Genomic DNA, 49,965 nt, shown 5'->3' with positions numbered 1-49,965 from the left:
GGCCGTTCCGTCCCGTCCAGCGTCCCCGCCGTTCGGTGAAGCGGTATTTACGAAGCGCAGACGAAGGGCGCAAGAGGCTTTCCGCGTTTTTTTTCACCGAGCCATCATATTTCTTGCAACCTACTGTTACGAGAAGACTATTACCTGGTTGCCGTTGGCATGGCCCAGCGGATCGGCCGCGGGACGGCGACCCGGGAGGCCAGCAGCAGCAGAATTGCCGTCAGCCACAGCACGGGCTCCAGCGGAAAGGTCTTCAGCGCCCAGATCCAGTGCAGCGTCACCAGGGGCGCTGCGACATAAGCAAGCTGATGCAGCCTGCGCCAAGCCGGCGCGCCCATGCGCCGGATCAAGGCGTTGTTCGAGGTGACCGCGAGGAGCAGCAGCATCACGAAGGCCGCCATCCCGAAGACCAGGTAGGGCCGCTTGACCACGTCCCGCGCCATCGCCGCCCAGAGCAGCGCCATGTCCATGGCCACCCACGCCAGGACGTGAAGGCCGGCATAGGTGAAGCACAGCAGGCCAAGCGCGCGGCGGAATCGCATGAAGCTGATGCCCGCGATGCGCAGCATGGGCGTCACCGCCAGGCTGGCCACCAGGAAATACAGGGCCGTCCGCCCTAGCCGGTGTTCGATGTCGCGGATCGGATCGATCCCCAGACCGCCGGTCAGCGTGTCCCAGACCAGCAGCGCCAAGGGGATCAGCCCGCCCAGCCACAGCGCCCAGACGGGGATCCGGCGCAACGCGTCATTCGCCGCCCTCCGCATCAGTAGTCCTTCGCCAGATCCATTCCGGCATAGAGCGAGGCCACCTGGTCGGCGTAGCCGTTGAACATCTGCGTTTCTTCTCGTCCGCCAAAGAGGCCCGCGCCAATGCGGCGTTCGGTGGCCTGGCTCCAGCGGGGATGATCGACCTGCGGGTTCACATTGGCATAGAAACCGTATTCCGAAGGCTGCATGGCCTGCCATGTGGCAACGGGCTGGCGGTCGGTCAGGGTGATCTTCACGATCGACTTGATGGACTTGAAGCCATACTTCCACGGCACCACCAGCCGGATCGGGGCGCCGTTCTGGTTGGGCAGCACGTCGCCATAAAGGCCGGTGGCGAGAATCGTCAGCGGATGCATCGCCTCGTCCAGGCGCAGGCCTTCCCGATAGGGCCAGTCAAGGATGGGGCGCGCCTGCCCCCGCATCTGTTCGGGACGATAAAGCGTCTCGAAGGCCACGAATTTCGCGCCGGGCTGAACGCCGGCCTTTGCCAGGACGCCCGCCAGCGGCACGCCGATCCAGGGAATGACCATCGACCAGCCCTCCACGCAGCGCAGGCGGTAGATGCGTTCTTCCAGCGCGTTTTGCGGTGCGATGTCATCGACCCCGTAGCTGCCGGGACGGTCGACCATGCCGCCGACCTCGACCGACCAGGGGTCGGTGACCATGGCGCCCGCGTGGCGCGCGGGATCGGTCTTGTCCATGCCGAATTCGTAGAAGTTGTTGTAGTTGGTGATCTCTTCCAGCGTGTTCGGCTTCTGGTCCGTCGAATAGGCTGACGGCTTGCCGGTCAGCGCCCAGGCAGGCGCGGCCATTGCCGCGGCACCGGCCGCGATAAAGGCACGGCGGTTGAGGTAGTCGGCTTTCGGGGTAACGTCGGACCAGCGAAGTTTCATGACTCTCTCCCAAGGGATGCCGCGGCAGAATAGTCGCGCAAAACCGCCCCGGGCAGGGCATCACGTTCACTTTACACTGACATGGTAATCAAGCCGACGCGATTTCGCGCAGGAAGGCCGCGCCAAATCGGTCGATCCGCGCCTGATCCAGGTGCCGGGCCAGCCCCGCCTCGTCGCCCGGCCGGGCCTCCGCGATGCGGCGAATCTGGGCCGTCGAACAGGACAGCGGCTTTTCCGTCCCGTCGGGGCCGCGCATCAGGTCGGCCTGGACGGCAACCAGCCGATCGAACAGGGCGCCTTCGGGGCGGCCTGCCAGCTTGCGGCGCTGCGGATGCATCTCGGGCACCTCTCCGGCGATCACCGCCAGGAAATCGCGGCCATAGCTTTCCAGCTTCTTCGCACCGACACCGCCGACCTGCGCCATCTGGTCCAGGGTCTGGGGGCGCCTCTCAGCCATCTCGATCAGGGTGCGGTCGGGGAAGATGACATAGGCGGGCACGCGCGCGGCCTCGGCCAGGGCGCGCCGCTTGGCCTTCAACGCGGACAGCAGCGGCTCGTCCTCCTCGCTGACCTGGGTGCGCAGGACCGTGGCGGGCCGGGACGCCGTGGTGTCGTGGCGGAGCGTCACGCTTTCCTCGCCGCGCAGGACCGGGTGGGCGGCCTCGGTCAGGTGCAGTGCGCCGTGGCGTTCGGGATCGGGGCGGCAAAGGTCGCGGCCCATCATCTGCCGGAAGATCGCCTGCCACTGGGCGCGGCTGTGTTCGCGCCCGACGCCGAAGGTCGGCAGGTTGTCGTGACCGCGCTCGCGGACCTTTTCCGTGGTGTTGCCGGTCAGGATGTCGATCAGATGCGTGGCGCCGAACCATTCGCCGGTGCGCACCATGGCGGACAAGGCCTTGCGCACCGCCTGTGTGGCGTCGAACAGCCTGGGCGGCGCGGCGCAAAGGTCGCAGTTCCCGCAATCCTCGGCCAGCTCCTCGCCGAAATAGGCCAGGAGCTTGCGGCGGCGGCAGCCGGTCGCCTCGGCGAGGCCAAGAAGCGCGTTCAGCCGGGCATGATCTGCGGATTTGCGGGCGGGATCGGCCAGTCCCTCGTCGATCTGGGTGCGGCGCAACCGGATGTCGTCGGGACCATAGAGCGTCAGCGTATCGGCAGGATCGCCGTCGCGGCCCGCGCGTCCGATTTCCTGGTAATAGCCCTCGATGGTCTTGGGCAGGTCGGCATGCAGCACCCAGCGGATGTCGGGCTTGTCGATGCCCATGCCGAAGGCGATCGTGGCCACCACGATCAGCCCGTCCTCCTGCTGGAAGCGCGCCTCGACCGCGCGGCGGCGGTCGGCCTCCAGGCCCGCGTGATAGGCGACGGCGGCATGGCCTGCCTGCGACAGGGCATCCGCCAGGGTTTCCGTGCGGGCGCGGCTGGCGCAATAGATGATGCCGGACTGCCCGCGCCGGGCGGCCACGAAATCCAGCACCTGCTTGCGGGGGCTGTCCTTGGGCTGGAAGGCCAGCCGCAGGTTCGGACGGTCGAAGCCGCGCAGGAAGGTCACGGGTTCCTGCCCGTCGAACAGACGCGCGACGATCTCGGCCCGGGTTTCCACGTCGGCGGTCGCGGTGAAGGCCGCCAGCGGCACGTCCAGCGCCCGCTTCAGGTCGCCGATGCGCAGATAGTCGGGGCGGAAGTCATGCCCCCACTGGCTGACGCAATGCGCCTCGTCCACGGCAATGGCCGTCACCCCCGCACGCCGCAACAAGGGCAGCGTCCCGCCCGAGGCCAGCCGTTCCGGCGCCATGTAGAGAAGCTTCAGCTCGCCCCGGGACAGCGCCTGGAAGACGGCATCCGTTTCCTCGTCCGTGTTGCCGCTGGTCAGCGCGCCCGCCGCCACCCCCGCCTCGCGCAGCGCCCGGACCTGGTCGCGCATGAGCGCAATCAGCGGCGAGATGACCACCGTCACCCCGTCGCGCATCAGCGCGGGCAACTGGAAGCACAGCGACTTGCCGCCGCCCGTGGGCATGATCGCCAGCACGTCGCGGCCCTCGGCCACGGCCTCGACGATCTCTTGCTGGCCGGGGCGGAAACCGTCGAAGCCCCAGACCTGTCGCAGCAGGTCGGTGGGCATCAGAGTCCGTAGAAGAAGCCCGCGTTGTTCGCCAGCGCGCGCTGCAGGATGATGATGGCGATGAAGACCACCAGGGGCGCGAGATCCAGACCGCCGGTGTCGGGAAGCAGGTTGCGGATCGGGCGATAGATCGGCTCCAGCAACCGGTTGAGGCCGTCCCACAGTTGCGCCACGAGCGGCTGGCGCAGGTTCAGGACCTGGAAGTTGATCAGCCAGGACATGATGATGTGGACGATCATGACGAACCACACCACTTGCAGGATCAGTTGCAAGGCCTCGTAAAGCGTTCCCATCATGCCCTCATCATCGCGTTCGGGCTTGTTATGGTGATGCGGGCCGGTCTTCGCAAGCAAGTTGCCGCAGCGTTCCCCGTTGACGATCGCGTGGGGGGCAGGCCAACCCGGTCAGGCGCAATCGAAGGACCACCGATGTATCCCCTGTTCCGCTTCGCCAAGGAGATGGTCAAGTTCCGCAATGCCCCGCGCCTTGACATAACGGGGGTGCATGTCTCGACCCATGTCTGCTGGCCCTGGGACCTGGACCCCTGGGTCGAGCTGAACAACGGACGCACGCTGACGCTGTTCGACCTGGGCCGCATCCCCATGGCGCAGCGCAGCGGGCTGATCCCGGTCTTGGGCGAGAACAACTGGGGCATCACGGTGGCGGGCAGCTCCGTCCGCTATCGCCGCCGCATCCGCGCCTTTGACCGCTTCACCATGATCTCGCGGGTGGCAGGCTGGGACCAGCGCTTCCTGTACATGGACCAGTCCATGTGGAAGGGCGCGGATTGCTGCAACCAGGTGCTGATCCGCGCGGCCATCACCTCGGGCCAGGGCATCGTCGCGCCGGCCCGGGTCATGGCGGCGCTTGGCGCATCGGCTGACAGCCCGCCCCTGCCCGGCTGGATCGCCGCCTGGGCAGACGCCGACGCCCTGCGCCCCTGGCCCCCGGAACTTCCGGATGGGGCAAAAGCCCACTTGCCAGCCTGACCCCTCTTCGGCCTTATGGCCGCGAACGCGTGCAAGAGGGGCGGATGGACCGCAAACGGATCTGGGGCTGGTGGTTCTTCGACTGGGCCAGCCAGCCTTTTCATACGCTTCTGCTGACCTTCATCTTCTCGGTCTATTTCGCCGAGGTCGCGCAGCGCCACTTCCTGACCATCGGCGGCGACCTGCGGCTGGCGGGCTCGCAGGCCCAGGCCTTGTGGGGATACGGGCTGTCGGTCGCCGGCATCATCATCGCCCTTTGCGCGCCGATCCTGGGGGCCATCGCCGATACCTCGGGGCGGCGGATGCCGTGGATCCGGTTCTTCTCGGTCCTTTACGTGGCAGGCGCGGCGGGGCTGTGGTGGCTCATGCCGCAGCAGCCCGCCCTTGTGCAGGCGGTCGTGCTGTTCGGCATCGGCCTGATCGGGGTCGAATTCGCGACGATCTTCACGAATGCCCTGCTGCCCGGCCTTGCCCCGCGGGACGAGATCGGGCGCCTGTCGGGTTCGGGCTATGCCTTCGGCTATCTGGGGGGCGTGCTGTCGCTGGCCGTGATGCTGGCGCTGTTCCAGGAAACGCCATCGGGCAAGACGCTGATCGGGATCGACCCGCTGTTCGGCCTGGACCCGGCGGCGCGGGAAGGCACGCGCTTTGTCGGCCCCTTCGTGGCGATCTGGTATGTCGTCTTCATGATCCCCTTCTTCCTGTGGGTGCGCGAACCGCGCGGTCCCCGGCAGCCGATCCGCATCGGCGCCTCCATGCGCGGCCTGTGGGCGCTGATCCGCAGCCTGCGCCACCGCCGCAGCCTGGCGGCCTGGCTGGCGTCCTCCATGCTGTCGCGCGACGCGCTGAACGCGCTTTACGGTTTCGGCGGGGTCTATGCGGGGACCGTTCTGGGCTGGCCGGTTTTCCTGGCCGGCGTCTTCGGCGTCGTCAGCGCCATCGCGGCGGCCCTTGTCAGCTGGGCGGGCGGACGCGCCGACCGCGCGTGGGGACCCAAGCCCGTCATCATCGCCACGACCCTGATCCTGACCGGCGTCTGCGTCGTCGTCGTGGGCATGGACCGCCAGACGCTGTTCGGCATGGCCCTGCCCCCGGACCCGGTCCTTGGCCGCCTTCACGTGCCCGACCTGATCTTCTTCCTGTGCGGTGCGCTGATCGGCGGGGCGGGTGGTGCGCTGCAGGCCGCCAGCCGCACCCTGATGGTCCGCCACACGACCGAGGAGCGCGCGACCGAGGGCTTCGGCCTTTATGCCCTGTCCGGCAAGGCCACCGCCTTCCTGGCCCCCCTGCTGGTCGCACTCGCCACCGATGCCAGCGGAAACCAACGAATCGGCATCTCTCCGCTGATCGTGCTGTTTATCCTTTCGATTGTTCTGCTAGTCTGGGTCAAACCCGACGGAGAGGTAGAGCAGTGATCCGCAAGCTTCTGTCCGCCGCCGCCATCATGGCGAGCCTTGTCCTGCCCGCATCGGCCGATCCCCTGGCCAAGGATGTCTTCGGCGGCTTCCGCAGCGCGGCGCAGGGCCGCCCGGCCTCCATCGGCTTTTATTCCAAGGGTTGCGGGCAGGGTTTCGTGCAACTGCCCGAAAGCGGGCCAAGCTGGCAGGCCATGCGCCTGTCGCGCAACCGCAACTGGGGCCATCCCGAACTGGTCAGCTTCCTGGTCGGCTTGTCGCAGGCGGCGCAGCAGGCAGGCTGGCGCGGCCTTTACATCGGCGACATGAGCCAGCCGCGCGGCGGGCCCATGACCTCGGGCCATGCCAGCCACCAACTGGGGCTTGACGCGGATGTCTGGATGCTGCCGCCGCCCTCGCTGAAGCTGTCGCCCGCGCAGCGCGAAGGCATCTCCTCGGTCTCGATCACCGACCGGCGCGGGGTCGGGCTGACGAATGTCTGGAACGGCGGGCACATGGCGATCATGCGCGCCGCCGCCCGCGATCCCAGGGTCGAACGGATCCTGGTCGATCCCGTCGCCAAGGTCGCCATGTGCCAGATGGAGCGCGGCGACCGCAGGTGGCTGCGCAAGGTCAGGCCGATCAACGCCCACAACTATCACTTCCATGTCCGGCTGGCCTGCCCGCGCGGATCGCTTTGCGACCGGCAGCCCGCGCCGCCGCCCGGCGATGGCTGCGCCGAGGCGGCCGAGTGGATCAAGAACCGCCTCGACCCCAGCCGGGTCGCACCCACCCCGCCCGATCCGGATTACCGCCACCCCCGCACCTTCCGTCTCAGCGAATTGCCCACGCAATGCCGATCCGTCGCAGCCGCGCCCTAGGCGGCTTTCTGTTCTCGCTGCTCCTGACTGCGGCCGGCGTTCCTGCGCCGGCCGCGTCGCTGGAGCATGTCGGCTCCTTTGTGTGGTCCGGCGACGACGAAAGCTTCGGTGGCTTTTCGGCGATCGAGCTGAACGCGGACGGCTCGCGCTTTCATGTGCTGACGGATCGGGCGCATCTCTACTGGGGCAGCATCGAGCGCGATTCCCAAGGCGTGATCCGCGCGATGAACGTGGCCGGGCGGGCGCATCTGAAGGACAGCAAGGGCATCCCCCTGCCCCCCGGCTATACCGGCGACAGCGAGGGGCTGGCCATCGGCGAGGACGGCCGCATCTGGATCAGCTTCGAGGGGCTGGACCGCGTCGCCCGCTATGACGACCCCGACGCCAGCGCCACCGCGCTGCGCCCGCCGCCCAAGGCGCAGGGCATGTGGATCAATTCCGGGCTGGAAGCCCTGGCGATCCGGGGCGACACCATCCATGCGGTGCCCGAACGCTCGGGACGCGAGGACCAGCCCTTCCCGATCCTGACCTTTCGCGACAACACCTGGGGCCGCGCCGGAGAGATCCGCCGCGATCCCCGCTGGCTGGCGGTGGCCGCCGATTTCGGCCCCGATGGCTGGTTCTATCTGCTGGAACGCGATTTCCGCGGCATCCTGGGCTTTGCCTCCCGCGTCCGGCGGATGCGGCTGACCGAGGACGGCCCGCAGGACGAGGAAATCCTGCTGACCACCCGCCCTCTGCAATACGACAACCTGGAAGGGCTGTCGGTCTGGCATGACGGGCAGGGGATCCGGCTGACCATGATCTCGGACGACAATTTCCTGGCGTTGCAGCGGACCGAGCTGGTCGAATACCGGCTGCGCGATTGACAAGGCTGCGGCCTTGGGCCTAAGGCGCGCTGTCCTGCAAGCCGCGGGGCCGAGTTGTTCCGCGACCTTGTAAAACGGAAAAAGACCAATGACCCGCTATCTGCCCGGCATCCTTGCCATGGCCACCATCGTCGTGGCCTCGAACATCCTTGTGCAATTCACCGTCGGCTCGTGGCTGACCTGGGGGGCCTTCACCTATCCCTTCTCGTTCCTGGTGACCGAGATCATGAACCGCGTCTATGGCCCCGCCGCGGCCCGCCGTGTCGTGCTGGTGGGATTCGTCGTGGGCGTCGTCTGCTCGGTCATCGCCGCAGGGCTGGACAAGACCACCCTGCGAATCGCCATCGGCTCCGGCACGGCCTTCCTGGTCGCGCAACTGGTGGACATCGTCGTCTTCAACGCGTTGCGCAACCGCCACTGGTGGGTCGCGCCGCTGACCTCGTCCTCGGTGGGGTCGGTGCTGGATACGGCGATCTTCTTTACCCTGGCCTTCTCGGCCAGCCTGCCCCATGACGCCAATACAGCCTGGGCGAACGAGGGCGTTCCGCTGCTTGGTCAAGGACCGGTCACTGCGCTGTGGGTTTCCCTGGCAACTGCCGACTGGATGGTCAAGACGAGTCTGGCCATACTGGCACTTGTGCCTTTCCGCCTGATTGTCCGCAATTTGTTGCGGGCCGAGCGAACAATCTGATTGACACGACCCCGATCTGTGGCACCATTTTCCTTATAACGGCAACCAATTGAAAGGAGGTGGTCCAGTGTCGAGAGTGATATTGGAGAGAGGTGTCGGAACAGTCAGGGGGGCCGTGGCCTGAGGGCAGCCCCAAGGGTCGTAAACCCTGGTTGGGACCGGACTACCCGCCATCCCTAACCGGACCATCTCCGTGGATCTCGCGGGCCGCCTCATCTGGGCGGCCCGTTCCTTTTTGGGCGCACAGGCCCGCTTGCCTTGGCCGCGCCGATGGGGGACTGCTTGGCCGGTTCGCCGCAGACAAGGTCCGGTCATGTCCCATCGCAACACACGTCTCGGGCCCGCCTACAACCTGCGGGGGGCCGTCTTCATGGTGCTGTCCATGGCAGGCTTCGCTGTCGAGGATTCGCTGCTGAAGATCGCCGCCGTCAGCCTGCCACCGGGACAGGTGCTGATCACCTTTGGCATCCTTGGCACCGCCACCTTCGCGCTCCTGTCGCTGCTGGCGGGCGAGCCGCCGCTGACCCGCGCCATGCTGGGCCGCGCGATGGTCCTGCGGTCGCTGTCCGAAGTGACGGGCCGCCTGTTCTACATGCTGGCCATTGCGCTGACGCCGCTGTCCACCGCCTCGGCCATCCTGCAGGCGACCCCGCTTGTGGTGATGGTGGGCGCGGCCCTGCTGTTCGGCGAACGGATCGGGCCGCGCCGCTGGCTGGCCGTGGCTTTCGGCTTTGGGGGCGTGCTGCTGATCCTGCGGCCAGGAACCGAAGGCTTCGGGGTTCTGTCCCTGCTGGCGATCATGGCGATGCTGGGCTTTGCCGGGCGCGACCTGGCGACCCGCGCTGCGCCCGTGTCGCTGTCCTTCCGGCAGTTGGGCGTGGCAGGCTTTTCCATGCTGATCGTGGCCGGGCTGATCGTCCTGCCCTTTGGCGGGCCGATGACCACGCCCGACGCCCCGACCTGGCTGGCGCTGCTGGCGGCCTCGGCAATGGGGGTCTGCGCCTATACCTTCCTGACGGTCGCGATGCGCACGGGCCAGGTCGGCGCGGTGACGCCCTTCCGTTATACGCGGCTGATCTTTGCCATGGTGGCGGGGATCGCGCTTTTCGGCGAAAGCCCCGACCGCTGGACGATCATCGCCAGCATCGTGATCATCCTGGCCGGGATCGCCGCCCTGCGGCTATCCCGTCAGCGCCAGGCCGTGCAACCGGCCTGAGCCGTCACACCCGCTCGATCGCCAGGGCGATCCCCTGCCCGCCGCCGATGCACATGGTGATCAGCGCGCGCCTGCCGCCGGTGCGCTCCAGTTGGTGAAGCGCCTTGACGGTGATGATCGCGCCGGTCGCGCCGACGGGATGGCCAAGCGCGATGGCGCCGCCGTTCGGGTTCACCCGTGCCGGGTCCAGGCCCAGCCCCTTGTTCACCGCCAGGGCCTGCGCGGCAAAGGCCTCGTTCGATTCGATCACGTCGAAATCGCCGACCGACAAGCCGGTCCTTTCCAGCAGCGCCTGCACCGCCGGGATGGGGCCGATGCCCATCACCTCGGGCCGCACCCCCACCACCGCATGCCCCAGGATTCGCGCCCGCGGTGTCAGACCCGCCGCCTGCGCCGCGTCAGCCCGCGCCAGCACCAGGGCCGCCGCCCCGTCGTTGATGCCGCTGGCATTGCCCGCCGTCACGGTGCCGTCCTTCCGGAACACCGCCTTCAGCCCGGCGAGCTTGTCGAGGCTGGATTCCTTCGGATGCTCGTCCGTGTCGAAGATCACCGGCCCCTTGCGGCCCTTGACCTCGACCGGGACGATCTGGTCGCGGAAATGTCCCGCCGCGATGGCCGCCGCCGCGCGGCGCTGCGATTCCATCGCGAACTCGTCCTGGGCCTGGCGGCTGACGTCGTGCTCGGCCGCGACGTTTTCCGCGGTCACGCCCATGTGGCCGGTGCCCATCGGACAGGTCAGCGCGCCGGTCATCATGTCCAGCATCCGCTGGTCGCCCATCTTGGCGCCGAATCGCGCGGAGCTGACCGCATAGGGCGCGCGGCTCATGCTCTCGGCGCCGCCCGCGACGGCGAAATCCGCCTCGCCCAGCATCAGCACCTGGGCGGCCGAGACGATGGCCTGCGCCCCCGACCCGCAAAGCCGGTTCACGTTCATGGCGGGGGTGGCGTCGGGAATGCCCGCCTCCAGCATCGCTACCCGGGACAGATACATGTCGCGGGGCTCGGTATTGATCACATGGCCGAAGACCACCTGCCCGATCCGGTCGGGGGCGACATTGGCGCGTTCCATCGCGGCCCTGGTCACCGTGGCCGCCAGCTGGATCGGCGGGATGGCCGCCAGGCTGCCGCCAAAGGTGCCGATGGCGGTGCGCGCGCCGGACAGGATGACGATTTCGGTGGACATGATGAACCCCTCCCTTGGTCACGGGGCCAGCATAGGCGCCGCCCGTCGGGCGACAAGCGAATCGTGGCGTCGTTTGCACGCGCCCGCAGCCTGCGGCTAACTTGCGGGAAAGGCAGGAAACCGAATCGCGATGGACAAGGACGGCCCCCGGATCAAGCTGCGGCTGGAATATGACGCGCCGCTGGTGCTGGGACCGGGCAAGGCGCAGCTCTTGCGGCTGATCGGGCAGCTTGGCTCGATCTCGGCCGCCGGGCGCCAGATGGGGATGAGCTACAAGCGCGCCTGGACCCTGGTCGAGGAAATGAACGCGGCTTTCGCCCATCCGCTGGTCGACAGCAGCCGCGGCGGGGCGGGAGGCGGCGGGGCGTCGGTCACGCCGGCAGGCCAGGCCGTGCTGCGGCATTACGAATCGCTGGAAGAACTGCTGCGCGACCAGGGGGCTTCGGACCTGGCCGCCATTGGCGCATTGATGAAACAGGACAAGGAGAACGGCGCATGACGATTCTGGCGATGGACCAGGGGACGACCTCGTCCCGCGCGCTGGTCTTCAGCGACGAGTTGCAGGTGCAGGCCACGGCGCAGCATGAATTCCCGCAGCACTTTCCCCGGTCCGGCTGGGTCGAACACGACCCCGGCGACATCTGGACCGCCAGTGCCGGAACCGCCCGCGCCGCCATTGAACGCGCGGGCGCGCCCCGCATCGATGCCATCGGCATCACCAACCAGCGCGAAACCGTCGTGATCTGGGACCGCAGGACCGGCCAGCCCATCCACCGCGCCATCGTCTGGCAGGACCGCCGCACCGCCGACGTCTGCGACCGGCTGCGCGACGAAGGAGTCGAGGATCAGGTGACCGACACCACCGGCCTGCTGCTGGATCCCTATTTCAGTGCGACCAAGATCGCCTGGCTGCTGGATCGGGTCGAGGGCGCGCGGGACCGGGCCCGCGCGGGCGAACTGGCCTTCGGCACCATCGACAGCTTCCTGATCTGGAAGCTGACCGGCGGGCGGGCGCATGTGACGGATGCCACCAATGCCAGCCGCACGCTGCTTTACGACATCCGCAAGGGCGAGTGGTCGGACGACATGTGCCGCCTGTTCGGCATCCCGCGCGAATTGCTGCCCGAGGTCAGGGACAGCGCCGACGACTTCGGCACCACCCGCGGCGACCTGTTCGGACGGGAAATCCCGATCACCGGCGTCGCGGGCGACCAGCAGGCAGCGACCGTCGGGCAGGCCTGCTTCACGCCGGGGATGATGAAATCGACCTATGGAACCGGCTGCTTCGCGCTGCTGAACACCGGCGGCCAGGCGGTCCGGTCGCGGAACCGGCTGCTGACCACCATCGCCTATCGCCTGGACGGCAAGACGACCTTCGCGCTGGAGGGCAGCATCTTCATCGCAGGCGCCGTGGTCCAATGGCTGCGCGACGGCCTGAAGCTGATCCGCGAGGCCAAGGAGACCCAGACCCTGTCGGGACAGGCCGACGACAGCCAGCAGGTCATCATGGTCCCGGCCTTTACGGGCCTCGGCGCGCCCCATTGGGCGCCCGCTGCGCGCGGCGCGATCTTCGGGCTGACGCGCAACACCGGCCCCGCCGAATTCGCGCGCGCGGCGCTGGAAAGCGTGGGCTTCCAGACCCGCGATCTGCTGCAGGCGATGCGCGCTGACTGGCCGGACGCCGGGGATGCCGTGCTGCGCGTCGATGGCGGCATGACCGCCAGCGAACCGGCCATGCAGTTCCTGGCCGACATCCTCGGCGCACCGGTGGATCGCCCAAGGAACACCGAGACAACGGCCCAAGGGGCGGCCTGGCTGGCGGGCTATCGCGCGGGGCTTTGCCCGTCGCCCGCGGAATATGCCCGGGCCTGGCAGCTTGATCGCCGCTTCGAGCCCCGGATGGCCGGGGATGAGCGGGACCGGCGCTATTCCGCTTGGACCCGTGCGGTGCAGGCGGTGCTGTCGGTCCCATCTTGAGGCTTTGTGATTTCACCTGCCCGTGAATTTCCGTAAGATCGCCGGAAAACGACAAGAGGGCAGGATGAGCAGGCTTCTGAAACTCGCGATTGTCGGGCTGGTCGCGTCATGCGGCGGCGGCAACTATTCGGCACCCCGGCAGCTGGACAACGCCTGCGCCATCGTGGCCGAACGGCCGGCCTATTACCGCGCGATGAAGGCGACCGAGCGGAAATGGGGCGTGCCCATCCATGTGCAGATGGCCGCCATCCACCAGGAATCGAAGTTCATCGGAGATGCCCGCACGCCGCATCAATATGCCCTTGGCGTGATCCCCATCGGCCGCCAGTCCAGCGCCTTCGGCTATTCCCAGGCCCTGGACGGCACATGGGAGGAATACCAGAAGGAAACCGGCAACCGCCGCGCCAAGCGCGACAACATCCGCCATGCGACGGATTTCATGGGCTGGTACATGCACAACTCCAACCGCCGCCTGGGCATCTCGAAATGGGACGCGGCCTCGCAATACCTGGCCTATCACGAGGGGCGGTCGGGCTTTGCGCGGCAATCCTATCTGGGCAAGCCCTGGCTGGTGCGGGTGGCGAACCAGGTCGGCCAGCGCGCGCAGATGTATCGCGCGCAACTGGTGTCCTGCCGCAGGGCCTGAAGGCTTGCCCTTGGCGCCCCGCCCGGATGATATGGCCGGGCAACGGAAGGGACGCGGATGAACGACGATCACCACATCAGGCGGGACGCCGAGGATCAGCCCGAATTCGCCGTCCATATCGGCGCCCGGCTGGTCAGCGCCACGCCTAGCCGGGTCGAATTCGAGATGCCGGTGACCCAGGCCCTGGCCAACCGCAACGGCGTGCTGCATGGCGGCGCGATCATGGGGCTTGCGGATAATGCCGGGGGCACCGGCACCTTCATGAACCTGCCTGCGGGGAAATCCACCACCACGCTGGAAAGCAAGACCAACTTCCTGCGCCCGATCCGGCTGGGCGATGTGGCCCGGGCGGTCAGCCTGCCCCTGCATCTCGGCCGGACGACGCAGATCTGGCAGACCACCATCACACGCGGTGACGGCAAGACCGCGGCAATCGTCACGCAAACGCAGATGGTGATCGACTGGACGGACTAGGCCCGGTCAAGGCCAATAGGTATCGCGAAACACATGCGCGGGGATCCGGTCGCGGGTCAGGCCCATCCGGGCCAGTTCCCCATCGGACTTCGCCTCCAGCGCCTCGATCTCGGCGCAGCGTGCCCGCGATTCCAGATAGGCGTTCATTCCCTGGCCGAACTGGTTGAAGAAGGCGTCGATGCGGCTGCGCGTCTCGGGCGCGAAATGCGTGATCGTGTAGGCCATCGGAAACCCTTTCCTTGCGGCGAGTGGGTTCCTCCCATCCCGGCTGCATAGGTCATGGCCTGTGCCCCATCAAGCGGGCCAAAAGCCGCAAGAGGCTCAGCCCTGCGCCGAAGCGGCAAGTCGCGCGGCGGCTGCCCGCCCGGCGTGCAATCCGCTGCCCATGCAGGCGGTCAGAAGATAGCCGCCGGTCGGCGCTTCCCAGTCCAGCATCTCTCCCGCGACAAAGACATCGGGCATGGCGCGCAGTTCCTGACCTTCAGTGACCGAATCCCAGGTCACCCCACCGGCCGAGGATATCGCCGTCTCGATCCCCATCGGGCCGTTGTGGCGCAGGGGCAGCGCCTTGGCCAGCGCCGCCCAGCCGGCGGGATCGTCTGGCAGGGGCCTGCCCCATTCCAGCAGCAGCGCGACCTTGACCGGATCGTCCAGCACGCGGCGCAGCCAGTTGCCCAGGGACAGCTTGCCCCTGGGTTTCGCGAAACGCGTGGCCAGGGCCGCGTGGTCCAGATCCGGCGCCAGATCGACAAGGCCTGCCGCCCCGTCGCGCAGCGCGGCCGAGATCTCGTAGATACCGCCGCCCTCGATCCCGTGGCGCCCGATGATCCATTCGCCCCGGCTGGCCAGACCGGCGGCCTGCAACGCCGTGCCCTTGACCGCAGCGCCGAAATGCCGCGCCATCTGCGCCGACCAGGCCACGCGAAAACCCATGTTCGCGGGGCGAAAGGGTGCGACCCGGACCCCGGCTTCCTGCAACCACGGCACCCAGGCCGCGTCTGATCCCAGCCGGGGCCAGCTTGCCCCGCCAAGCGCCAGAACCGTCACGCGAGGCTGGACGATGCGCAGCCCCTCGGGCGTCTCGAACCGGAACCCGTCCCCGATCCAGCGCCACCGGGTGCGCAGCTCGACCCCCCATTCGCGCAGCCGCGCCAGCCAGGCCCGCAGCAGGGGCGAGGCCTTCATGCCCACCGGAAACACCCGCCCGGTCGATCCGGTGAACAGTTCGATCCCCAGGCCGCGTGCCCAGGACATCACCTCTGCGGGGCCGAAGGCCGGTTCCTCTTCACGCAAATATCCCCCGGCTGGCCGTTGCGTCCGCCACCGGTCCGAGAACCCTTGGGCAGCGGACAGCGCCCCGCTGCCGCTGCCGAACCTTCGGGCGAAGGCCTCGGGCGGCTCGTCCTTGGTCAGGTTCAGCCCCGACTTCCCCGCCATCAGGAACTTGCGCGCAGGCGTCGGCATGGCCTCGGCCACCACCACCCGGCGTCCCGGCGCGGCCAGAGCCTCGGCGGCCATCAGGCCGGCGGGTCCCGCGCCGATGACCAGCGCGTCCACGGCCTCGGTCACCGCCGGCCCCGCGGGGACATCGCCAGCCGGATCAGCGCGCGTTCGACGAGGGCCTTCTGGGGCGCGCGGGTCGAACTGCGCAGCATCAGGTCGGTGTCCAGCAGCAGCCGCACCGCTTCCTCCAGCGGCCCCATGCCCCAGGCCTGCGCCTGCCGGGCCATCCGGTCGCGGCGGGGCCCGAAGACCGGCGGGCGCATCTTCGACAGCGCGACGCCTGGCCCGCCGGGGTCCGCGGCGGCGCCATGCAGGGCGCGGAAATGACGCAGGGCGGCGATGCAGAGCGTGACAGGGCTGACGCCCTGCCCCTCGATCCGGCGCATCATCGAACCGAACTCGGCCTCGCGCCGTTCGGCGACGATGTGGATCAGCTCGTCCAGGTCCGCCTCGATGGTGGCGGGCGCCATCAGGGCGATCTCGTCCCCGGTCAGGGGCGCGTCGTCGCCATGCTTGTAAAGGCCGATCTTCTCGATCGTCTGGCGCAGGTCGCCGGGATCCAGCGCCCGGGCCAGGACCATCATGTCCTTCATTGTCGCCGGGGGAACGTGGCGCAGCCCGGCATCGGCCAGCCAGCGCGCGACCTCCTCCTCTCCGGGGGGATCGTCATAGATAGGCGCGGTCACGGCAAGGGGATGGGGCTCGAACAGCTTGCGCAGGGCCGAGGATTTGCCCAGGGCGCCCGCCGCCACGACCATCACCGCATCGCCCGCGCGCCAGTCCGACAGCGCCGCGCGGATCGCGTCGGCGGCGGTATCGGGCGCATCCTCGACCAGCACGACGCGCGGGCCGGGAAAGAAGCCCACTTCCTTGATCGCGTCCAGAAGCTGCGCGGGATCCTTGCGCAACCCGGCCCCCGGCAGGCGGGTCAGGCGCATCTCCTCGTCGGCCTTGTCGCCGACCAGCGCCTTGACCGCCTCGGCCCGCTTCATCGCGACGCGCATGGCGTCCTGCCCATGGATCAGCAGCGCCGGGCGCGAAGGATCGGGCCGCGCCAGATAGCGCGCGATTTCCCCTCCCTTGAGGATCATGCGCGGATCATTCCGGCAGTTGCGCTGATGCCGCCAGCAGCCGCGTGACGACCTGATCGGCCAGCATCTCGGCCAGGCGGGTGCGCGCATCGCCTTCGGCGGCCAGCGTGGCAATGGTGGTGCCGGTTGTCGAATAGGAGGTGAAGTTGCTGACCCGTCCCTGCACCACCACCCTGCCCGCCCGGTCGGTCAGCGCGAAATCGGCGGTGCCGTTCAGTGAATAGCGGGTCGTGACCTCGTCGGGGGTGATCGCCTGCGGGACCACGCCCACATTGATGCGGTAATCCAGGTCGAGATCCGTCCCCTCGCCCCCCAGCCGTTCGGCCAGGCGGCGGTTGAAGGCGAAATCCTGATAGGTCTGGGGATCGCGCGGGCGGACCTTGCCGAACAGCCGCTGGCCCGCCCCGTTCGGACCATAGACCGGCGTCAGCCCGCAACCCGCCACCGCCAGCAGCCCCAGCAGGGCCGCCCGGCGGCTGGTCCGGTCAGGCGACCACATTGACGATCCGTCCCGGCACGACGATCAGCTTCTTGGGAGCCGCGCCTTCCAGGAAGCGGCGCACGGTGTCATCGGCCAGAACCATCGCCTCGATCTGGTCCTTGGACATGTCCTTGGCAACGCTGATCTCGGCCCGGCGCTTGCCGTTGATCTGGATCGGCAGGATGACGGTGTCATCCTCCAGCATCGCGGGATCCGCCTTGGGCCAGGGCGCGTCGACCAGCAGCCCCTGCCCGCCCGCCATGGCCCAGACCTCCTCGGCAAGGTGCGGCACCATCGGCCCCATCAGCTGCGCCATGATCCGCAGCACCGCCTTGCGCGATTCGCCGCCCGCCCTGGACTTGCCGACGGCATTCGCCAGCTCATAGATCTTGGCCACGGCCTTGTTGAAGGCAAAGCCCTCGATGGCGCGGGTCACGTCGGCGGTCGCGCGATGCGCGGCGCGGGTCAGGTCGGGATCCTCGGCGTCCTCGCCCGCCTCATCGGCCAGGCGCCAGACGCGGGCCAGGAACTTGTTGGCAGCCTCGGCCCCGGCGGCGGTCCATTCCACGTCACGCTCGGGCGGGCTGTCGGACAGCATGAACCAGCGCGCGGTATCGGCGCCGAAAGACTGCACGATGTTGACCGGATCGACGACGTTCTTCTTCGACTTCGACATCTTGGCCGAAGGGATGACCTCGACCACTGTCCCGTCCGCCAGCCTGCCGTCGGTCACATCCTCGGGCAGGTGATAGACCGGGCGGCCCCGGTCGTCGGTCGTCCTATAGATCTCATGCGTCACCATCCCCTGCGTGAACAGCGCGTCGAACGGCTCCTTGGCGCTCTCCGGCAGATGCCCGGTCTTGACCATCGCCCGCGCGAAGAACCGCGAATACAGCAAATGCAGGATCGCGTGCTCGATCCCGCCGATATACTGGTCCACGTTCATCCAGTAGTCGGCATCCGCCCGGTCGGTGGGCGTCGCCGCGTGCGGCGAGGTGAAGCGCGCGTAATACCAGGACGAATCGACGAAGGTGTCCATCGTGTCCGTTTCGCGCAGGGCGGCAGCACCGCATTGCGGGCAGGTGGCCTGCCGCCAGGTGGGGTGGCGGTCCAGCGGATTGCCCGGCACGTCGAAGGTCACGTCCTGGGGCAGCAGGACCGGCAGGTTTGCCTTGGCCTCGGGGACGGTGCCGCATGTGTCGCAATGCAGGACCGGGATCGGGCAGCCCCAGTATCGCTGGCGCGAGATGCCCCAGTCGCGCAGGCGGAACTTGGTCACGCCCTCGCCATAACCGTTTGCCTCGGCATGGGCGATGGCGGCATCCACGGCGGCCTCTCCGGTCTGGTCGGCTTCGCCCGAAAAACCCCGCACATAGGTGACGGTTTCGGACTTGAGCGGAACGTAGGGCGCCTTGGCGACCAGCGCATCGGCGGCGGCCAGATCCATCCCGCGTTCCCCGAAGGTCGCGCGGATCGGCAGGCCGTATTTCGTGGCGAACTCGTGGTCGCGTTCGTCATGCGCGGGCGATCCGAAGATCGCGCCGGTGCCGTAATCCATCAGCACGAAATTCGCGATCCAGATCGGCAGGCGCCAGTCCGCGTCGATGGGATGCCGGACGGTCAGGCCGGTGTCAAAGCCCATCTTCGGCGCGGTCTCGATGGCTTCCTCGGTCGTGCCGATCCTGCGGCATTCCTCGACAAAGGCCGCGACGCGGGGATCGGCGGCGGCCAGATCCTTGACCAGCGGGTGATCCGGCGACAGCGCGACGAAGCTGGCGCCCATCAGCGTGTCGGGGCGTGTGGTATAGACCTCGATCGCCTCGAATTCTTCCGGCGCATCGACCGTCTCGAACCGGAACTGCAGCCCGCGCGACTTTCCGATCCAGTTGGCCTGCATCAGCCGCACCTTTTCGGGCCAGCCGGTCAGCCCGTCCAGCGCCGACAGCAGCTCGTCCGAATAATCCGAGATGCGGAAGAACCACTGCGTCAGTTCGCGCCGCTCGACCGTGGCGCCGGACCGCCAGCCCTTGCCGTCGATGACCTGCTCGTTGGCGAGCACCGTCATGTCCACCGGGTCCCAGTTCACCTGCGCTGACTTGCGGGTGATCAGCCCGGCTTCCAGCATGTCCAGGAACATGGCCTGCTGCTGGTGGACGTAATCGTCGTCGCAGGTGGCAAACTCGCGCGACCAGTCGATCGACAGGCCGAGCGGCTTCAACTGCTCGCGCATGGTCGCGATATTGGCATAGGTCCAATCACGCGGATGGCCGCCCTGCTCCATCGCGGCGTTCTCGGCAGGCATCCCGAAGGCATCCCAGCCCATCGGGTGCAGCACGCTGAACCCTTGGGCGCGCTTGAAGCGGGCCACCACGTCGCCCATCGTGTAGTTGCGCACATGGCCCATGTGGATGCGCCCCGAAGGATAGGGGAACATCTCCAGCACGTAATACTTGGGCCGGCTGTCGCGCGTGGCGGCAAAGCTGCCGGCATCGGCCCAGGCTTGCTGCCACCGGGACTCAAGACTGGAGGGATCATAGGGCATCGGGCGGACCTTCGTCATTCGTCGCGCCCCGGTTTATACGGCGCGGCAGGACGGGTCCATAGCGCAGGGCGGGGTTTCACCCCACCCTGGTCAAAGCCGTCCGTCCTGGATGCGCAGCTGCCGGGCGCGGGTCAGGATCGCATCCTCGACCGCGCGGACCGTGCCAGGTTCCACCGCCGCGCCGCCGGGACCCTGCAGCGACAGCTTCAGGCTGCGGGCATCCAGGGCCGGATCGGCGATCTTGATCGTCGCGCGATAGGACCGCCCGCCGCCAGGAGGGGTGCCATAGCCGGTCTGGATGACCCCGGTGAAGGGATCGACCGTCTGGATCGGCAGGAAATTCAGCACTTCCAGGCTGGCGTTCCAGAGGTACTTGTTCACTCCGACCGTGTTGTTGGGGTTTTCCGAGCCCTCGAAGACATCCCAGATGGTGGTCTTGCGAACCTCGGGGCTCATGTCCGAGCCGTCATTGGGCCCGCTATTCCGCCCCGCCCCACCACCGCCGCAGGCAGCCAGCCCGGCGCAAAGCGTCGCTGCGATCATCAGGCGCGCGGCTTGTGCGGTTTTCATGCGGTCCCCCGTTTTTCGCGTCAGGTCTCGCTTTAGCGCGGATCGCCACCGCCCCACAAGCGCCTTGGTCCACGCCCCGGCCCCGGCCGAAATTCCGTTCACAAGAAGGTGTGGCCCTTGTGCATCACAGGCTTGGCCATGGCAGGGGGTCCCGCGCGATTCCGTTGCATCACGAATGAGGACGGGGGAAACAAGCTGCATACCCAAGACGGTAATGCCGGTTTGGGCATCAGAGAGACAAGAGGGAACTTCACATGAAAAAGGCTCTTATCGCCTCCACCGCGCTGGTCCTGACCGCCGGTGTGGCTGCTGCCGACGTCACCATCTCGGGTTACGGCCGGACCGGCGTGATCTATTACGAAAGCGACGACGACAGCATCAACATTAACGAAAGCCGCGTCCAGTCGCGCGTGCGCATGAATATCGATGCCAGCACCTCGACCGACCAAGGTGTTGACTTCGGGGCCCGCGTTCGCCTGCAGTGGGACCAGGGCGGCCTTGATGATGATCTGCTCAACCGCCTGCGCGGCGTCGAGGGCATCACCCTTGATGAGTTCCTGAACAGCCAGAACGGTACCGGAGCCGAGCCGAACGCCGGCAAGCTGTATGTCACCGCAAGCGGCCTTACAGTGGAAGTCGGTAACGTCGACACCGCGATGGACAGCAGCGGCCTGATCTATGCGACCGAACTGGGTGCCTATGACCGTTCGGTTGGCTTCAGCGGCGTTGTTGGCGCCTTCTTCGCCTACAGCGCGCGTCCCTACGTGCTCGAGCAGATCGATCGTCTTGGCATTCGCGCCGTCTACGCGATCGACAACCTGACAGTGCAGGCGTCCTATATCGATCCCGACCAGTCCGGCCGGATCAGCGACCTCGTTGACGAAGACGGCGAAGTGCTCTTCCCCAACACCGAGGAAGAGTTCGGCGTTGCTGTCGACTATACTTGGAACGAGCGTCTGGAACTGTCGGCCGCCTATACCAAGGATGGGCTGGGCATCGCCGACAACGACATCTTCTTCATCGGCGCGCGCTACGCGGTGATGGAGAATGCCCGCATCGGCCTGAACTATGTTGACACTCCTGACGAAGACGAAAACGGTGGCGTCGGCAACACTTTCGCCCTCTATGGCGACTATACGCTGGCCGATGGCTTGACCAACATCGAAGCCTACATTGCCAACAACGATCGTGACAGCAACGAGACCGATACCTCGTTCGGCGTCGGCGTGAACTACGATCTGGGCGGTGCTCGTCTGGGCGCCTCGCTGCAGAGCGACTACCAAGAGCGCATCACCGCCGACATGGGCGTGCGCTTCGACTTCTGATCCCCGGATCGGATGTCAAACTGAGGAGCGGGCCTTGCGCCCGCTCTTTTCTTTTTGTCTTGTCGCGTCATGGGACTGGATGACATCAGACGCCGCATCGCGGCCGCAGAAACCCGCGCCGGACGCGCCTCCGGCAGCGTCACGCTGATCGCCGTCAGCAAGGTGCAGCCCGAAGACCGGGTCACCGCCGTGCTGGATGCGGGCCAGCGCGTCTTCGGCGAAAACTACGTGCAGGAAGCGCAGGGCAAATGGCCCGGCTGGCGCGCCCGCTGGCCCGGCGTGGACCTGCACCTGATCGGCCCCTTGCAGTCCAACAAGGCCAAGGCGGCCGTCGAGCTGTTCGATGCGATCCACACGCTGGACCGCATGACGCTGGCCCGCAAGCTTGCGCAGCAGATCGACCAGCAGGGCCGCAGCCCGCAGTTGTTCATCCAAGTCAACACCGGCGACGAGCCGCAGAAGGCTGGGATCCTGGCGGACGAGCTGCCGGTTTTCCTGTCCTCTTGCCGCGACCTTGGCCTGTCCCCCCAGGGGCTGATGTGCATCCCGCCCGAGGACGAGGATCCCCTGCCCCATTTCCGCCTTTTGCGCCGCCTGGCGCAGGAGCACGGGCTGCCGAATCTCTCCATGGGCATGAGCGCGGATTTCGAGACCGCCATCGCCGAGGGCGCCACCCATGTGCGCGTCGGCTCGGCCATCTTCGGCGCCCGCAGCTACGCCTGAATTTCCTTCTTGCGAAACGCGGCGACCCCGCGTATGTCCGGCGGCGGGACACCCTTCCCCAACGAAGGGCTTCATAGCTGGAAGGCTAGCATGAAAGATCTGACGATCCCGGCTGCGCGCCCGGTCAATCCGCGCTTCTCCTCGGGCCCCTGTGCCAAGATCCCCCATTACAATCTGGACCTGCTGGCGGATGCTCCGCTTGGCCGCTCGCATCGTGCCGCTGTCGGCAAGGCGAAGCTGGCCGAGGCGATCGATCTGACGCGCGAGGTCCTGGGCGTCCCCGCCGATTACCGCATCGGCATCGTCCCCGGTTCCGACACCGGCGCGGTCGAGATGGCGATGTGGTCCCTGCTGGGCGCCCGCCCGGTCGAGATGCTGGCCTGGGAAAGCTTCGGCGAAGGCTGGGTCACCGACGCGGTGAAGCAGCTGAAGCTGGATGCGACCGTCCGCAAGGCCGACTACGGCAAGATCGTCGATTTCGCACAGGTCGATTTCGACAAGGACGTCGTCTTCACCTGGAACGGCACCACCAGCGGCGTGCGCGTCCCGAACGGCGACGCGATCCCGGCGAATCGCGCCGGCCTGACCATCTGCGACGCGACCAGCGCAGCCTTTGCCATGGACCTGCCCTTCGACAAGCTGGATGTGGTGACTTTCAGCTGGCAGAAGGTGCTGGGCGGCGAAGGCGCGCATGGGATGCTGATCCTGTCGCCGCGCGCGGTCGAGCGTCTGGAAACCCATACCCCCGCCTGGCCGCTGCCCAAGATCTTCCGCATGACCAAGGGCGGCAAGCTGATCGAGGGCATCTTCAAGGGCGAGACGATCAATACGCCGTCGATGCTGGCGGTCGAGGATTACCTAGTCGCGCTGAAGTGGGCGCAGTCGCTGGGCGGCGTGAAGGCACTGATCGCCCGGGCCGATGCCAACGCGGCTGCCGTGCGCAACTTCATCGCGGACAAGGACTGGATCGCCGATCTGGCCGAAGACCCGGCAACGGGGTCGAACACCAGCGTCTGCCTGCGCTTCACCGATCCGGTCATCAAGGATGGCGCGGCCTTTGCCAAGGCCGTCGCCAAGCGGCTTGAGAAAGAGGGCGTGGCGCTTGACGCGGGCGCTTATCGCGATGCTCCGGCAGGCCTGCGGATCTGGTGCGGCTCGACGGTCGAGACCAGCGATGTCGCGGCGCTGATGCCGTGGATCGAATGGGCTTATCGCGCCGAATTGGCCGCGCAGGAATAAGAAGCCGGGGGCCTGCCCCCCGGATCTCCGCAATATCACTACGGAAATGAACAGCGCCCCTGGGTGAAGGGTGGCGCATGAGAGGATGAACTGACATGCCGAAGGTTCTCGTGTCCGACAAGCTGTCGGAAACCGCCGTCCAGATCTTCCGCGACCGGGGGGTCGAGGTCGACTACCTGCCCGACCTGGGCAAGGACAAGGAGAAGCTGGCCGAGGTGATCGGGCAGTATGACGGCCTTGCGATCCGGTCCGCGACCAAGGTCACCGAAAAGCTGCTGCAGAACGCCACCAACCTCAAGGTGATCGGCCGCGCCGGGATCGGGGTGGACAACGTGGACATCCCGGCAGCCAGCAAGAAGGGGGTGATCGTGATGAACACGCCCTTCGGCAACAGCGTCACCACCGCCGAACACGCCATCGCTATGATGTTCGCCGTGGCCCGCCAACTGCCCGAGGCGTCCGCCAGCACCCATGCCGGAAAGTGGGAAAAGAACCGCTTCATGGGGGTGGAGCTTTTCAACAAGACCCTGGGCGTGATCGGCGCGGGCAATATCGGCTCGATCGTGATCGACCGTGCGCTTGGCCTGCATATGAAGGTGCTGGCCTATGACCCCTTCCTGTCGCCCGAGCGCGCCAAGGAGATCGGCGTCACCAAGGTGGAACTGGACGAATTGCTGGCAAAGTCCGACTTCATCACCTTCCACGTGCCCCTGACCGAGAAGACCAAGAACATCCTGTCGCGCGAGGCCATCGCCAAGCTGAAGCCGGGCGCGCGCATCATCAACTGCGCCCGTGGCGGCCTGGTCGATGAGGAGGCCCTGGCCCAGGCGCTGAAGGACGGTCGCGTCGCCGGTGCCGCCTTTGACGTCTTCGCGGTCGAGCCCGCCACCGAAAGCCCGCTCTTCAACCTGCCGAACGTGGTCGTGACCCCCCACCTGGGCGCATCCACCACCGAGGCGCAGGAGAACGTCGCCCTGCAGGTGGCCGAGCAGATGTCGGACTATCTGCTGACGGGCGCGGTGCAGAACGCGCTGAACATGCCCTCGGTCACGGCCGAGGAAGCCGCTGTCATGGGTCCCTGGATCAAGCTGGCCGGTCACCTGGGCGCCTTCGTGGGCCAGATGACCGAGGAGCCGATCAAGGCGATCAACGTGCTTTACGACGGCGTCGCATCGACGATGAACCTGAACGCGCTGAACGCGGCGGTCATCGCGGGCGTGATGAAGGCCACCAACCCGGACGTGAACATGGTCTCGGCCCCGGTCATGGCCAAGGAACGCGGCGTGCAGGTGGCCACCACCACCCAGGACAAGGCTGGCGTCTTCGAGGGCTATATCAAGCTGACGGTGGTCACCGACACCCGCGAACGGTCCATCGCCGGCACCGTCTTCAGCGACGGCAAGCCGCGCTTCATCCAGATCCGGGGCATCACCATCGACGCCGAGGTGGGGGCGCACATGCTGTATACCCGCAACAAGGACGTGCCGGGCGTGATCGGTGCGCTTGGCACGACACTGGGCGATCTGGGCGTGAACATCGCGAACTTCACCCTGGGGCGGTCGGCGCAGGGCAACGACGCCATCGCCATCCTGTACCTGGACGAGGCGATCAGCGATGCCGCCCTGGCCGCGCTGCAGAAGACCGGCAAGTTCCTGCAGGCCCGCCGGCTGCAGTTCGAGGTTTGACGATCCCGCCGCGTCCCCTTACGCAGGGGGCGCGGCACCGTTTGCCGCTGGCAAGGGGGCGGGATGCGGCTTTATGTCATTGGCGATGTCCACGGGCATCTGGACAAGCTGAAGGCCGCGCATGAACGCGTCTTCCGCGACGGCGGCTGGGATGCGGTCATCGCCCATGTGGGCGACCTGATCGACCGGGGCCCCGATTCGCGCGGCGCGGTCGATTACCTGATGACCGGCGAGGCCCAGGGGCGGCGCTGGATCGTCACGCGCGGCAACCATGACCGCTTCTTGCCGCAATACCTGCTGCAGCCCGACTGGGTCGATCCCGGCCTGAGTTCCCGGGAACACTGGACGCTGCATTCCGGTCTCGGCGCGCCCGAGACCTTGCGGTCCTATGGCGTCGACACCGCCCTGCCCCCGCAGCGTCTGCTGGCCGAGGCCAAGCGCGCGGTGCCCGCCGACCATGCCACCTATCTGGCCTCGCTGCCGCTTTACTTCCTGCACCCACTGGCGCTGGTGGTTCATGCCGGCGTCCGCCCCGGGGTCGATCTGCAGGACCAGGCCGAGGAGGATCTGGTCTGGATCCGGCAGGGTTTCCTGAACAACCTGCACGACCACGGCCCGCTGGTCGTGCATGGCCATACCGCGATCCAGACCGCGACCCATTACGGCAACCGCCTGAACGTCGATGGCGGCGCGGCTTATGGCCGGCCGCTCTGCGCGGTAGTGATCGAGAATGGCGCGGCGCATCTCTTGACCGAAGATGGCCGCGTCCCCCTGGAACCGGAGAACCTGCCATGCGAATGATTGCCGCCGCGCTGCTGATGCTGCCCGCCCTGGTCCCCGTCCAGAGCCAGGCCGAGGAGATCGCCCAGGTCGGCGTCGATTGGGTCGGCAACGACATCGTCATCGAGGCCATCCGCGACCCCGACGTGGGCGGCGTGACCTGCCATCTGGCCTATTTCGAACGCTCGGTCCTGGACCGGCTGAGCCAGGGGAACTGGTTCGAGGATCCCTCGAACAGCGCCATCCAGTGCAGCCGCACCGGCCCCGTCGATGTCAGCACCCTGCGGCCGGGCGCGCCCGAGGATGTGTTCAGCGAAGGCCGGTCGCTTCTGTTCAAGTCGCTGCGGGTCAAGCGCATCTATGACGCCGAGAACCGCGTGCTGGTCTATCTGGCCCATGCCAGCGAGTTGAGCGAGGGATCGGCCAAGATGTCGATGTCCACCGTGCCCCTGCCGGTGGAGGAAGCAGGCGCGCGGCCGACGGACTAGGAACCACCCGCCCTGTGTCCCCCACAACCCGGACGCTGCGGAAATCGTGCAAATGCTGGTGATCCGGTGGACAGAATCGGCTTGTGGGATTAGAACACCCGTCAGTCCTGTCCCGAAGCGCAGTGGAACATTCATGCAGGCACATCATCGTATTGCCAAATACAGCCTGGGTCAGATCGTCCGGCATCGGAACCGGCCGTTTCGCGGCGTGATTTTCGATGTGGATCCCGAATTCGCCAATACCCAGGAATGGTACGATTCGATCCCCGAGGATGTGCGCCCGACCAAGGACCAGCCCTTCTACCACCTTTATGCCGAGACCGAGGCGACCTATTACGTCGCCTATGTCTCGGAACAGAACCTTGTCCCCGACCAGTCGGGCGAACCCTTGGACCACCCCGAGGTGGTCGAGATGTTCGGCGATTTCGAGGACGGGCGCTATCCGCTGATGGGTCCGCTCAACTGATAGGGGACGGTGAAGGCCAGGCAGTTGCGGTGGTCTTCGCGGTAATAGCACAGCGACTGCGTCAGGCCCTGGATCAGGAACCAGCCGAAACCGCCTTCGGGCAGATCCAGCGGATCAAGCGCGGGCAGGTTGCGGGGCTTCAGGCAATCCGCGGGCAGCTTGCCCCCGTCATCGGTGATCGCGCAGGACAGCCCGCCTTCCTGCATGATCACGCACAGGTGCATCGACCCCGACCCGGCGCCCGGTGCCGCGGCATGTTCGGCCACGTTGTTCATCACCTCGGCCAGGACCAGTTCCAGGCGGCCCATCGCATCGGCATCGACCGCCGGGGTGAAACGGGCGCGCAGGTCGGTCAGGGCCTGGCGGACATCCTGGGGATCGGCCTGCAGCACGCGATGGAACATCGGCTGCGTCCTGGTTGCGGGGCGGGATTTCGGACCGGCATTCTGCCGTTCGATGGAACTCATTAAACTCACTCCTGGTAAGGCGGGTCAGGCTTGCGGGGTTGTGGCCGGTCTTATCTCGAAGACGCTGTCCATCCGTGTCAGGCGGAAGACCCGTTCCACGTTGGGCGTCAGCCCCTCCAGCACCAGCGGCAGGGATTCGGGCAGGGCCTTGCGCACCGCGATCATTGCGCCCAGACCCGAGCTGTCCATGAAATCGACCCGGCTCATGTCCAGTCGGACCGGCTTGCGGCCGCGAAGGACGATTTCGCGCAGCCGGTCCTTGAACCGGGTGGCGATGGCCGCGTCGATGCGCGTCTCGTCCACGGTGACGACCAGTTGGGCTTCGGTTTCGTTGATGATCAGTGTCGGCATTCTGTTCCCCTGCGCTTTCAGGGACCAGCCCTAGGGGAAAAAGATTACCATCCGGTAAGCGCCCCTGCTGGTCGCCGCCTTGCGGCGCCTTGGCAGGGACGTGACCACGACCTGCCCAAAGTTTCGGCATGATTCCCGGTTGCTGCTTCTGGCTGCCCATGTTGCGGCCCGTGGCTGCGGAACTTTCGCGCAGCAATCGCTATTCCTCTGTGGACTTGGCAAAAACCGTCTCCGATCATCCGGGAAGAAGGCCTGCGAAGGGTCCGGTGTCAGCGGGTGGATGAATGACGTATTACAACGAGATGTATGAGGGATCGCGGGTCCGCGAACCCTATGCGCGCCTGAGCCAGTGGGTCGAGACGATGCCCGCCGATTTCCGGCAGATGAAGCAGGCCGAGGCAGAGGCCCTGTTCCGCCGCATCGGCATCACCTTCGCGGTCTATGGCGAAGGCGGCGACCCGGACCGGCTGATTCCCTTCGACATGATGCCCCGCGTCTTCGAGCAGGCCGAATGGCGCAAGCTGGAACGCGGCATCAAGCAGCGCGCCCGCGCCCTGAACGCATTCCTGCGCGACGTCTATGGCCGGGCCGAGATCGTGCGCGCGGGCCGCATTCCCGCCCGGCTGGTCTATCAGAACGAGGCCTATGAGAAGGCTGTGGTCGGCGTCGTGCCCCCGCGCGGCGTTTATTCCCACATCATCGGCATCGACCTGGTGCGCACCGCCAAGGACCAGTTCTTCGTGCTGGAGGACAACTGCCGCACGCCGTCCGGCGTCAGCTACATGCTGGAAAACCGCGAGATCATGATGCGCATGTTCCCCGGCCTGTTCCGCGGCAACCGGATCGAGCCCGTGGACCAGTATCCCGACCTGCTGCGCCGCACGCTGGAATCCGTCGCGCCCGCCAAGTGCCACGACCGGCCCACCTGCGTGATCCTGACCCCCGGCCATTTCAACAGCGCCTATTACGAGCACAGCTTCCTGGCGAACCTGATGGGCGTCGAACTGGTCGAGGGCGCCGATCTGTTCGTGGATGGCGAATTCGTCTACATGCGCACGACCCAGGGGCCGAAGCGCGTCGATGTCATCTATCGCCGGATCGACGACCCCTTCCTGGACCCCCTGTGCTTCCGCCCCGATTCGATGCTGGGCGTGCCGGGGCTGATGGATGTCTATCGCTCGGGCGGTGTGTCGATCTGTTCCGCGCCGGGTGCGGGCGTGGCCGACGACAAGGCCATCTACACCTTTGTCCCCGAGATGGTCCGCTTCTATCTGGGCGAGGAACCCTTGCTGCAGAACGTCCAGACCTGGGCGCTGTGGAAGGACGACGACTACAGATACGTCATGGAAAACCTGCCCGACCTGGTGGTGAAGGAGGTCCACGGATCGGGCGGCTACGGGATGCTGGTCGGGCCGAAATCCACCAGGGAGGAGATCGAGACCTTCCGCGCCAAGATCGAGGCCAATCCCGGCAACTACATCGCCCAGCCGACCTTGGCGCTGTCCACCTGCCCCACCTTTGTCGAGGAAGGCTTGGCGCCCCGCCATGTGGATCTGCGGCCCTATTGCCTTTGCGGCGACCGGATCGAGCTTGTGCCGGGCGGCCTGACCCGCGTGGCGCTGCGCGAGGGCAGCCTTGTCGTGAACTCGTCGCAGGGCGGGGGCGTCAAGGACACCTGGGTCCTGTCGGAATAGGAAGGGGGACAGCAATGCTCAGCCGCACAGCCGCCAACCTTTTCTGGATGGGCCGCCACCTGGAACGCGCCGACACCGCCGCGCGCCTTCTGGACGTGGGTCAGCGGATCACGCTGCTGCCCAACACCGCCTCGGGCTATCAGAACGAATGGAACTCGCTTCTGCAGGCCTCGGGCACGGCCAATCTTTTCGCCGAGAAATACGGCGAGATCAGCCAGGAGAATATCGAGGAATTCATCTTCTTCGACCGCCAGAACCCGTCCTCGGTCATGTCCTGCATCGAAAAGGCGCGCGAGGCGGGCCGGATCGTGCGCACCGCCCTGACCAGCCAGGTCTGGGACGCGCTGAACGTGGCCTATCAGGATCTGCGCAGAATCGGACGGATGCCGCGCGACAAGCTGGACACGGGCTCGCTGACGGATTTCACGACCAGCCATACCTCGACCGTAAGGGGCGCGATCAATGCCACGCAGCTTCGCAACGACGGCTGGCATTTCATGAACCTGGGCTATGGGCTGGAACGCGCGGATGCGACGGCGCGGCTGCTGGACGTCAAGTATTACGTCCTGCTGCCCCGGATCGAGTTCGTGGGCTCGGGGCTGGACACCTATCAATGGCAGGTGATCCTGCGCGCCCTGTCGGCGCACCGGGCCTATCACTGGGCCTATGGCGGCGACATCACGGCGGGACGGGTCGCGGATTTCCTGATCCTCAACGGCGAAAGCCCGCGGTCGCTGATCACCTCGCTCTATGAAGCCGTCTGGAACCTGGAGGGTCTCGCCAAGCGTTACGGCGAGACGGTGCCCACCAATGCCCGCGACAAGGCGCAAGAGGTTCTGGGCCGCCTGCAGGCCCATGACATCGACATGATCTTCGACGAAGGGCTGCATGAATTCCTGACCTGGTTCATCGGAGAGATCGGCACGATCTCGACCCTGGTGCACGAGGATTACCTGCTGGGGGGATCGTAAGGATGAAGCTGCGCATCTTTCACCAGACCGTCTATCGCTATGACCGGCCGGTCAGGAACCTTGTGCAAAGCCTGCGCCTGACGCCCTCGGTTTGCGAAGGCCAGCGCACCCATGACTGGCAAATCGAGGTGACCGGCGGCATTCGCGGCCCCGGCTTTCGCGACGGCGCCGGCGACTGGATCGAGGGCTGGACCGTGCGCGGCCCGACCGAGGAAGTGGTGGTCACCATCAGCGGCCGGGTCGAAACCCGCGACACCGCGGGCGTGCTACGCGGCCATCGCGAGTTGATCCACCCGCTGGCCTATGGGCGCGACACGGCGGCGACCAGAGCCGACGCAGCCCTGAAGGATCTGGCCGGTTCCGTCACGGATTCCGCCGATTCGCTGGACCTGGCGCACAAGCTGTCGGCGGCCGTGGCGGATGCCATCGCCTATGCGCCCGGCCGGACGGAATTCCACACCACGGCCGCCGAGGCATTGGCGCAGGGCGAAGGCGTGTGCCAGGACCACGCCCATGCCTTGATCAGCGTCGCCCGCCGGCGCGATCTGCCCGCGCGCTATGTCTCGGGCTACCTTCAGGCCAGTGCCGCGGGCGAGGCGCACGAGGCCTCCCATGCCTGGGCCGAAATCCATGTGGAGCGTCTGGGTTGGGTCGGCTTCGATCCGGCGAACCGCTGCTGCCCCGACGAACGCTATGTCCGGCTGGGATCGGGGCTTGACGCCTTGGACGCGGCACCGATCCGGGGCATTGCGGCAGGCCAGGGTGCCGAGACACTGGATGTTGCCGTCAATGTCGAAGAGGTCGATCGTTTCCAGAACCAGAGCCAGAGCCAGAGGCAAAGCTGAAGCGAAAGGGTGGACCGCCCGCTCTTGGCCTGTGGCCATTCACCCTGCTGATCTTCGGGCCGGGATGACACATCGGGCCCGAGGCAGAATTGCCGCAGCATGTCCGCCCCGCCGCCGGGACCGTTGCGGCCAGTCCTGCCTGCCGCTAGATTGCGGGCCGATCATGACGGGGAAGACGCAGCCATGACCTATTGCGTCGGGTTGAAGCTGAACGCCGGGCTGGTGCTGCTGTCGGACACGCGCACCAATGCCGGGCTGGACAATATCGCCTGCTATCGCAAGATGTTCTTCTTCGAACAGCCCGGCGAACGCGCGATCGTGGTGATGACCGCCGGATCGCTGTCGGTCACGCAGACGACGCTGGCCCGCCTGACCGAGGCCATCCACGACGAGATGGCGGACGAAACGACCTCGATCATGAAGGCCCAGACGATGCTGCAGGTCGCCACGATCATCGGCGACACGCTGTCGCGCACCCGGCGCGAGATCGCCGAACAATGCCGCGACCTGCGCCAGCAGGCCTCGGCCAGCATGATCGTCGCGGGCCAGCGCTGCGGCGGGGACATGCGCATGTTCCTGATCTATCCCGAAGGCAATTTCATCGAGGCGACCGAGGACACGCCCTTCCTGCAGATCGGCGAACACAAGTACGGCAAGCCGATCCTGGACCGCGTGGTCACGCCCGGCACCAACCTGGCAGACGCGCAAAAGGCGGTTCTGCTGTCGATGGATTCCACGCTGCGGTCGAACCTGTCGGTCGGGATGCCGCTGGACATGGCGATCATCGAAAAGGACGCCTGCGCCGTCACCTCGCGCCGCCGCATCCTGGACGGCGATGCGGATTTCGCACGGATGAGCGCGGCCTGGTCTGCCGCCCTGCGCGACAGCTTCGTGAAGGTCAGCCTCTGACGCGTGCATTTCGCGTCCTGCCGCAATACAGATTTGCCCCGGATCCAGGTTGAGCCGGTCGTGACGTAACGTTAAACGGGACCACCACCGTCGGAGGATCCCATGAGCGAAAAGACCAGCAACCGCACCCGCATCACCCCCGAAGAAGCGCTGGCCTACCACATGGAGCCGCGTCCGGGAAAATTCGACGTGGTCGCCTCGACCCCCATGACGACGCAGCGCGACCTGTCGCTGGCCTATTCGCCGGGTGTCGCCGTTCCCGTCCAGGCCATCGCCGACCGCCCGGAAACCGCCTATGACTATACCACCAAGGGCAACATGGTCGCCGTGATTTCCAACGGCACCGCCATCCTGGGGATGGGCAACCTGGGGGCGCTCGCCTCGAAGCCGGTGATGGAAGGCAAGGCGGTGCTGTTCAAGCGCTTTGCCGACGTGAACGCCATCGACATCGAACTGGATACCGAGGACCCGGACGAGTTCATCAACGCCGTCCGCTTGATGGGTCCGACTTTCGGCGGCATCAATCTGGAAGACATCAAGGCGCCCGAATGCTTCATCATCGAGCAGCGCCTGAAGGAAATGATGGACATCCCAGTCTTCCACGACGACCAGCACGGCACCGCCGTGATCTGCGCGGCGGGGCTGCTCAATGCCCTGGAACTGTCGGGCAAGAAGATCGAGGACGTGAAGATCGTCCTGAACGGCGCGGGCGCCGCGGGAATCGCCTGCCTGGAGCTGCTGAAATCCATGGGCGCGCGGCATGAAAACTGCATCATGGCCGACACCAAGGGCGTCATCTACCAGGGCCGGACCGAGGGGATGAACCAGTGGAAATCGGCCCATGCGGTCGTGACCGAGGCCCGCACCCTGGAAGACGCGATGAAGGGCGCCGACGTCTTCCTGGGCGTTTCGGCCAAGGGCGCGGTGACGCAGGCGATGGTCGAAAGCATGGCCGACAACCCGGTGATCTTCGCCATGGCGAACCCCGACCCGGAAATCACCCCCGAGGACGCCCATGCCGTCCGCCCCGACGCCATCGTCGCCACGGGCCGCAGCGACTATCCCAACCAGGTCAACAACGTCCTGGGCTTTCCCTACCTGTTCCGCGGCGCGCTCGACATCCACGCTCGCGCCATCAACGACGAGATGAAGATCGCCTGCGCCGAGGCGCTTGCGAAGCTGGCGCGCGAGGATGTGCCGGACGAGGTCGCCGTGGCCTATGGCCGCAAGCTGCAGTTCGGGCGCGACTATATCATCCCGACGCCCTTCGATCCGCGCCTGATCCATGTCGTTCCCCCTGCGGTTGCCCGCGCGGGCATGGATACAGGCGTCGCGCGCCGCCCGATCATCGACATGGATGGATACATCCAGGCGCTGAAGAACCGCATGGATCCGACCGCCGCGATCCTTCAGGGCATCCATGCGCGCGCGCGGCAAAGCCAGGCGCGGATGATCTTTGCCGAAGGCGACGATCCCCGCGTCCTGCGCGCCGCCGTCGCCTGGCAGCGCGGCGGGATGGGCCAGGCCCTTGTGGTGGGTCGCGAAGCCGACGTGAAGGAAAAGCTGGAAGCCGCCGGCCTGGCTGATGCGGTGCGGGAACTGACCGTGGTGAACGCGGCCAATTCCCGGCACCTGGATGCCTATCACGAGTTCCTTTACGCGCGCCTGCAACGCAAGGGCGTGGACCGCGAGGATGCGCACAAGCTGGCCAACCGTGATCGCCACGTCTTTGCCGCGCTGATGCTGGCCCATGGCCATGGCGACGGGCTGGTGACGGGCGCGACCCGCAAGAACGCCCCGGTGCTGGCGCAACTGGGCAAGGTCTTCGACCTGCGCCCGCAGGACGGCGCGGTCGGCATCACGGCGGTCCTGCACAAGGGCCGGATCGTGCTGATCGGCGACACGCTGGTCCATGAATGGCCCGAGGCCGAGGATCTGGCCGACATCGCCACCCGCGGCGCCGCCGTCGCGCGCGGCCTTGGCCTTGAACCGCGTGTGGCCTTCCTGTCGTTTTCGAACTTCGGCTATCCGGTCAGCGAGCGCGCCATCAAGATGGCCGAGGCGCCCAAGGTCCTGGACCGCCGCGGCGTCGACTTCGAATACGAGGGCGAGATGACGGTGGACGTGGCGCTGAACATGGAATCGGCCGCGCGCTATCCCTTCAGCCGGCTGACCGGGCCGGCCAACGTGCTGGTCGTGCCGGCGCGGCATTCGGCCTCGATCAGCGTGAAGCTGATGCAGGAAATGGCGGGCGCCACGGTGATCGGCCCCATCCTGACCGGCGTGCCGCAGCCGATCCAGATCTGCTCGACCACCTCGACGGTGAACGACATCCTGAACATGGCGGCGATCTCGGCGGGTGGGTTGGGAACGGGGCGGTAAGGACGCCCCGCCCCAGGGGCATCAAGTGAAGATGAAATCCTCGGCGCCCAGCCCGGCGTGATCGACATTCGACAGGATCACGGTCACGTCGCCGAAGGAAATCCGTGCGTCGGCGCCCAGGTCAGCGATCCTGACCTGGCCAAAGGTCTCGGCCCCGCTGTCGATGACGATCCGGTCGGCACCATCGGCAAAGTCGGTGATCCGGTCGATGCCGCCGCCCTTGGAGAACAGGAAATGATCCGTCCCTGCCCCGCCGGCCAGGGTGTCGTTCCCCGCTCCGCCTTGCAGGCGGTCGTTGCCTGCCTGACCGAACAGGCGGTCGTTGCCTGCCATGCCCCACAGGACGTCATTGCCCGCCCCTGCGGTCAGGGAGTTGGCGACCGCACTGCCGGTGATGCGGTCATTGCCCGCCCCGGTCACGACGTTTTCGACATTGCGGATCGTGTCCAGCCCCCAGCCGGTGTTCTGAGCGGCAGCCTTTGAAAGATTGACCAAGACGGCCGTACTGGCGGTGAAGCGGATCGTGTCCACGCCCAATCCGCCGTCGATGGTGTCATTGCCCAACCCGCCCTCCAGCGTATCGGTGCCACGATCGCCCGACAGGCTGTTGTTGCCGGCATTGCCGACGATCAGGTTGGAAAGCCCGTTGCCTGTGCCGTTGATCGCGGCTTTCCCCTGCAGGACAAGGTTTTCCAGATTGGCCCCCAGGGTCCAGCTGACCCAGGCATTCACCTGGTCGGCAGGGTTCGGATCGTTGTCGTAATAGGGCTGGTAGGATTCGTACACGACGTCACGCAGATGATTGACGACATAGGTGTCGCCGCCGTCGCCGCCTGTCATCACGTCGATGCCCGCGCCGCCATCCAGAAGTCCTCCGCCGTCGCCTCCGGTCAGAACGTCATTCCCGGCGCCGCCACGAAGGACAGCATAGTCGCCGATCCAAGCATTCAGGATGTCGTTGCCGTCACCCCCATCCAGCAAGTTGCTATCAGCGCCACCCCCCAATGTGTCATTTCCGGCCCCCCCGAAAATTTCATTGCGGTGCAGGAACGCGCCTGTCAGTTCGTCATCGCCGGCATAGCCGTGCATCTGGACGACATCATCATAGGGAAAAGAATTGTCTGCCCTGAGACGGTTGTTTCCCGCAGTACCCTGGTAAACGATTGCCATTGCGAACCCGCATTTGAAAAAACAAAGCGGGTGTACTTTGCCGTCAGTCTTCTGGCGAGAGGGTATTTCCGTCGAACTTCAACTCGCCCCGCGCGACCTGCCGCTGCCTTTCGCGGAACCGCGCGCGGTCGGCCTCGTCGTATTCGCCCGCGCAGCGATGGCAGCAGACGCCTTCCTCGTATTCCGGGCGGGCGCGATCCCCGGGGGCCAGGGGGCGGCGGCAGGCGTGGCACAGCCCGTGTCGACCCTGCTGCAACCCGTGGGTCAGGCTGACCCGTCCGTCGAAGACGAAGCATTCGCCCTGCCACAGGCTGTCCTGTTCAGGAACGTCTTCCAGATACTTCAGGATGCCGCCCTTGAGGTGAAAGACCTGATCCACCCCTTGCGACAGCAGCCAGTTCGTCGATTTCTCGCAGCGAATGCCGCCGGTGCAGAACATCGCCACGCGCTTGCCCGCGAATCGATCGGCGTTGGCCTGCCACCAGGCGGGGAAATCGCGGAAAGACCGCGTGCCGGGATCAACGGCGCCGGCAAAGGTGCCGATGGCGACCTCGTAATCGTTGCGGGTGTCGATGACGGCGACATCGGGGGCGCTGATCAGCGCATTCCATTCGGCAGGCTCCACATAATGGCCCACAGAGGCGCTTGGATCGACATCGGGCTGGCCCATGGTCACGATCTCTCGCTTCAGGCGCACCTTCATCTTGCCGAAGGGCATCGCCTCGGCCGTGCTTTCCTTCCACTCCAACCCGTCGCAACCCGGCAGGGCGCGGATATGGGCCAGCACGGCGTCGATGCCCTCGCGCGGGCCGGCGATGGTGCCGTTGATCCCTTCGGGCGCCAGCAGCAGCGTTCCCCTGACGCCATTGGCACAGGCGACCCTGGCCAGCGCGCCTTTCAGGGCGGCAGGGTCGGAAAACCTGGTAAAGTGATACAGGGCGGCCACGGTCAGCATGGGCGCGGCCTTAGCCAGCGACGCCCGATCTTGCAAGGCCCGACCCCGCAAGGCATTGACCCAGGGACGCGTAGTTTCTAGGCATGATCATCCTGGGAATGGAGGAAACTGGGTGCCGAAAGCCTTGATCGTGATCGACATGCAGACCGACTTCTGCCCCGGCGGCGCCCTGGCCGTGCCTGGCGGGGACGAGATCATAGGCTCCATCAACGCCCTGATGAAGGGGTATGACGCGGTGGTGCTGACCCAGGACTGGCACCCGGCGCACCATGCCAGCTTTGCCGTCAACCACCCGGGCGCGGATCCGTTCAGCCTGGCGGACATGCCCTATGGCCCGCAGGTGCTGTGGCCCCCGCATTGCGTGATCGGAACGCCCGGCGCGGATTTCCACCCGGGCCTTGACCTGTCCCGCACGGATCTGGTGATCCGCAAGGGGTTCCGGGCGCATGTCGACAGCTATTCGGCCTTTTTCGAAAATGACCGGCAGACGCCCACGGGCCTTGCCGGATACCTGCGCGACCGCGGCCTGTCGGATTTGTCCTTTGTGGGCCTTGCCCATGATTTCTGCGTCGCCTGGAGCGCGATCGACGCCGCGAAGCTGGGCTTTGCCGCCACCGTGATCGAGGATGCGACCCGCGCCATCGACCTGAACGGCAGCCGCGACCGCGCCCGCGCCGACATGCGCGGGGCGGGCGTCATTCTGGAGTAAGCCGATGGTCGATATCGCCACCCGCGTCTATAATCACAAATGGAAGATCGACCCGATCGTGCGGTCGCTGATCGACACCGACTTCTACAAGTTGCTGATGTGCCAGTCGATCTTTCGCAACCGGCCCGATACGGTGGTCCGGTTTCAGCTGATCAACCGCACCAAATCCATCCGCCTGGCCGAACTGATCGACGAGGGCGAACTGCGCCAGCAACTGGATCACGTCCGGGGCCTGTCGTTGACGCGCGGGGAATCCACCTGGCTGCGCGGCAACACCTTCTATGGCAAGCGCCAGATGTTCCGCCCGGACTTCATGGAGTTCCTGGAAAACCTGCGGCTGCCCCCCTATCACCTGGAAAAGCGCGACGGCCAGTACGAACTGACCTTCGAAGGCCGCTGGCCCGAGGTGATGCTGTGGGAAATCCCCGCGCTTGCCATCCTGATGGAGCTTCGGTCCCGCGCCGTGCTGGAACGGCTGGGCCGGTTCGAGCTGCAAGTCCTTTATGCCCGCGCCATGACCCGGCTTTGGGAAAAGATCGAGGTGCTGCGCGGACTGCCCGACCTGCGCATCGCCGATTTCGGCACGCGCCGCCGCCACAGCTTCCTGTGGCAGGACTGGGCGGTGCAGGCCATGATCGAGGGATTGGGCGAACGCTTCACCGGCACCTCGAACTGCCTGATCGCCATGCGCCGCGACATCGAGGCCATCGGCACCAATGCCCATGAACTTCCGATGGTCTATGCCGCCCTGGCCAATACCGATGAGGAGCTGCGCCGCGCCCCTTACGAGGTCCTGGCCGACTGGCACGAGGAACATGACGGCAACCTGCGCATGATCCTGCCCGACACCTACGGGACCAAGGGTTTCCTGAAGGGCGCGCCCGACTGGCTGGCGGGCTGGACCGGCATCCGCATCGACAGCGGCGACCCCGCCGAAGGGGCCGAAACCGCGATCCGCTGGTGGCGGGAACGCGGCGAGGATCCGCGGGGAAAGCTGGTGATCTTCTCGGACGGGCTGGACGTGGACAAGATCGTCGAGCTGCACCACCAGTTCCACGGCCGCGTCAAGGTCAGCTTCGGCTGGGGCACGCTTCTGACCAACGACTTCCGCGGGCTGGTCCCGGAAGACGGGCTGGCGCCCTTCAGCCTGGTCTGCAAGGCAGTGTCTGCCAACGGCCGCCCGACGGTCAAGCTGTCGGACAACCCCGCCAAGGCCACCGGCCCGGCCGAGGAGATCGCGCGCTATCGCCGGGTCTTCGGGACCGGCCAGCAGGCGCGGCTGGAGGTGGTGGTCTGAGGGGCCTCAAAGCCCCGTCAGCCACAGCATCGCCAGGCAGCACAGCCCGCCCAGCAGCGCGGTGACCGGAACGGTCACCAGCCAGGCCGCGGTGATGGTCGCCACATGGCTGCGGCGGATCAGCTGGCGGCGGCGGCGTTCCTCGACCGGCAGATCGGTGCGCCGGGCATCCGTGCGGCGGTCCAGCATTTCCCGCACGAAGCCCACGCCAAAGACGCCGCCCACGGCCACATGGGTCGATGACACCGGTAGGCCCCAGCCGGATGCGACCAGCACGATCATGGCGGTCGCAAGGGTGATGCAAAAGGCGCGGGCCGGGTTCAGGCGGGTGATCCCCTCGCCCACCATGCCGACCAGGCGGCGCCCGAACAGCACGGCGCCAAGCGCGATGGTCGTCCCCGCGATCGCCAGCAGCAGAAGCGGCACGGGCAGCGTGCCCGGCTGGGCGGGTGTCAGGATCACCAGCAGCGGAGCCGCGACATTGCCGGCATCGCCCGCGCCATGGGCAAAGGCCATCATCACCGCGGCAAACAGCAGCGGCTGGCGCAGCAGGCGCTTCATGCCCAGCTTGCCCCCCGCAAGCTGCGCCAGAAGCTGATCGACACGGCGGCGCATCAGGCAGGCCGTGGTCAGTCCGGCCACTGCGCCGGGCAGCAGGGCAAGGGGCAGGCGCAGCGACAGCGCGGGCAGCAGGGTCGCGACATAGGCGACAAACAGCCCCACCATGGCGCCGATCAACGGCGGCAGCCAGATGCGGGCCGCACGGCCGCGATCCGGCGCCTCGGCCACCTTGAGGCGCAGCAGCACCAGCAGCGCCCCGGCCAGGACCGCCGCCGCAAAGGGCGTCAGGATCCAGGCCAGCGCCATGGCCGCGATCCCGCCCCAGGACATGGCCTGGGGTCCCGCCGCAGCCAGCCCCGCCCCGGCAATCGCGCCCACAATGGAATGCGAGGTCGAGACCGGCAGGTTCGCCCCCGTCGCGACCGTGATCCAGCCCGCCGCCGCGATCAGCGCGGCCAGCATGACGATCTGCCCGCCCGCCCCCGACAGCACGGCGGTATCCACGATCCCCTCGGCCAGCCGATGGGTGACGGCATGGCCCGCCAGCATCGCGCCCGCGATCTCGGCCAGCGCCACCAGGGCCAATCCCGGACCGATGGCGATGGCCCCCGCGCCCACTGCCGGACCAAGCGAGTTGGCGATGTCGTTCGCCCCGATCGACAGGCCCAGCCAGCCCGCGACGATGAAGCCCACGCCGATCGCGACCAGGCCGGGCTGCTGGCCGGTGACGCCCAGGGCCAGGAAGATCAGCGAAACGGCCAGCAGGATCGCCGCCCCCAGCCTCAGGACCGGACGTATGGCATGGAACTGGGCGGATTCCACAACCGTGATCCGGCCCAGATCCTTGTCGAGCGTGCGAAATTGACGGTCGGGCCGGTTCATTCCCGCATGTCAGCCGGGTGTTTGCGGCAATGCAAGCAGGATTTCCCGCAAGCCCGGCTCGGCCACATGCCGCGCGGCTTCCTGGGGCGAAAACCAGCGGCGCTTGCGCTGCGTGGCTTCGGGAAAATCGGGGCGCAGGCGGCCGGCATCCATCAGAAAGACGCGAACCTCGACCGGGACCGAATAGCCGCTGTCCTGTTCCTTGTCATACAGGTAGCGGCCGATCTCGACCTCGTGGACATGCCCCTCGACGCCCGCTTCCTCCCAGGCCTCGGTGGCGGCGGCACCAGGCAGGGTCTTGCCCTCCATCGGCCAGCCCTTGGGAATGACCCAGCGGCCGGTGCCGCGGCTGGTGACCAGCACGACCGCGCCAGTTTGCGGGCAGCGGCAAATGGCGCCGACCTGCATGGCCGGGGGACGGCGGCCCAGCAGCAGGCGCAACGACTGACGCAGGCCCTTCATTCGCCATCCCCCACCCGACTGCGCAGGGCCTTGACCTCTGCCCGGTTGGACTTGGCCTTCAGGCGCCGCATTTGGCTGCCCCAGGTCGGCTTGGTGGACACCCTGCGCTTGACGGGTTCGGCCGCGCGCTGGATCAGCTCGGCCAGCCTTTCGCGCGCGATCTCGCGGTTGCGGGCCTGGCTGCGGCTTTCCTGGCTGAGGATCACCACCGCGCCATCCCGCGTCCACCGACGCCCCGCCAGCCGCTCCAGGCGGCGCTTCACGGTGTCGGACAGGTTCGGGGAACGCGCGGCCTCGAACCGCAGCTCGACCGCGGTCTCGACCTTGTTGACGTTCTGCCCGCCCGGTCCCTGGGATCTGGTGAACTGTTCGCTCAGCTCCCACTCCTGGATGGCGATGGTGTCTGTGATATGCAGCATAGCCGCGAAATATGGCCTGATAGGCGGCATGAAAAGTGCCGCGCATTGTAGAACTGAATTCTTTGGAAAAGGTTGCCGTGGCCCGTCAGCCGGTCAGCCGGTCAGCGCGATTCCCTCGCTTTCTGGCCAGTGAACATAGGGCAGGACCGCGCCCCTCCTGCGGCTGTCGGACACGCGGGACAGGTCGACATCCGCCATGACCCAGCCGGGTTGGTCCATCGCGCCTTCCGCGATGATGCCGGTTTCCGGCCAGAAGCCGTCGGGCGGGCCATAGATCGCCGCGCGCCCGCGGTTTTCGTCCAGCGCGGGCATCCAGCCGCAGGGCCCGACCGTCGGCGCCTGGACCACCACGCACTGGCTTTCCAGGGCGCGCGCCATGGCCCCGATGCGCACGCGCGAAAAACCCGCCACCGTGTCGGTGCAGCTTGGCACCAGCAGCAGTTCCACCCCCGCCTGCGCCAGCACCCGGGCCAGCAGCGGGAATTCGCTGTCATAGCAGATCAGGATGCCGGTCCGGCCCAGAGGCGTGTCGAAGACCCGCAGGCCGGGGGCGCCGGTGACATCCCACTCCTCCCGCTCGAACCGGGTCATGATCTGCTTGTCCTGATGGCCGAGCCGGCCGTCGGGGCCGTAAAGCACCGCACGATTGACCGGGCGGGGACCCTCGAACACCGGGCCGGATGCGCCCAGGATGTGGCAACCGTGCTGCTTGGCCAGCCGCAGGTGCAGCGCCTCGACCCGGGGCCAATGCCTTGCCACCTCGTGCAGCGAGGCCTCGAGATCGCCCGCGACATCGCGCCCGCCCAGCGAGGCAAGCTCCATCGCGCCATATTCGGGAAAGACCAGCAGGTCGGCACCCTGGGCATCGGCAACCCACCGGGTCAGCTTGGCCTCGTAATCGGCGAAGCTGTCGAACCAGTCGATCGGATAGGCGGCGGCGGCGATCTTCACAGGTGACGCATCCAGAATTGAAGGTCCTTTTCGGTCTCGGCCTCGTCGCCCAGATCCCTCCAGGAAAAATGCGCGATGACGCCGGGCAGCGGCTGATAGCCCCGCTTGCGCCAGAAATCGTCCAAGGGCCGGTAATTCACCGGGCGCCCCGGGTGATCGGCGGGACGGATCACGCTGCAGAACGCGCTGTAGGTCAGCCCCAGGGCGCGGGCATGGGCCTCCCGCGCGTCGAAGAAGGCGTGGCCGATGCCTTGGCCGCGATATTCGGGCAGCAGCACGGATTCGGCGCAGTAGAAGATCTGGTCCAGCGGTTCCGGCCTGCCCTCGAAGGCGGCGGCGAAATCGGCGGCGTGGTCGGCCATCGGTGCGCCGGTCGCGGCGCCGACGACCGAGGCGCCGTCAAGCGCCGCGACGACCACCGCGCCGGGCGACTGGTAGGCGCGCAGGTAATCGCGTTCGTAATCCTGATTCCCGTCGTAAAGATAGGGGAAGTCGCGGAAGACGCGGATGCGCAGACGCGCGACGTCTTCCAGCGCGGCGGCCAGCGCCTCTCCGGTCAGGACGCGCGTCGTGACGGTCATTGGCTGACCTGCCGCATCCAGTCGGCCAGGTTGTAATAGGTCGTCACGCGCGCGATCTTGCCGTCGCGGATGGTGAAGAAGGACCCGGCGGGCAGGCGATAGGTCTGGCCTTTCGCCTCGGGCAGGCCGGAATCGGTCTTCAGATAGGTGCCGTTCACCACGAATTCCGCCGCCGCGCGATCACCCGCGTCATTGGCGAAGATCACGATATCGGTCAGGTTTTCCTTGTAGCTGTCGGTCATGTGCGCGTTGAACTCGGCGAACAGCGCCTTGCCGCGCCGGATCTGGCCTTCGTTCACGTGATGCTCCACCTCGTCATGCAGCAAGTCCAGCATATCGTCGGTGCGGCCCGCGTTGAAGGCGTCGTAATAGGCCGCGATCAAAGATTTTGTGTCCATTTTCCCCTCTCGTGCGTTTGCCCCCATCTAGCGCGGCGCATGTCCGGCGTCACGTGGTCCGAAGGGACCAATGCCTTGAATTTCCGGGCCAAGCTGCTAGCGCTTGAACCAACCCCTTGCGCAAGAAGGACTCGCGCCCATGACCGACAAATCCAACCTTGGCCCTCGTGAAATCACTTGCTTCAAAGCCTATGACGTTCGTGGGGAATTGGGCAAGAACCTGGACACCGACGTGGCCTATCGCATCGGCCGCGCCTTTGCCGAGGCCCGCAAGGCCAAGCGCGTGGTCGTGGGGCGTGACAGCCGCGAAACCTCGCCCGAACTGGCCGCCGCGCTGATCGAGGGGTTGACCGACGGCGGCGCCGATGTGCTGGACCTGGGCCTGGCCGGGACCGAGGAGGTGTATTTCCACACCGGCTTCCACGACACCGATGGCGGGATCGAGGTCACGGCTTCGCACAACCCGATCAACTACAACGGCATGAAGATCGTGGGGCGGGGATCGGCCCCGCTGGATCCGGCGACCGAACTGCCGCCGATCGTGGACCTGGCTACCAGCGGCAGCTTTGCCCCGGCGACCAAGGGCAGCGTCACCGATTTCAGCCACGCCCGCGCGGATTACGCCAAGGCGATGGCCGATTTCGTCGATGTCTCGGTCCTGAAGCCGATGAAGATCGTGGTGAACGCCGGAAATGGCACGGCGGGCCCGACCTTTGACGCCATCGCGGACGAGCTGCTGGCCCGCGGCGCGCCGCTGACCTTCGTGCGTATGCACCACAACGTCGATTCCAGCTTCCCGAACGGCATCCCGAACCCCCTTCTGGACGAAAACCAGCCCCCCACCGTCGAAAAGGTCAAGGCCGAGAATGCCGATCTGGGCGTGGCCTGGGACGGCGATTTCGACCGCTGCTTCTTCTTCGATGAAAACGGCCGCTTCATTCCCGGCGAATACATCGTGGGCCTTCTGGGCGCGGCGTTCCTGGAAAAATCCCCGGGCGAGAAGATCGTCCACGACCCCCGCGTCATCATGAACACCCGCGCCATGATCCAGGAGGCCGGTGGAGAGCCCGTGGTCAGCAAGACCGGCCACGCCTTCATCAAGCGCAAGATGCGCGACGTGGGCGCGATCTATGGCGGGGAAATGTCGGCGCACCATTATTTCCGCGACTTCTATTACTGCGACAGCGGCATGCTTCCCTGGCTGCTGATGATCGAACTGCTGTCGCGCAAGGGCAAGACCCTGGCCGAACTGCTGGAGGAGCGGATGAGGCTTTACCCCTCGTCGGGCGAGACGAACTATCACATCGAGGACCCCGACGCGGCCATTGCCCGGCTGATCGAGAAATACGAGCCCCAGGCCGACTCGCGCGACGACCTGGACGGCGTGTCGCTGGACTTCGGCAAGTGGCGCTTCAACCTGCGCAAGTCGAACACCGAGCCGGTGGTGCGGCTGAACCTGGAATCGGACGGCGACGCGGCCCTGGTCAAGGAAAAGCAGGCGGAGCTGGCGGCGCTGCTGCAGGGATAAGTCCTGCAAACGCGTCCCGATGCGCCTTGGTCGGGCGGGACAAGGAAACGCATGCGTTTCCCCTGCCCGCTGTGTGACGATCCCATCAGAAACGTCGCCCCCCGCAACCCCGCTAGGCCGGCGCCCGCCGGGGGCGGGGCGGGCCTTTGAGGCCCGGCGGTGCGGGTGGATATCGCAGCGCGTGGCGAAGCCGGTGGCCTTCGCCAATGCGGGCTACGGCATCAGCTCGAACCCGAAGGTGATGTAGTCGCGCAGGTAGGCCGCCTGCGCGGCCTCGGCCAGCTTGGGATCGCGCAATGCGTCCGGCACCGGGGCGGGGCTCACCGCGTCCGCCCGGGCATCGCTAAGCCCCGCCGCGCGGGCCAGATGCCCCAGATCCTCGGCCAGACGATCCTCCCTGACCAGCATGTCCGGCACGGCAAAGCGGGCGAAGCCTGACAGCACCTCGGTCTGGCTGGCCCACATCGGATGAGTCGGCAGGGATGTCTGGCCGTTCAGGTTGCGGCGCAGGAAGGCCAGGAAATCGGCAAAGACGGCGATGCACCGATCGCCCGACAGGTCGGCCAAAGCCTCTTCGGGCGGCAGGGCCACGCGGTGCAACCGGCGCAGCAGGTCGCGCTGTTCGGGATTGCCGCGCGCCAGCAGGTGATCGAAGGCATCCCAGGCCCGCAGCAGGGGATGGCGCAGCACGGCAAAGCTGCGATGGCCGGGACGGGCGCGCTTCCACTGGCGGAGGGTGGATTGGGTGAGGCTGCTTTCCACCGGCCCAAGCCCGGCAAGCCATTTCCGGATCGCCTGTTCCGGGCCGCCCCTGACCGGCATGAACAGCAGCCCCCGGCCCGCATCGGCGGCCATGAAACTGGGCACCGCAGGGCCGCGCCGGGGCTCGAAAACGGGCAGGCGGTGCAGCAGGAACGGGTCCATGTCGCGCAGATCGTCCTGCATGGCGGCGAAATTCGCGACCTTCTGCGCCAGCTCCTGCGGGTTCTGGGGCACCTGGTCGCGGCCGGGTTCCACCCGTTCCAGATCCGTGCGGCCCAGCCAGTGCAAGAGCCCGGTCATCACCTCGGCATCGCGCAGATCGTCGTAATCCAGCCAGAAGGCGGTCTGCCCGGCGGCCTGCAGCCGGTTGACGACTCGCCGCCGGAATTCGTCGGCCGCGGCCAGCATCTGCCGGAACTCGGCCCCGTCATAGGTGATGCGCGCGGGGATCGGGGTTTCCGACTCGTTCAGCTTCCACTGGTTCGTTTCCCAGGCGAGCCGGGTCGAGACATAGCTGTCCAGCGGATTGCGGGACAGAAAGATCTTGGCGCAGCGCCGGTCCTGGAGGATCGGCTCCAGCACGCGCGGGTCGTGGTCGTGGAAATAGCGGAAGCCCGCCAGATGATCCGGCCTGTCGGTCAGGCGCGCCAGAAGCGGCAAAGGGTCGGCCTCGCGTTCGGCGCGCGTGATGCCCAGCATCTCGTCCTTGTCGGGCCAGCCCATCATGTAGGGGTTGAAGGCCTCGCCAAAGCAGGTGACGCCCTTCAGGGCGTTCAGCGTCGCCTCGAGCAGGTTGGACCCCGTCCGCATCTCGGCAAAGATCACAAAGCTGCGGAATCCTTGCGTCATTCGGCGGCCGCCCTTTCATTGGTCAGAAGTTCGATGGGCGGCAGATCCTCGCCCGTCAGGCGCGGGCGCAGGCCCGAATTGCGCAACTTCCGCAACATCTGGTCCAGACCCGTCAGGTCGCGCATCGCGGGCAGCGTGGTCACGGGCACGGAATGCGGATCGATCTGCAGCATGAAGTCCTGAAGGATCGGCCTGGGGTTCATCAGGAACTCCCCCAGGTCGTATTGGTGCAGCCGGGCGCGGACCCAGACCGAATTCAGCACGTCCAGATGCCCGAGCTCGATCCGTTGCAGCTGCGCGAAGACCCGGCGCACGTCGTCGAAGGGCATCCTGGAATGCAGAAGCGGCAGTTTCCAGGCGCCGGTCACGACCAGCATATGCGCGTTGGGATCGGTCGCCATGAACCAGTTCAGCGCCTGGTTGTCGCGCGGGCCGAACTGGAACACCTGCATCCGGTTCGTGATGCGGATCAAGGAGGTCAGGAAGCCCTGCGGGTCGCGGTCGCGGATCTGCGGGTCCGACGAGATCGCCCCCGGCCCGGTCCGTGACCGCCCGGCGAATTCAGCGCCTTCCGGCCCCAGCAGATGGCCGTGGACATCGCAGGACAGGTGGCGGCGCAACCAGTCCTCGAACCCGTGGAAGATGTCGCCCGGTCCCTGGAGGACCGCATAGGGGGCCGAGGTCTTGCCGTTTTCTGCATCCTTGCGGGGAAAGCGGCTTTGCATGTAAAGGCCCGGCCGGCCCAGCACGCGGCGGCGCACCGTCTGGTTGATGATGCGCGAAATCCGCGCAGGCTGCGGCGGATCGACCTGAGGATGGCCGTCGTCCGGCAGCGGGAAATGCGCCAGCAGCCGCGAGGCACCGGGCCAGACCTTGCGCGCCACGAAGCAGCGCGATTCAGCCAGCATCGGGATGTGATCGTCGTAAAGCAGGTAGGGCCGCCCCGTATGGTCGAACTTGGCCATGGTCAGCGACCAGCTTTCGACATGCGTGGAATGGCGCCGCACCAGGGTCTGGAAATAGCTTTCGTCGGGGATCCAGGCAAAGCGGAAGAAGCGGTCGAATTCGGGCCTTTGCGGATCCTCCAGGATCGCGCGCAGGGTCCTTGCCGTCAGGCACCACCATTGCGATCCCAGATGCGGCGACAGCCCGCCGGGCATCCGCCGCCGGATGCCGCGCCGGCGCTGCCACTCCACGAAGCGGTCGAACAGCCAGCGGTGCTTCTTCCAGTCGAAGGGAAAGAACAGCGAGAAGCGTTCCTCGTTCAACCCGCCGACGGTCCAGCCGACATCATGGGTGCTGACGCTTTCGATGTGGTCGCGATCGGGATCCGCCCCCAGATAGGCCACCAAGTCGGATACGGGCCGCAGCGGCAGGCAGGCGCCCGAGGCCAGATAGACATGGGTGGTGTCGGGAAACTGCCGCAGCAGTTCCGCCGCCGCATCCTGGGTCGCGCGGACTAGGCTGAAGCGGCCCCAGGAACAGCGGTGGCGCCTGCTGAAGATGATGCGGTCGCAATCCTTCAGCGCATCCCTCATTCCAGCCAGCCGCGCGGCCGCCACTTTGGCATCGACATGGATGGCCACCCGAGCGCCGCCGTCGGCCCAGATTCGCGCCAGTCGGGCCGCCATCCCAAGATCCGCATGGCACAGCAGCACCACGCCAAGGCGCACCGTTCCCGTCATGCCCAGTTCCCGCGAGAGATCAGGCCCAGATCCTCGAGTTGCTGCCAACCGTCATATTCGCGCGATTCGCTGCACCACAGCTGCACGCCGCGATGCAGGCCCGCGTGATAGGCGCGGTATTCCTGGCTGTTGCCGTAATGCTGGCGGCGGTCCATTTCCTCGACCGACTTGGCCGCGAAGGAGGACAGGAACTTGGCATGCAGCAGGCAGCCCGAGATCTGCTCGCCCCCGTCCTCGTCATAGACCAGGTTCAGCCCGCGCGGCAGCAGCATATGGGTCGAACTGACATAGGCATAGCGCCAGTGCCACTTGACCAGCGGGATCTTGTTCAGCGCGGGCCCCGCCAGCGGATCCTGGGTAAAGAAGGCCCGCGTCCGGGGACCACCCTGGATCCACAGGTTGCCGAAATGGTCGTTCTTCTGGATCGAGTAATTGGCCGGATCGAACCAGCGGGCGACCTCGAACGGGTTCTGGCCCTCGGCGCAGATCGCATCCTCGACCGGACCCTTGGGGTACATGTCCAGAAGCATGGCGGGAAAGGACCGGCGGCCGGTGGAATCCAGCCAGCTGGTCAGGGCCGCCAGAGGCCGCTGGTTGCAATGGGGATAGACCAGGAATTCGTCGGGATCGACCGTCAGGCACCAATGCCCGCAGCCATGTCGCAGCAGCAGCCAGTTGATCCAGTCCATGCCGAAGCGCGAACCCTTGTAGCTGTGGTTGGTCCACCACAGCGACACGTCCGGCTGGCTGCGCAGCCAGTCGGTGCTGCCATCCGTACTGGCGTTGTCCACCATCAGGAAATGCCGCACCCCCAGGGCCCGGTAATAGTCCAGGAACCAGGGCAGCCGGACGCGCTCGTCCCGCAGCGTGACAAAGCACAGGATGTCGCCGCTTGCGATCAGCCCGGTGCGGTTGGACACGGACCGCAGCGCGCGCCTGCGCCGGATGGCGCGCCCGATCAGGCGCTGGCGTTCCACGCGAAGGCGCAGCCGGCCTTTGATCGGATGCGCGCCTAAGTTCCGCATCGTCCCTCAAGCCCGCTGAAACCGTATCGCCCGTCTGTCATGATGACCAAATGCTTTGATTACACGCATTTGGCAAGATCACCTGACTGGCGTCAACCACCGGTTAACCACTCGCCCGCTCCCATCAGCCGCAGATCAAGCATCTGCTGCCAGCCGCGATAGCGGACGGACCCTTCGTGCCACAGGACGGGGCCTGCGTGATGGCCTCGTGATAGGGGCGGTAGGGGTCGGGGTCGATGAAATGCTGCCTGCGCCCCAGTTCCTCGGCCGCGCGGGCGGCGCTGTCGGGCAGGAACTTGCTGTGCAGAAGGATGCCGGACAGGCGCGGATCGCCGGGGCCGTCATATTCGTCGTTCAGCCGGGGCGGCAAAGCCGAATGGCTCGAGTTGACATAAACGTATCGCCTGTTCCAGCGCACCAGCGGCAGCTTGTTCAGGGTGGGCCCGCGCCCGGGCGCATCGGGAAAGAACACCCGTTCGCGCACCCCGCCCCGCAGGATGCGGTTGCGCTTGGGCTGGACGACATCGCAGCGATAGGGCGCGGCGTCGAACCAGGGAAGCCGTTCGGTCAGCGCGGCCTGCGGCCCGGCGTCGGACCGGTCCAGCGGGCCGCGGGGATACAGATCCAGCATCATCGCGCCCATGGCGGGACGCCCCGAGGTCTCAAGATGCGCCACCAGCTGCGGCAGGGGGCGGCGGTCCCAGTCGGGATAGATCAGCAGCTCATCCGCATCGACGGTCAGGCACCAGTGACCGTGGCCATGCCGGATCAGCAGCGCGCCCAGCCAGTCCATCCCGAAGCGCGAGGCGCGGTATGCCCCTGCGGCCCGCCACAGCGACACGTCCGGCTGGCCCCGCAGGAAACGGTCGGTGCCGTCTGTGCTGTCATTGTCCACGATCAGGAAGTGCCGGACGCCAAGCCTGCGGTAATGGTCCAGGAACTGCGGCAGGCGCAGCATCTCGTTGCGGACGGTGGCAAAGGCCAGGATGTCGCCCGGCCGGATCGCCGCGGTGCGATCAGCCATCGGCGTGAGGGCGCGGCCTGCCCGCAGGCAGCGCCACAGCAGCTTCCGCCGCTTCCAGCGCTGGCGCCAGGCCGACCATGCCCGCCGCAGGGCCGC

50 protein-coding genes are annotated in these 49,965 nt (G+C 66.8%); 25 read left to right on the top strand and 25 right to left on the bottom strand.

All coding sequences use genetic code 11. The annotated features are described in order from the left end of the window. Positions 1-140: 140 nt before the first annotated feature. From msrQ to OU682_RS15700, 4 genes are all read right to left on the bottom strand, one after another. A complete protein-coding gene (msrQ, locus tag OU682_RS15715; protein ID WP_268943120.1) occupies positions 141-764 on the bottom strand; it encodes a protein-methionine-sulfoxide reductase heme-binding subunit MsrQ in 624 nt (207 codons plus the stop codon). Then, positions 764-1,660: a protein-methionine-sulfoxide reductase catalytic subunit MsrP gene (msrP, locus tag OU682_RS15710; RefSeq protein WP_268943119.1), complete on the bottom strand. Its 897-nt coding sequence runs from the start codon at positions 1,658-1,660 to the stop codon at positions 764-766. Before msrP ends, msrQ begins: the two co-directional genes overlap by 1 nt. A gap of 88 nt (positions 1,661-1,748) precedes the next feature. After that, positions 1,749-3,779 carry a DNA helicase RecQ gene (gene recQ / locus OU682_RS15705; protein ID WP_268943118.1) on the bottom strand — a complete coding sequence of 677 codons (2,031 nt, stop codon included), beginning with the start codon at positions 3,777-3,779 and terminating at the stop codon, positions 1,749-1,751. Continuing rightward, positions 3,779-4,075, bottom strand: coding sequence for a YggT family protein (locus OU682_RS15700; protein WP_503635004.1), 297 nt, complete (start codon positions 4,073-4,075; stop codon positions 3,779-3,781). Before OU682_RS15700 ends, recQ begins: the two co-directional genes overlap by 1 nt. Positions 4,076-4,207: 132 nt before the next feature. On the opposite strand from OU682_RS15700, the gene OU682_RS15695 reads away from it, so the two are divergent. The 6 genes from OU682_RS15695 (at position 4,208) to OU682_RS15670 (ending at position 9,819) form a co-directional block, all read left to right on the top strand. Next, the gene (locus tag OU682_RS15695) at positions 4,208-4,768 is read left to right on the top strand and encodes an acyl-CoA thioesterase (RefSeq protein WP_268943117.1); all 561 of its coding nucleotides are present in this window, start codon (positions 4,208-4,210) and stop codon (positions 4,766-4,768) included. 44 nt (positions 4,769-4,812) lie between these two features. Then, positions 4,813-6,183, top strand: coding sequence for an MFS transporter (locus OU682_RS15690; protein ID WP_268943115.1), 1,371 nt, complete (start codon positions 4,813-4,815; stop codon positions 6,181-6,183). After that, positions 6,180-7,043 (top strand): penicillin-insensitive murein endopeptidase, encoded by an 864-nt coding sequence (mepA, locus tag OU682_RS15685; protein WP_268943113.1) that lies wholly within the window; start codon positions 6,180-6,182, stop codon positions 7,041-7,043. The genes OU682_RS15690 and mepA overlap by 4 nt, the downstream gene beginning before the upstream one ends. Then, entirely contained in the window at positions 7,016-7,912 is an 897-nt protein-coding gene (locus OU682_RS15680) for an esterase-like activity of phytase family protein (RefSeq protein WP_268943111.1), read from the top strand. The genes mepA and OU682_RS15680 overlap by 28 nt, the downstream gene beginning before the upstream one ends. Positions 7,913-8,000: 88 nt before the next feature. Beyond that, entirely contained in the window at positions 8,001-8,603 is a 603-nt protein-coding gene (locus tag OU682_RS15675; RefSeq protein WP_268943110.1) for a queuosine precursor transporter, read from the top strand. A 313-nt stretch (positions 8,604-8,916) separates the two neighbouring features. Then, complete coding sequence (locus OU682_RS15670; RefSeq protein ID WP_268943109.1) at positions 8,917-9,819, top strand: DMT family transporter; 903 nt, start codon at positions 8,917-8,919, stop codon at positions 9,817-9,819. Between the two features lie 4 nt (positions 9,820-9,823). On the opposite strand, the gene OU682_RS15665 is transcribed toward OU682_RS15670, so the two are convergent. Then, positions 9,824-11,002: an acetyl-CoA C-acyltransferase family protein gene (locus OU682_RS15665; protein WP_268943108.1), complete on the bottom strand. Its 1,179-nt coding sequence runs from the start codon at positions 11,000-11,002 to the stop codon at positions 9,824-9,826. 130 nt (positions 11,003-11,132) lie between these two features. Here OU682_RS15665 and OU682_RS15660 point away from each other — a divergent pair, with 130 nt between their 5' ends. The 4 genes from OU682_RS15660 to OU682_RS15645 all read left to right on the top strand — a co-directional run bounded on the left by OU682_RS15660 (position 11,133) and on the right by OU682_RS15645 (position 14,099). After that, on the top strand, positions 11,133-11,501 hold the full coding sequence (locus OU682_RS15660; protein WP_268943107.1) for a winged helix-turn-helix domain-containing protein: 369 nt from the start codon (positions 11,133-11,135) through the stop codon (positions 11,499-11,501). Continuing rightward, positions 11,498-12,979 carry a glycerol kinase GlpK gene (gene glpK, locus OU682_RS15655; RefSeq protein WP_268943106.1) on the top strand — a complete coding sequence of 494 codons (1,482 nt, stop codon included), beginning with the start codon at positions 11,498-11,500 and terminating at the stop codon, positions 12,977-12,979. Before OU682_RS15660 ends, glpK begins: the two co-directional genes overlap by 4 nt. A 64-nt stretch (positions 12,980-13,043) precedes the next feature. Beyond that, on the top strand, positions 13,044-13,625 hold the full coding sequence (locus tag OU682_RS15650) for a transglycosylase SLT domain-containing protein (protein WP_268943105.1): 582 nt from the start codon (positions 13,044-13,046) through the stop codon (positions 13,623-13,625). 57 nt (positions 13,626-13,682) lie between these two features. Then, positions 13,683-14,099: a PaaI family thioesterase gene (locus OU682_RS15645; protein ID WP_268943104.1), complete on the top strand. Its 417-nt coding sequence runs from the start codon at positions 13,683-13,685 to the stop codon at positions 14,097-14,099. Between the two features lie 6 nt (positions 14,100-14,105). On the opposite strand, the gene OU682_RS15640 is transcribed toward OU682_RS15645, so the two are convergent. The 6 genes from OU682_RS15640 to OU682_RS15615 form a co-directional block, all read right to left on the bottom strand. After that, positions 14,106-14,324: a hypothetical protein gene (locus tag OU682_RS15640; RefSeq protein WP_268943103.1), complete on the bottom strand. Its 219-nt coding sequence runs from the start codon at positions 14,322-14,324 to the stop codon at positions 14,106-14,108. Between the two features lie 96 nt (positions 14,325-14,420). Beyond that, a complete protein-coding gene (locus OU682_RS15635; protein WP_268943122.1) occupies positions 14,421-15,656 on the bottom strand; it encodes a BaiN/RdsA family NAD(P)/FAD-dependent oxidoreductase in 1,236 nt (411 codons plus the stop codon). 8 nt (positions 15,657-15,664) lie between these two features. Further along, positions 15,665-16,693, bottom strand: coding sequence for a DNA polymerase III subunit delta (gene holA, locus OU682_RS15630; RefSeq protein WP_268943102.1), 1,029 nt, complete (start codon positions 16,691-16,693; stop codon positions 15,665-15,667). A gap of 7 nt (positions 16,694-16,700) precedes the next feature. Next, on the bottom strand, positions 16,701-17,192 hold the full coding sequence (gene lptE, locus OU682_RS15625; protein ID WP_268943101.1) for an LPS assembly lipoprotein LptE: 492 nt from the start codon (positions 17,190-17,192) through the stop codon (positions 16,701-16,703). Further along, positions 17,179-19,716: a leucine--tRNA ligase gene (leuS, locus tag OU682_RS15620; protein WP_268943121.1), complete on the bottom strand. Its 2,538-nt coding sequence runs from the start codon at positions 19,714-19,716 to the stop codon at positions 17,179-17,181. The genes lptE and leuS overlap by 14 nt, the downstream gene beginning before the upstream one ends. Positions 19,717-19,806: 90 nt before the next feature. Continuing rightward, entirely contained in the window at positions 19,807-20,286 is a 480-nt protein-coding gene (locus OU682_RS15615) for a DUF3576 domain-containing protein (RefSeq protein ID WP_268943100.1), read from the bottom strand. Positions 20,287-20,540: 254 nt separating this feature from the next. Between OU682_RS15615 and OU682_RS15610 the strand changes: the two genes are divergently transcribed. From OU682_RS15610 to hspQ, 7 genes are all read left to right on the top strand, one after another. Beyond that, on the top strand, positions 20,541-21,611 hold the full coding sequence (locus OU682_RS15610) for a porin (RefSeq protein ID WP_268943099.1): 1,071 nt from the start codon (positions 20,541-20,543) through the stop codon (positions 21,609-21,611). 69 nt (positions 21,612-21,680) lie between these two features. After that, positions 21,681-22,334, top strand: coding sequence for a YggS family pyridoxal phosphate-dependent enzyme (locus OU682_RS15605; protein WP_268943098.1), 654 nt, complete (start codon positions 21,681-21,683; stop codon positions 22,332-22,334). A gap of 90 nt (positions 22,335-22,424) precedes the next feature. Further along, on the top strand, positions 22,425-23,573 hold the full coding sequence (locus OU682_RS15600; RefSeq protein ID WP_268943097.1) for a phosphoserine transaminase: 1,149 nt from the start codon (positions 22,425-22,427) through the stop codon (positions 23,571-23,573). 95 nt (positions 23,574-23,668) lie between these two features. Continuing rightward, complete coding sequence (serA, locus tag OU682_RS15595; RefSeq protein ID WP_268943096.1) at positions 23,669-25,258, top strand: phosphoglycerate dehydrogenase; 1,590 nt, start codon at positions 23,669-23,671, stop codon at positions 25,256-25,258. A gap of 63 nt (positions 25,259-25,321) precedes the next feature. Then, on the top strand, positions 25,322-26,059 hold the full coding sequence (locus OU682_RS15590) for a metallophosphoesterase (RefSeq protein WP_268943095.1): 738 nt from the start codon (positions 25,322-25,324) through the stop codon (positions 26,057-26,059). After that, positions 26,050-26,526, top strand: a complete 477-nt coding sequence (locus tag OU682_RS15585) for a CreA family protein (RefSeq protein WP_268943094.1) — start codon at positions 26,050-26,052, stop codon at positions 26,524-26,526. Before OU682_RS15590 ends, OU682_RS15585 begins: the two co-directional genes overlap by 10 nt. A 133-nt stretch (positions 26,527-26,659) precedes the next feature. Further along, positions 26,660-26,992, top strand: coding sequence for a heat shock protein HspQ (gene hspQ, locus OU682_RS15580; RefSeq protein WP_268943093.1), 333 nt, complete (start codon positions 26,660-26,662; stop codon positions 26,990-26,992). Here the strand turns inward: hspQ and OU682_RS15575 are convergent. Next, the gene (locus OU682_RS15575; RefSeq protein WP_268943092.1) at positions 26,965-27,459 is read right to left on the bottom strand and encodes an ATP-binding protein; all 495 of its coding nucleotides are present in this window, start codon (positions 27,457-27,459) and stop codon (positions 26,965-26,967) included. The two genes, hspQ and OU682_RS15575, sit on opposite strands and share 28 nt — an antisense overlap. Before the next feature lie 24 nt (positions 27,460-27,483). Next, complete coding sequence (locus tag OU682_RS15570; RefSeq protein ID WP_268943091.1) at positions 27,484-27,810, bottom strand: STAS domain-containing protein; 327 nt, start codon at positions 27,808-27,810, stop codon at positions 27,484-27,486. 284 nt (positions 27,811-28,094) lie between these two features. On the opposite strand from OU682_RS15570, the gene OU682_RS15565 reads away from it, so the two are divergent. From OU682_RS15565 to OU682_RS15545, 5 genes are all read left to right on the top strand, one after another. Further along, complete coding sequence (locus tag OU682_RS15565) at positions 28,095-29,504, top strand: circularly permuted type 2 ATP-grasp protein (protein ID WP_268943090.1); 1,410 nt, start codon at positions 28,095-28,097, stop codon at positions 29,502-29,504. A gap of 14 nt (positions 29,505-29,518) precedes the next feature. Next, on the top strand, positions 29,519-30,475 hold the full coding sequence (locus tag OU682_RS15560) for an alpha-E domain-containing protein (RefSeq protein WP_268943089.1): 957 nt from the start codon (positions 29,519-29,521) through the stop codon (positions 30,473-30,475). A 2-nt stretch (positions 30,476-30,477) separates the two neighbouring features. Beyond that, positions 30,478-31,320 (top strand): transglutaminase family protein, encoded by an 843-nt coding sequence (locus OU682_RS15555; RefSeq protein WP_268943088.1) that lies wholly within the window; start codon positions 30,478-30,480, stop codon positions 31,318-31,320. Positions 31,321-31,503: 183 nt separating this feature from the next. Continuing rightward, positions 31,504-32,229 (top strand): proteasome-type protease, encoded by a 726-nt coding sequence (locus OU682_RS15550; RefSeq protein ID WP_268943087.1) that lies wholly within the window; start codon positions 31,504-31,506, stop codon positions 32,227-32,229. Positions 32,230-32,331: 102 nt separating this feature from the next. After that, positions 32,332-34,611 (top strand): NADP-dependent malic enzyme, encoded by a 2,280-nt coding sequence (locus tag OU682_RS15545; RefSeq protein ID WP_268943086.1) that lies wholly within the window; start codon positions 32,332-32,334, stop codon positions 34,609-34,611. 21 nt (positions 34,612-34,632) lie between these two features. Here OU682_RS15545 and OU682_RS15540 read toward each other — a convergent pair whose 3' ends face one another. Together OU682_RS15540 and trhO are read right to left on the bottom strand one after the other, a co-directional pair. Further along, entirely contained in the window at positions 34,633-35,700 is a 1,068-nt protein-coding gene (locus OU682_RS15540; protein ID WP_268943085.1) for a calcium-binding protein, read from the bottom strand. 124 nt (positions 35,701-35,824) lie between these two features. Then, the gene (trhO, locus tag OU682_RS15535) at positions 35,825-36,736 is read right to left on the bottom strand and encodes an oxygen-dependent tRNA uridine(34) hydroxylase TrhO (RefSeq protein WP_268943084.1); all 912 of its coding nucleotides are present in this window, start codon (positions 36,734-36,736) and stop codon (positions 35,825-35,827) included. Between the two features lie 112 nt (positions 36,737-36,848). Between trhO and pncA the strand changes: the two genes are divergently transcribed. Both pncA and pncB read left to right on the top strand, forming a co-directional pair. Then, positions 36,849-37,445, top strand: a complete 597-nt coding sequence (gene pncA / locus OU682_RS15530) for a bifunctional nicotinamidase/pyrazinamidase (protein ID WP_268943083.1) — start codon at positions 36,849-36,851, stop codon at positions 37,443-37,445. A gap of 4 nt (positions 37,446-37,449) precedes the next feature. After that, positions 37,450-38,742 (top strand): nicotinate phosphoribosyltransferase, encoded by a 1,293-nt coding sequence (gene pncB, locus OU682_RS15525; protein ID WP_268943082.1) that lies wholly within the window; start codon positions 37,450-37,452, stop codon positions 38,740-38,742. Between the two features lie 6 nt (positions 38,743-38,748). On the opposite strand, the gene OU682_RS15520 is transcribed toward pncB, so the two are convergent. The 6 genes from OU682_RS15520 to OU682_RS15495 all read right to left on the bottom strand — a co-directional run bounded on the left by OU682_RS15520 (position 38,749) and on the right by OU682_RS15495 (position 42,996). Further along, the gene (locus tag OU682_RS15520; protein WP_268943081.1) at positions 38,749-40,185 is read right to left on the bottom strand and encodes an inorganic phosphate transporter; all 1,437 of its coding nucleotides are present in this window, start codon (positions 40,183-40,185) and stop codon (positions 38,749-38,751) included. Between the two features lie 9 nt (positions 40,186-40,194). Next, the gene (locus OU682_RS15515; protein WP_268943080.1) at positions 40,195-40,647 is read right to left on the bottom strand and encodes an NUDIX hydrolase; all 453 of its coding nucleotides are present in this window, start codon (positions 40,645-40,647) and stop codon (positions 40,195-40,197) included. Continuing rightward, positions 40,644-41,066, bottom strand: coding sequence for an alternative ribosome rescue aminoacyl-tRNA hydrolase ArfB (arfB, locus tag OU682_RS15510; RefSeq protein WP_268943079.1), 423 nt, complete (start codon positions 41,064-41,066; stop codon positions 40,644-40,646). Before arfB ends, OU682_RS15515 begins: the two co-directional genes overlap by 4 nt. Positions 41,067-41,159: 93 nt before the next feature. Further along, positions 41,160-42,017, bottom strand: coding sequence for a carbon-nitrogen hydrolase family protein (locus OU682_RS15505; protein ID WP_268943078.1), 858 nt, complete (start codon positions 42,015-42,017; stop codon positions 41,160-41,162). Then, positions 42,014-42,598: a GNAT family N-acetyltransferase gene (locus tag OU682_RS15500; protein WP_268943077.1), complete on the bottom strand. Its 585-nt coding sequence runs from the start codon at positions 42,596-42,598 to the stop codon at positions 42,014-42,016. Before OU682_RS15500 ends, OU682_RS15505 begins: the two co-directional genes overlap by 4 nt. Then, a complete protein-coding gene (locus OU682_RS15495) occupies positions 42,595-42,996 on the bottom strand; it encodes a ketosteroid isomerase-related protein (RefSeq protein WP_268943076.1) in 402 nt (133 codons plus the stop codon). Before OU682_RS15495 ends, OU682_RS15500 begins: the two co-directional genes overlap by 4 nt. Before the next feature lie 139 nt (positions 42,997-43,135). Here OU682_RS15495 and OU682_RS15490 point away from each other — a divergent pair, with 139 nt between their 5' ends. Further along, complete coding sequence (locus OU682_RS15490; RefSeq protein WP_268943075.1) at positions 43,136-44,524, top strand: phosphohexomutase domain-containing protein; 1,389 nt, start codon at positions 43,136-43,138, stop codon at positions 44,522-44,524. A gap of 213 nt (positions 44,525-44,737) precedes the next feature. On the opposite strand, the gene OU682_RS15485 is transcribed toward OU682_RS15490, so the two are convergent. The 4 genes from OU682_RS15485 to OU682_RS15470 all read right to left on the bottom strand — a co-directional run. Next, positions 44,738-46,135, bottom strand: coding sequence for a hypothetical protein (locus OU682_RS15485; RefSeq protein WP_268943074.1), 1,398 nt, complete (start codon positions 46,133-46,135; stop codon positions 44,738-44,740). Further along, a complete protein-coding gene (locus OU682_RS15480) occupies positions 46,132-47,820 on the bottom strand; it encodes a DUF5927 domain-containing protein (RefSeq protein WP_268943073.1) in 1,689 nt (562 codons plus the stop codon). Before OU682_RS15480 ends, OU682_RS15485 begins: the two co-directional genes overlap by 4 nt. Beyond that, complete coding sequence (locus OU682_RS15475) at positions 47,817-48,845, bottom strand: glycosyltransferase family 2 protein (protein WP_268943072.1); 1,029 nt, start codon at positions 48,843-48,845, stop codon at positions 47,817-47,819. The genes OU682_RS15480 and OU682_RS15475 overlap by 4 nt, the downstream gene beginning before the upstream one ends. 124 nt (positions 48,846-48,969) lie before the next feature. Then, positions 48,970-49,965 (bottom strand): glycosyltransferase family 2 protein (locus tag OU682_RS15470; protein WP_329609815.1); only part of this gene is annotated, 996 nt, incomplete at its 5' end.

Origin of the sequence: Paracoccus benzoatiresistens (assembly GCF_026913015.1) — a bacterium.
Taxonomy (GTDB): Bacteria; Pseudomonadota; Alphaproteobacteria; order Rhodobacterales; family Rhodobacteraceae; genus Paracoccus; species Paracoccus benzoatiresistens.
This window is presented reverse-complemented; position numbering and strand designations above follow the sequence as displayed.

Excerpts from the sequence above, each read along its gene's own strand:
- OU682_RS15670 (WP_268943109.1), top strand. The coding sequence starts at position 8,917 with ATGTCCCATCGCAACACACGTCTCGGGCCCGCCTACAACCTGCGGGGG.
- OU682_RS15550 (WP_268943087.1), top strand. The coding sequence starts at position 31,504 with ATGACCTATTGCGTCGGGTTGAAGCTGAACGCCGGGCTGGTGCTGCTG.
- OU682_RS15490 (WP_268943075.1), top strand. The coding sequence starts at position 43,136 with ATGACCGACAAATCCAACCTTGGCCCTCGTGAAATCACTTGCTTCAAA.
- OU682_RS15680 (WP_268943111.1), top strand. The coding sequence starts at position 7,016 with ATGCCGATCCGTCGCAGCCGCGCCCTAGGCGGCTTTCTGTTCTCGCTG.
- OU682_RS15615 (WP_268943100.1), bottom strand. The coding sequence starts at position 20,286 with ATGAAAACCGCACAAGCCGCGCGCCTGATGATCGCAGCGACGCTTTGC.
- OU682_RS15475 (WP_268943072.1), bottom strand. The coding sequence starts at position 48,845 with ATGCGGAACTTAGGCGCGCATCCGATCAAAGGCCGGCTGCGCCTTCGC.
- OU682_RS15645 (WP_268943104.1), top strand. The coding sequence starts at position 13,683 with ATGAACGACGATCACCACATCAGGCGGGACGCCGAGGATCAGCCCGAA.
- serA (WP_268943096.1), top strand. The coding sequence starts at position 23,669 with ATGCCGAAGGTTCTCGTGTCCGACAAGCTGTCGGAAACCGCCGTCCAG.
- OU682_RS15500 (WP_268943077.1), bottom strand. The coding sequence starts at position 42,598 with ATGACCGTCACGACGCGCGTCCTGACCGGAGAGGCGCTGGCCGCCGCG.
- OU682_RS15585 (WP_268943094.1), top strand. The coding sequence starts at position 26,050 with ATGCGAATGATTGCCGCCGCGCTGCTGATGCTGCCCGCCCTGGTCCCC.
- OU682_RS15600 (WP_268943097.1), top strand. The coding sequence starts at position 22,425 with ATGAAAGATCTGACGATCCCGGCTGCGCGCCCGGTCAATCCGCGCTTC.
- recQ (WP_268943118.1), bottom strand. The coding sequence starts at position 3,779 with ATGCCCACCGACCTGCTGCGACAGGTCTGGGGCTTCGACGGTTTCCGC.
- trhO (WP_268943084.1), bottom strand. The coding sequence starts at position 36,736 with ATGCTGACCGTGGCCGCCCTGTATCACTTTACCAGGTTTTCCGACCCT.
- arfB (WP_268943079.1), bottom strand. The coding sequence starts at position 41,066 with ATGCTGCATATCACAGACACCATCGCCATCCAGGAGTGGGAGCTGAGC.
- OU682_RS15690 (WP_268943115.1), top strand. The coding sequence starts at position 4,813 with ATGGACCGCAAACGGATCTGGGGCTGGTGGTTCTTCGACTGGGCCAGC.
- OU682_RS15590 (WP_268943095.1), top strand. The coding sequence starts at position 25,322 with ATGCGGCTTTATGTCATTGGCGATGTCCACGGGCATCTGGACAAGCTG.
- OU682_RS15565 (WP_268943090.1), top strand. The coding sequence starts at position 28,095 with ATGACGTATTACAACGAGATGTATGAGGGATCGCGGGTCCGCGAACCC.
- msrQ (WP_268943120.1), bottom strand. The coding sequence starts at position 764 with ATGCGGAGGGCGGCGAATGACGCGTTGCGCCGGATCCCCGTCTGGGCG.
- OU682_RS15515 (WP_268943080.1), bottom strand. The coding sequence starts at position 40,647 with ATGAAGGGCCTGCGTCAGTCGTTGCGCCTGCTGCTGGGCCGCCGTCCC.
- holA (WP_268943102.1), bottom strand. The coding sequence starts at position 16,693 with ATGATCCTCAAGGGAGGGGAAATCGCGCGCTATCTGGCGCGGCCCGAT.
- OU682_RS15700 (WP_503635004.1), bottom strand. The coding sequence starts at position 4,075 with ATGATGGGAACGCTTTACGAGGCCTTGCAACTGATCCTGCAAGTGGTG.
- msrP (WP_268943119.1), bottom strand. The coding sequence starts at position 1,660 with ATGAAACTTCGCTGGTCCGACGTTACCCCGAAAGCCGACTACCTCAAC.
- OU682_RS15660 (WP_268943107.1), top strand. The coding sequence starts at position 11,133 with ATGGACAAGGACGGCCCCCGGATCAAGCTGCGGCTGGAATATGACGCG.
- OU682_RS15540 (WP_268943085.1), bottom strand. The coding sequence starts at position 35,700 with ATGCACGGCTATGCCGGCGATGACGAACTGACAGGCGCGTTCCTGCAC.
- OU682_RS15605 (WP_268943098.1), top strand. The coding sequence starts at position 21,681 with ATGGGACTGGATGACATCAGACGCCGCATCGCGGCCGCAGAAACCCGC.
- pncB (WP_268943082.1), top strand. The coding sequence starts at position 37,450 with ATGGTCGATATCGCCACCCGCGTCTATAATCACAAATGGAAGATCGAC.
- OU682_RS15575 (WP_268943092.1), bottom strand. The coding sequence starts at position 27,459 with ATGAGTTCCATCGAACGGCAGAATGCCGGTCCGAAATCCCGCCCCGCA.
- lptE (WP_268943101.1), bottom strand. The coding sequence starts at position 17,192 with ATGTGGTCGCCTGACCGGACCAGCCGCCGGGCGGCCCTGCTGGGGCTG.
- OU682_RS15495 (WP_268943076.1), bottom strand. The coding sequence starts at position 42,996 with ATGGACACAAAATCTTTGATCGCGGCCTATTACGACGCCTTCAACGCG.
- glpK (WP_268943106.1), top strand. The coding sequence starts at position 11,498 with ATGACGATTCTGGCGATGGACCAGGGGACGACCTCGTCCCGCGCGCTG.
- OU682_RS15520 (WP_268943081.1), bottom strand. The coding sequence starts at position 40,185 with ATGAACCGGCCCGACCGTCAATTTCGCACGCTCGACAAGGATCTGGGC.
- OU682_RS15695 (WP_268943117.1), top strand. The coding sequence starts at position 4,208 with ATGTATCCCCTGTTCCGCTTCGCCAAGGAGATGGTCAAGTTCCGCAAT.
- OU682_RS15545 (WP_268943086.1), top strand. The coding sequence starts at position 32,332 with ATGAGCGAAAAGACCAGCAACCGCACCCGCATCACCCCCGAAGAAGCG.
- leuS (WP_268943121.1), bottom strand. The coding sequence starts at position 19,716 with ATGCCCTATGATCCCTCCAGTCTTGAGTCCCGGTGGCAGCAAGCCTGG.
- OU682_RS15560 (WP_268943089.1), top strand. The coding sequence starts at position 29,519 with ATGCTCAGCCGCACAGCCGCCAACCTTTTCTGGATGGGCCGCCACCTG.
- hspQ (WP_268943093.1), top strand. The coding sequence starts at position 26,660 with ATGCAGGCACATCATCGTATTGCCAAATACAGCCTGGGTCAGATCGTC.
- OU682_RS15610 (WP_268943099.1), top strand. The coding sequence starts at position 20,541 with ATGAAAAAGGCTCTTATCGCCTCCACCGCGCTGGTCCTGACCGCCGGT.
- OU682_RS15675 (WP_268943110.1), top strand. The coding sequence starts at position 8,001 with ATGACCCGCTATCTGCCCGGCATCCTTGCCATGGCCACCATCGTCGTG.
- OU682_RS15570 (WP_268943091.1), bottom strand. The coding sequence starts at position 27,810 with ATGCCGACACTGATCATCAACGAAACCGAAGCCCAACTGGTCGTCACC.
- OU682_RS15665 (WP_268943108.1), bottom strand. The coding sequence starts at position 11,002 with ATGTCCACCGAAATCGTCATCCTGTCCGGCGCGCGCACCGCCATCGGC.
- OU682_RS15480 (WP_268943073.1), bottom strand. The coding sequence starts at position 47,820 with ATGACGGGAACGGTGCGCCTTGGCGTGGTGCTGCTGTGCCATGCGGAT.
- OU682_RS15650 (WP_268943105.1), top strand. The coding sequence starts at position 13,044 with ATGAGCAGGCTTCTGAAACTCGCGATTGTCGGGCTGGTCGCGTCATGC.
- OU682_RS15640 (WP_268943103.1), bottom strand. The coding sequence starts at position 14,324 with ATGGCCTACACGATCACGCATTTCGCGCCCGAGACGCGCAGCCGCATC.
- OU682_RS15485 (WP_268943074.1), bottom strand. The coding sequence starts at position 46,135 with ATGACGCAAGGATTCCGCAGCTTTGTGATCTTTGCCGAGATGCGGACG.
- OU682_RS15555 (WP_268943088.1), top strand. The coding sequence starts at position 30,478 with ATGAAGCTGCGCATCTTTCACCAGACCGTCTATCGCTATGACCGGCCG.